A 56,475-nucleotide genomic window follows, 5' to 3' on the forward strand; every position below is an offset into this window, starting at 1 on the left:
CGGTAGCGTCTGATCCTCAGGCGCGAGGCGTGTCCCATGCCAGGCCGGAGAGCAGCAGTGATTACCCCCTGCGCACCTCGCACGCAAACCAATCTGAGATTTCATCAGATGAAATTGCGGCCGGTTGTGAGGTAACACAGGAAAGGGCCGGGAACGGTGAGTGGTCCGTCGGGAAGCCCCGTCTCGAGCGCCTCACGGATCTTCGCGCGGTCGGAGCTGCGCATCGGGCGGCGGCCGAGCCAGTTGGGCCAGCCGTCTTGACGTTGAGAAACGGTGTAGCCAGGCGCGGCAGCCTCGGCACCCGCTGGGGATGAGGCGGCGGTCTGGTTGTCGGCATGGTCCATGTCGTGGCGCGGGTCAGATGTCATGCTCGATCACCGCGCGCGGTGGCGGGAGGCGTTCGGCGGCGAGGCCTCTTCGATCGAGCCCGGTGTGAGGGCATGAGGGGCCGTGCGCGGTGAAGGCCGCTCCCGTCTCCGCGCTCATGATCGGGAAGAACTTCCTGGCTTCTGGAGATTGACCCGAGGTGGCCCAGGCGTACGTCGGTCCGTCGCGCAGCGCGCGGTGAATCAGGCGGCGGCCGAGCCCTCGGCGCTGCCATTCCTGGTCGATGGAGATCTTGTTGATGCTGCCGTGGCGGCACTCATCGCATACCTGCCAGACCAGGCGGGCGATGTCGTAGTCGTCGGGATCGTAGACGTAGATCTCGCGCAGGTCGGTCGGACGCGTGGGCGGGTGGTAGACGAAGCGCAAGGGGGCGTGCGGCGTGGTGATGCGGGTCCACCACCAGCGCAAGCGGGAGACCCGCTGAACTCGAATCGGGCTTCGGTCACGAGGCATGTGATCACCCTGCGGACGGTGTGAGGTCGTGGTCAGTGTCGTCGGCGGCCGGGGTCGTGCTCAGCGAGTGCGGCGGCGACGGCTTCGGTGCTGGGCTGGACGTAGATGCCGAGGGTGCGCAGATTCCGGTGGCCGGACAACGCCATGAGCATGGAGGAGGACCAGCCGTCCTCGCCCAGGTGAGTCAGCCGGGAGTGGCGCAGCTGGTGGAGGGTGTAGCCGGCCCCGGTTGGGTCGATGCGCTTGGTGGCCTGCTTGAACAGGTATTCGGCGCGTTCGTATGACAGCCGGGCGCGGCCGGTGACCGGGCACAGGTCGGCTCCGGCAGGGGTCCGGGCCGGGCCGGGCCGCCGGTCGGTCAGGAAGACCGGGCCGCGGGTACGGCCGGCGAGCAGGCGAGGCAGCAGCCGGGCGGTGCCGGACTGCCACAGGATCCAGTCGGTGGTGCCGCACTTGCGGCGTACGCGGCCGCGCTTGGACTCCAGCACAAGGTCGCCGACGTCGAGTCCGAGGACCTCGACGGAGCTGGCGGCCGACCAGATGGCGGCGGTCTTCACCGCGGCGTGGCAGGACACGGCCGCCCGCACCTGGAACCGCCACCGCTCCGCCCTGCGCTCCTTCACCACCTGGGCCGCCGCACGGTGGAGCATGAGCGACCTGGCCGTGTTGATCGAGCGGCGCCGGGAGAACGCCGACACCACCAAAGCCATCGACCGGCACCTGACCAGGACCCCATTCCCAACATACAGGCCCCCGACGCGACGGCAGGGGCTGAAAGCACGAGGGCCCGCGCCGCAGCGTGGCCCGGGTTGCCGGCCGGTTCGGTCGCGTCGAGCCCCGTCGCGCCGCGACCGCGTACGTGCGCGGACTGCTGGCCGACATTGACCGTAAGAACTGCTGGAACCTGGCCGAACATGCTGGGCTGAGCGGGCCGCAGACGTTGCAGCGGTTGCTGCGCACCGCCCGCTGGGACGCCGATCAGGTGCGATGATGTCCGGGACATCGTCGTCGACCGGCTCGGCCCCGGCGGCGTGCTGATCGTGGATGAGACCGGCTTCGTCAAGAAGGGCACCGGATCGGCCGGGGTGCAACGGCAATACAGCGGCACCGCGGGCCGCATCGAGAACTCCCAGGTCGGCGTGTTCCTCGCCTACGCCACCCCGGCTGGGCGGGCGCTGCTGGATCGGCGGCTCTACCTGCCGGAGCATACGTGGCTGGCCGACCGCGGGCGGTGCCGGGCGGCCGGCGTCCCGGACGAGACCGGCTTTGCCACCAAGCCCGCGCTGGCCACCGCCATGGTGCTGGCTGCGCTGGAGGCGGGGGTGAGCGCTCCTTGGCTGACCGGCGATGAGGTCTACGGCCAGGACCCGCGCCTGCGCGCCGCCCTGGAGCAGCGCCGGATGGGATACGTGCTGGCCATCGCGGGCAACCGGCGCGTCGAGCTCGAGGGGGTTCAGGTGAGCGCGGCCGAGGTTGCCACGCGCGTGGCCGACCGGCACTGGCACCGCTACCGCGCCGGCCAGGGAGCCAAAGGGCCGCGCTGGTATGCCTGGGCCTGGGCCCGGATCGACGAACGCGAGGCCCAGGGCTGTCGGTGGTTGCTGATCCGGCGCAACCTGACCACCGGCGAGCTGGCGTTCTACCGCTGCTACGCGCCCGCCCGGCAGCCGCTGATGGCCCTAGTCAAGATCGCAGGAGCCCGGTGGGCGGTGGAGGAGTCCTTCCAGGCTGCTAAGGGCCAGGTCGGCCTGGACCACTACCAAGTGCGCGGCTGGACGGCCTGGCACCGTCACATGACCCTGGCTCTGCTCGCCCTGGCCGTGCTGACGGCCAGGGCCGCCGCCCAGCCACCCAGCACCGCCGACGACCGCATCCCGCTGACCCTGCCCGAGATCCGCCGGCTGCTCGCCGCACTCGTGCTGACCCGGCACCGCTCCGTCGCGGATCTTCTGCGCTGGTCAGACTGGCGCCGACGCCACCAGGCCACCGCCCGGCACTGCCACTACCAGCGCAAATCCGAACCATGATCGCGAAGTGTCACTGGAGTATTAGGAGAGGCCGACCCGCTCACAGTCGGGCGTGGTCGGTTGGTGCGCTTGTTGGTTGGGTGGGGCCGGCCGGTCCGCTCACGGGCGGGTGCGGCTGGCTGGCCCGCTCACAGCCGGGCGCGGCCGGCTGGTCCGCTAACCGGTCAGGTATGGCCAGCCGGTCCGCTCGGCGCCTCCGCCCGCGACGCTGGCCGTACCCGATCGAAACCCTCCGCCCGTCCGCCCGACCGCCGCGCCCGCGACGGCCACCAGTTCGCCCTACCGAGCAACTGCATCGCGGCAGGCACGACGATCGAGCGCACCAGAGTGGCGTCGATCACCACGGAGAGCGTGAGCCCGACCCCGATCGTGATCAGGAACAGCGACGTCGCCGTGAAACCCATCGTGGCCAGGACGACGACCATCAGCAGCCCCGCCCGGGTGATGAGCGAGCCGGTGCCACGCAGGCCCGTGATGACCGCGCGCCGGTTGTCGCCGGTGGCCACATACTCCTCATGGATACGGCTCACCAGGAACATCTCGTAGTCCGTCACCAGGCCGAAAGCGATGGTGACGATAAGCCCGAGCGCCCAGACATCCGTGGTGCCCACGACCGGGAAGTTCATCAGCCCGGCCAGTCCACCCTCCTGGAACCCCCAGACGATGATGCCGCACGAGGCCGCCAGCGACAGGAACGCGACGGCGACGGCCTTGACCGGCACGAGTACGGACCGGAACGCCAGGAAGAGCAGCACGAGGGTCGACAGGCCGATGAAGGCCAGCGCCCACGGCAGCGCCTGCGTCGTCGCGTCGCTGTTGTCGAGGCTGACCGCCGGCCCGCCGGGGCCGCCGACGAGAACCTCTGTGGTGCCGGCCGGAGGGTTGAGGGACCTGATGTCCCGGACCAGTTCCAGGTTCTGCGCGTCGTCGGCCTCGCCCTGGTAGGTGACGGTGACCCAGGTCAGCTCGGGGTCGGTGAGATGGACGCCGGCCGTTCCGGCGTTCGGGAGCCCTTCGACGGACTTCAGGTAGTCGTCGAGGGCGGCCCGCTCCACCGGACCGGCTACGGCGATGTCCATCCGCGTGCCGGCCGGGCCGTTCTGGGGGAAGTCCGCCCGCAGTATCGCCGGGACCACCTGGCCCTCGTTGTCGGCGGGCAGGTAGCGGTGGTTGGTGAGACCCTGCTGCAGCGAGAGCAGCGGGGCCGCGGCGATCAGCAGCGCCAGCAGGCCACCGGTCAGCCACGGCAGCGGTCGGCGGGTGACGGCTTCGGCGAGCCACCGCCACGCCCGGTCCTCCCGGGTGACGGACTCGGCCGTCCGCCCCTCCCCAGTGACGGTACGGAGCCGACGCCGCGGCCAGGGCAGACGCAGCGCATTGATCCGATGGCCAAGCACCGCCAACCCCGCAGGCAGTACGACGAGCGCAGCCAGCAGATCGAACAGCACGACCGCGATCCCCCCGAACCCGAACGCCCGCGAAATCGGCTGCGGAAAGAACATCAGCCCACAAAGCCCAATGATCACCGTCAGCCCGGAGAACGCCACCGTATGCCCAGCCGTGTTCATCGTCACGACCAGCGAAGCCCGCACATCGCCACCACTACGCACAAGCTCCTCACGGAACCGGCTGACCATAAAAAGCCCGTAGTCGATCGCAAGCCCAAGCCCAAGCAACATCGAGATCTCCATAGCGAAGATCGAGATGTCGGTGACATGCGTCAGGACCCGCAGCATCACCAGCGATCCGAGAATGGCCAAGATGCCCAGCACGAGCGGAATGGCAGCAGCCACCACCCCCCGAAAGATGATCAACAGCAGGACCAGCAGCACCGGCAGCGAGATCATGTTGGCGGTGGCCAGATTCTCCGTGGCCAGCCGCTGCAGGTGGAACACGCTGGTGGAACCGCCCGCGATATGCGTCCGCAGACCCTGAGCACGCACCTGCTGCTCGATCTTGGCGTACGATGCCAGACGCTCCTCGCTGTCCGCGCCACGCAGCACGATCGTCGCCAGCGTCGCGCGCCCGTCCTTCGAGAGATAGCCCGCACGCTGCTCCTCGGTGAGCCCGGGGCTCCAGTAGCTGGTCCAGGAGGCGACCTCCGTCCGCGGCAGGCCGCTGAGCGCCGCCGTAACCGCCTGCTCGAAGGCCGGATCGTCAGCCGACAGCCTGCCGGTGGGGTCGCTGTAGATCGCCACCGCGTCCGCCTGCGCCGGCCGGTGCCCGAAGTGGCCCTCCAGGAGCTCGGTGGCCCGGTACGACTCCGCGCTCGGAGCCTCCAGCCCGCCGGTGTCCAGGGCGCCGAAGACCCCGCTGCCCCAGACGCCGGCGAGCACCGCGAACAAGGCGGCCACGATCAGTAACACGCGCCTGCGCGCGTAGGCGAGATGCCCTAGCCACGAGAACACGGCGACGCCTCCCGCGCGGTCCGGGCCCGGCCGTTCTCCCCGCTCAACTCAGGCCGCCGTCCACCCGCAGGACCGCGCCGGTCACGTAGGAGGCGCGGTACAGCTCCACGGCCCGGTTCACGGCGGCGTGTACGCTGCCGGCGTCGGCGAGGTCGCACACCACGTGGTCGGCCGTGCCGCCCGCCGCCCGGATCTCCTCGGTCACCGCCTTGAGCTGGTCCTCGGTACGGGCGGCGAGCAGTACCGAGGCGCCCTCGCGGGCGAACAGCCGTGCGGCGGCGGCGCCGATGCCGCGTCCGGCACCGGTGATGAAGGCGATCTTGCCGGCCAGCAGGCCCTGACAGGTGTCATCAGTCATGGCAGGAAGCCTGGCGGCGGGCGGAAGGCTCAGCCAGGCACCGGCTGTACCTGGCTGAGCACGGCGCGGGTCACGCATAGTGGGAACGTGGACAGACAGGAACTGGCCGCCTTCCTGCGCAGCAGGCGAGAGCGGATCTCCGCCGCCGACGTGGGACTCCCGGCCGGGCGGCGGCGCCGTACCCCCGGATTGCGCCGGGAGGAGGTGGCCCAGCTCGCCTACATCTCGACCGAGTACTACACCCGCCTCGAACAGGCCCGCGCCCCGCGCCCGTCGCGCGAGGTGCTGGCCGGGCTGACCAGGGCGCTGCGCCTGTCGGACGCCGAACGCGACCACCTGCACCACCTGGCCGGGGCCCCGCCCGCCCCGCCGCCCGGCCCGTGCCGCGAGGTGCAACGCAACACCCTCGACCTGCTGGACCGGCTGCCCCAGGCGGCCGCGTTCGTGCTGTCGGCGACGTACGAGGTGATCGCGTGGAACGACCTGGCGGCCGCGCTGATGACGGACTTCTCCGCGCTGCCCCGGCGCGACCGCAACCTGATCCGGCAGGTCTTCCTCGGGGTGCACCTGGAAGGGTCCCGGCTGCCCGTCCTGGCGCCGGCGGACCGGGCCGTGTTCGCCCACGAGGCGGCCCGGCGGCTACGTGCCGCCGCCGCCCGCTACCCCGGCGCCTCCGAGGTGGCGGAGCTGGTGGCGGAGCTGCTGGCCGGTAGCGCGGAGTTCGCCCGGCTGTGGGCCTCGCACGACGTGTCGCCCGGGCCGAACATGCGCAAGACCCTGCAGCACCCGCTGGTCGGCCCGATCACCCTCAACTGCGATGTCCTGGACATCTCCGACCGGGACCAGCACGTGGTGATCTACACGGCCGACCCCGGTTCCCCCGCTGAGGAGGCGCTGCGGCTGCTCTCGGTGATCGGCACGCAGCGGATGAACGTGCCAGGATGAACCGGTCACATCTGGCTGACCAGCTCGCGGGCCCCTTCGACGGCGATCTCGACGGCGCGGTTGGCCAGCGGTGACCGGGTGCGTCCGGCCGGCCAGTACAGGTACCACGTGCTGGACGGCGACGGGTGCAGGTGGTGGATGCTGATGGTTGGCGGGCCAGGCGACCATCGGGACGTCGTCGAGCAGGCTGACCGGTACGGTGCCGTCGGGGAACGCGCCGGCGCCGGCCACCAGGAGGTACGGCTCGTCGAGCAGCTTGACGTGCTCGACGTCACCGTCGATCCGGCCGTTGGGGCCTCCGGGCCGGTCGAAGACGGGGCCGCCGACGGCCTTCTCCAGCGCGGCGATCTGCTGGCTCACCGAGGACGGCGCCCTCAACCCCCGATCAGGGTGGTGACGTAGGCATCCAGCCACTCCTCCACGGCTGGCGTCGTCAGCTCCGTCCTTCCCGCCTGCCGCCATGGCCTGGCCACCACTCGCACGTCCTCCGAGCAGGCCAGCGCGTCCCGCACCTGCCAGTACAGCCGCTCGCTCGCGGTCGCGGCAAGCACCCCGCCCGCCTCCTCGTACGCCGCGGCGAACCGCGGACCCCACGCCGGGCCGTGCAGCAGCGCGAGGTTGGTGGAGCAGTGCGCCACATCGAGATCCGCCGGGCCCCAGGAGGCGCCTGCCCAGGCGACCACCGGACAACTGCCGCCTCATCGCGGCCGGTCATTGGTCACCGGGGCCGCAGCCGATCCCGTCGCCGTCGGTGTCCAGCCGGTGCCGGTCGCGGCCGTGGACCGGCACCGGCGGGTAGTCACGCGCCCTGAGCCACCCGCACCTGTCCCGCACCCCGGGCGGAAAAGTCCACGGCACGCACAGTCCGGCGCCCTTGATGGACACCGCCGCGTTCTCCGGCAGCCCGGCGGCGACCTGCCGGTAGGCGCCGTCCAGCAGCTCGGCCAGCTCGCGTAGGTGCACGGCCGGATCGGCGTCCAGCCCGAGCGCGGTCAGCACCGCCGCCCGCTCGCGCACCCACAGCCGTTCCTCGATCAGCCGGGCCCGCGGATTGCCCCACTTGTCCGCGCCGACCGCGTAGACGTCGCGCCGGCGCAAGGCAGCGTGCAGGGCCTCCAGGATGCAGAAGGTGTAAGCGGGCCTGTCGATCAAGGGCGCCTCCAGCTTCGGGTTGCCGAACACCAGGCGCCGCCACGAGCCGGTCACCAGGTCCTCGAACCCCTTGATGTGCTCGCGGCCTGGCTTGCGCGCGGCCATCAGGCGGGGCAGTGCACGCAGCGCGGCCAGGATCGGCGAGCCCGCCGCGGTGCATCCCCACGGGATCACCGAGGCCAGCATGTCGACGAACGGCCGGATCGTGCCGAAGCGGTCGAGGAGTTCCACCCGCCATTCCAGGTCGCCGTCGTCCTCGGTGCTGGGCAGCGGCAGCAGTTCCAGCACCGTCTCCACCGCGGCCGCCAGTTGCTGGCGGGAGACGACCTGCTCGATGTGGTCGAGCACCTCTGGCACGGTGAGCACGTGCTGCTCGCCGTCCGGCCGGTCGTCCTCGGAGCCGTCGCCTTCCTCGGCCGGGCCGGACGGCGGTGTTTCCAGCAGGATCGTCCACGCGGTTGCCAGCCGGGAGGCCGCCACCCGCAGCCGGGGCAGGTTGCGCAGCTTTTCCTTGTCGGCCGCCCGGCCGGCCCGGGCCAGCAGCACCGTCGACATCAGCAGGTCGAACAGCAGCAGCGCGTCATCGACCGCGGTGCCCTCCAACTGGCGCACCGTGGCCAGCAGGGTGGCCAGTCGGCGGTCCTTCTCCAGCTGTTCGATCCGGAACGCCTTGGCCGTCATCCCGAACCGGGCCAGCTCGGCCAGCTTCACCGGCGCCACCGCGGTACAGTCCACCGCCCCGGTGCCCAGCCCCAGCACGTAGGAGGCGCGATCCAGCGCTTGCTCCATCCCGGTGCCTGACAGCTTGGTCACCGCCGTACGCATCCACTCCAAGGTGGAGACCCTCTTACCATCCGGCACCTGCAGGGTCGCCACCAGCTCGGCCCGCATCGGCGGCGGCGCGGCCTCGGCCAGGCCGCGGTTGATCGCCTCCAGCTCAGTCCGGCGCACCTCGGTGACCAGCCGGGACAAGGTGGTGATGCCCGGCAGCAGCACCCGGTTGGTGATCAGCCACAGCACCGCCCGGTCGAACAGCTCCCGGCGCGAGTCCCGGCTCTTGCGCACCCGGGAGGCAATGAACGTCGCCACCTCCCCCTCGGCGGCCGAGAACTCGCGATAACCCAGCATGGTCCGGATCTTTCCGGCGTGCTCGTACGGCGTCTGCGGGCGGTCGCCGTACAACTTCGCCACCGAGACGTCGGCGATCCCCAACTGTTCGGCCACGTACTCCACCACCACCTGCGGCACGTCGGCCGGCCCGGAGTCAGTCAGGAACGTGCCGAGCATGCGCACCGTGCCCCACTGGATGGACCAGCCCAGGCGATTGTGCAAGCGCCGTTTGTCCCGCGCTTCGTTCAGCGCGGCGGCGTCCAGGAAGAAGAACTTCTCCAGTTCCTCCGGCGTCGGGTCCGCCACGAACCGGCCATACCGGTCAACTTGTGCGGCGGAGAGATACTCCTGTGCCACAATCCGTCACGCTACGCGCACCTTAGATCACTACTAGGTAGTACGTCTAAATCGAGACCGAAGACTGCGTCGTCGTCAGCGGCCCCAAGTGCTTAGCGGGAATTCCCGGCCGGATATGACCAGGACCCCGGAATGCGCCGGCCGGCGGCTACGGCGAACTGGCCGCGAAAGGGAACCGGGCAAGCAAGGCGGCGCGCTGGCCGCACGAACGGCTCACGTAACCGTCAGGGCGGACCAGCACCGTCCCGTACGGCCAGCCGTCCACGACGTGCACCGGAACGTCGGCCTCCACGCCGGGATCGGCCGTGAGCACGCACCACTGCGATCCGACGAGATCCAGCGTGGACACCCCGTCGGCCACCCACATGTGCGGCAGGCGGGATCCCGGCGACCCGTCGAAGCCGAGGGCGACGTCCTCGGTGGAGGGGAGCTCCGCGCCGCCGTACCGGTAGCCCATGTGCACCACCGGCGCGTTGATCGCCCCCGCTGCCCTGCGCGCCTCCGCCATGTCCTTCCCCCAGTGCAGGGACGGATCGTTGAACCGCAGCTGTGCCTGCTCCATCGTCATGAGGGCCACCGGATGACGCTCGGCGTGGTAAGTGTCCAGCAGTTCGGGCCCGGCCTCACCGCGCAGCACGTGCGCGAGCTTCCACGCCAGATTGTGCGCGTCGGCGATGCCGGCGTTCAGCCCGAACGCGCCCAATGGGGGGATGGCGTGCGCCGCGTCGCCCACCAGGAAGACCCGCCCGACGGAGAGGCGATCGGCCACCTGGCCGCGCCCCCGGAACGTCAGCACGCTGCGGATCTCCACCTCGATCGACGGGTCGCCGAGCGCGGTGCGGATGAGCTCCGGAGCCGGCTCCGTGTCGAGGGCGGTGAGGAAGACCCACTCGCGCTCGCCGTCGACGGTCACCAGCAGGCCGGTCGCGTCCGGATGCTCGATGTTGCACATCGCGAACGGCTTGCGCGGACGCAGATCCGCGGCGAACAGGACGCTCGTCGTCTCCTTACCGATCGCACCGGGACCAGTGAGGCCGATACCGAGGATCTGCCGGACCCGGCTGCGCACACCGTCGGCCGCCACCAGATAGCGCGCCCGCACGACACGCCCGTCGGACAGGGTCGCCGTGACGCCGTCGGGATCCTGCTCGAACGAGTCAAGCGCGACGCCGAACTCCACGTCGCCCGCCCTGGTGATCAGCACGCGGTCGAACCGGTTCTGTGCGCAGGTGCCGCGGATCCGGGCCGGCGTGTAGGTGAGCTCGGCCTCGCCTCTCGCCTTCCACGCCACGCCTTCGGTGAAGTCGGCCTCGGCGAGCGTGCGCCCCCTGATCTTGCCCGCCTGCAAGTCGACCGCGGCCTCGTTGACCGCCTGTTCCAGGCCGACCTCGCGCAGGATCTCCACCGACCGCAGCCCGATGCCGTTGGCCCTGGGGTGGTGCGACAGCTCCGGCTTCTCCTCGACGACGAGGGGCTTGACGCCGTGGTGGCGCAACAGCACCGCGAGCATCAGCCCGACGGATCCGCCGCCGGCGATCAAGACATCTGTGGTTACAGTGTTCCCGTTCATGGGCACACTGTAACCACAGATGTAGACTGCCGTCCATGCCGCTTGTCTGGGAGCGCGAGCCGTACCGGCCGAAAAGGCAGGCTCTGAGCGTGGAACGCATCGTGGACGCGTCCATCGCCATCGCCGACGCCGAGGGGCTCGACGCGCTGTCGATGCGCCGCGTCGCCGCCGAGCTGTCGACCGGCACGACCTCGCTCTACCGCTACGTGGACAGCCGCGATGACCTGCTCGACCTCATGGCCGACGCCGTGCTCGACGACCACGTGCCGCTGACGGGAGACTGGCGCGCCGACCTCGATGCGTACGCCCACCACGAGCGCGAGCTGTGGCTGCGGCACGCCTGGCTCGCCCCGCTGCTGGCGACCCGGCCATCGCTCGGCCCCAACTGGCTGCGCGGCCTGGAGCACGCCCTCACCGCGGCCGCCCCGCTGACCTCCGACATCGCCGACGCGGGCTCGGTCGTCGGGCTGATCAGGGACTACGTGCGCGGCGCGGTCATGCGCGAGCTCGCCGAGAAGGAGACCCAGCGGCGCACCGGTCAGACCGAGGACGAGTGGCGCGCCGACGTCGCCCCCTACATGCGCCAGGTCATCGAGAGTGGCGCATACCCCCAGGTCTCCCGCCTTGTCACCGAGGCCGCCGACCCGAGTCCCGCCGAACAGTTCTCGTACGGCCTGCGCCGCATCCTCACCGGGATCGCGGCCTCTCAGCAGACGGCGAAGTGATCACGAATGCCCCGAGGCCGGCCCGCCCGGACGGGGACCGGCCTCGGCCGCGCGGCCACCGCGTTCGCGCGCGTGGCTGTGGTCACGATGGGCGCGCGGGGCTTTGGCGGCGTAACAGACCGGAAGCCGTCAGTGGGTGGCGGCGACGAGTCCGGCGAGGTCGAGGGCGTCACCCTTGACGTCGGCCAGCCACTCGTCCTCTATGTACTCGAAGCCGCCGGTCTCGGTGTCGAGCAGGCCGATACTCCCGGCCGTCACCCGTTGTCCGGGGTTGACGGGCTCCGGCGCCCACTCGGTGATCTTGGGCGGCACCAGTTGGGCGAGCGCGTAGGAGGTCGTGCGGCCGTAGCGGCGTGGGCCATTGGGGTGGTGGTAGTGGCCGCTGACGTGCAGGCGCGGCTGCAGGTGTTCGATGAGCCGGGTCAGCTTCGGCGAGCCCTGCACGTTCCCGCGCCGGTCGAGTGACATCCCGTACGGGCCGTCGTGGGTGACCAGGACGTCCACGCCACCCGGTTCGACGTCAGTCAGCCGCGCGTAAGCGCGCTCGTCCAGATCCATCTTCCCGGGAACCTCGATCAGCCCCAGGAACGCCACCCGCTGCCCGGCGACCTCGACCACGTTTCCGCAGGCGACGTGGCGGTAGGCCCCGAGCGGGTCCACCGGCACGACCTCGGCGGCCGCCGCGTCGTGCAATGAGGCCAGCCAGTCGTGATCCTCGTGGTTACCACTGACGAACAGCACCGAAGGAACCTGTCCGAGGGCCAGGCCCACGCCTTCGGCCAACGACGGCGACGGATCGAGCAGGCGGAAGAAGTCACCCTGGGCGGGATGATCATGCCAGAAGCGGCGGCTGGACTCGTCGAACCGCTCGAACGACGGGAACGCGCCCAGATCTCCGACCTGGATCACGGCGTCGAGCCGGATCCCGCGACGATCCTGAAGCAGCACCGCAGCACCCAGGGCGTGCAGCACACAACCATGGACATCGCCCACAAAAGCGATCTTCATCGCCTGTCGACCTTTCGCAGAGAGCCATTCGGACATGGCTCGGCACCGGTCGAGCGGCGCAACGATGCGGTGTCAACCACCGGCCCTGAACCGGTGACTCACATCCCAGCGCTCCCACCGCCATCTCGACGACCGAGCCGGATCGAGCATCGCACCCACGCGGAAGATCGGTCAAGCCGAGCGCTGTGCCGGGGAGGCGGGGGTTCTTCAGCCCGTGCCCGTCGAGATCGACGGCGATCGACGGTACGCCCCTGCGGGCGAGGACACCGTGAGCCCCCGATCTGAATGCCCCGTCGCACGAACACGGCGCTGACCAGGGCATTTGACCTCAACTCAAGTTGAGCTGATGAGCTGTTCGCCGTCGGCCCCAGGACCAGAGAGCGAACAGCATGGACAACACGACCACAGACTCGTCCCCGCATCCGGCCGCAGTGGATCGGCCGACAATGTTGACACTTCCCGTGGTCCTTGTCGGCGTCGTTCTGGTGGCGATGTCCATTTCGGGGACCGCGGTCGCGCTGCCGGGCATGGGCCGTGATCTCGATGCCTCGGGATCGGCGTTGAACTGGGTCGTTGCCGGATACAACCTGGCCTTCGCCGCGATGACCCTCGTCGCGGGCTCGACCGCCGACCGGGTGGGCCGCCGCCGGGTGTTCATCGTCGCGGCGCTGGTCTTCGCGGCCGGATTTCTCGCGACGGCCCTGAGCCAGGCGATCGTCATCACCGACGGCCAGGCCATGGCCTTGGTCCCGGCGGAGGTCGTCGGCATGGCGGCCGGGTTTCTCAACACCCTGCGCGGAGCGGCCGAGGCGCTCGTGATCGCCGCATTCTGCGCCTCGCTCATCGGCCTCCTGGCGGCCAGGCTCGGCGACGCCGGCAGCGCCGCGGCGGTCAGCGCCGGACGCATCACCAGCGGAGCCGGGGCCGCCGCCGAATTGGACGCCTTCACCTGGTCCTGGCAGATGACCCAGCTCGGCGTCGCCCTGCTCTGTCTCGTACTGTCGGTCGTCGCGGGCGCGTTGATCCTCCGCCGCGCCACCAGGCCCCGCCACACCGTCTGATCACCTTCCCAGCAAGGAGACGCCGTGCGCGCCAGTCCGGACGATCGCCTCACGATCGGTGAGACCATCCGCCGGACCGGCGTGTCCGCCTCCGCTCTGCACTTCTACGAGCGCAAGGGCCTGATCTTCAGCGAACGCGGCATCGGCAACCAGCGGATCTTCTCCCGGCACATGCTGCGCCGGATATCTCTGATCATCGTGGCCAAGCGCCTGGGCATCCCGCTGTCGGACGTCGCCGACGTCTTCGCCACCCTCCCCACCGACCACGCCCCCACCCACGGGGACTGGCAGCGGGTCTCCCGCCGGTGGAAGAAACAACTGGAGGAACGCCGTCGCGCCATCGAGAGCCTTGAACCGGCTGCATCGGCTGCGGCTGTCTGTCCATGAAAGCCTGCCTGCTCCTCAACCCCGACGACGCCCTGCAGGGCAGCGGCCCCGGACCGGTACGGCTCCAGAAGTCCAGCACCTCCCCTTCCCGGAGGCCCGCGGCTCGTCCGCCCGACAAGCCGACGGCCTGACGTACGCGCATGGAATGTTCCCTACGCGCAAACCCTCACCGGGTCGTCCGGCTCACCGGCGACAACGCGGTGGCGCCTGGAACCGCGACGCCGCCGGAGAGCGCGGACAGTCACCATGAGGCTCATCTTCACCGAAAACTCACGGCAGTCGAACAGATGAACTCACCAGTACGACCCCCTCACGCTCCGTGGCGGCGGATTCGCCGGAAGTAAACGTCCAGGTGTAAGGCGTCATGACGTTTGCCCGAGCCATCCTTGGCACCGCTCACCTCGACTCGGTACACCGTCGAGGCAGCGAGGTCGGTGTGAAGGTACATCTGCTTCGCACCCATGACCGCACCCGCACCGTCCCCGAAGGATGGCGCGGGCCTGAGCGAAAGGTGCGGTGAGGGGGCGCAGGCCCCCGAAGCATCACCGGACGTAGATTAGCGAATCGGCGCACCGGCCCCGTCAGGGCTGAATATTGATGAAGGGATCCCAGCAGTAGTAACCCTGCTTCTCGCCCTTGTGGTTGAGAAGCATGAAACTGAAGTTGTAGGTGACCGTCCCCGTGTCCAGGACTTCGCACTCCCAGTAGTAGCTGTTGATTTTCTGGGTGGTGGGATTCAACGGGTCCTGACTGTTCGGCTGCGGCTCGTTGAGAACCACCGATCTCGCTACTGGGGTGCTGATCAGATTCTGTCCGGAGAGGGTGTTGAACCGGTAAAGGATGCCGGTGTACTCGGAGTTCAGGGAAAGTGTCGTCTCACGCCACCTGATGATGTCCATGGGAGAGGCGTTGATCGTCAACTCGCTACCCGGAGTGCTCCCGAGCTGGTTCTGCCGAGTGGTCATGTAGATCAGGTTGCTGCTGTCGGGAATCGACGTCGGCCCGTTCGGATCGGTGTTCTTGCCGAACTTCCCGAGAATGGTTTCCGCGTCGATGGCGATGAGGACGTTGATGAACTCCGACATACAGCAAATCTCCCTGTCGTGTGTGAAAAAGGCCGTAGCCCAGAACCCCATAACCACAACTTGGCCGTCAGATCGATCGGTGGCGCACGCGTCGCGATGACCTCCGTTCACCAATGAAAGGCGGCACTGCGCACGCCGGAATCGGGGCGATGCGCGGGGGTCGAAGGCCGCTGCATGACCGTTTCCACGATGATGTTCGCCGTGAGTGCTGTCAAGACCCCATAATGTGACCTAAATACAATGATGTTATTCCGTACCGCTTCGCGCAGGCACGATGAGCGGCCGGAATGAGTCCCGGGGGCCAGGAGGGCGTACCCCTGCCCCGGGGCAGATGTGGCGGGCAGGACAGGTGGGCATTACCGGGGTGTTCGCCTCTGGGCTCCAACAAGATCCCCGAATCTGAGCGCGACCGCCGTCACGCCCTGCGCACCACCCTCGCCGAGATGGGATTCGGCACGGCCTCGCCCGGAGTGTGGGTGGCGTCAGGAACGCTCCACGACCACGAGTGAGGGTTGCCGTAGCATCCGCCGAACATTAGTTGACGGTCTCAATGTGGCGTTGGACGAAACGGCCTGGCTTGGAATCGATGTCGACGTCGAGGGCATGCGAGCCACGGTCCTATTGGGCGTGCCGACTCTCCCCGCTGAAGGCCCCACCACCACCCCGCCGCCGGATGATGAGAAGACACCGGGCAGCCCGATGCCGATCAAACGCCCTCACAGTGCCGATCCGCGCTCGCGATCACATCGAGAACGAACTCGCCCACCAAGCCAGGCAGCCTGCGTGAATCGGCCACGAACGCATCGACGCCAACGGGCGCCGACAGCCCGAGACGCCGAGCCAGCGCCAGACGGATCAGCGGATGCCAGCGCGCCTCGAAGGCGTCCAGCGCATACTCCGCCGCGGCCTCCTTCGAGACCACCTCACCCGTCACGACCGTGTGATGCAGCCGGGGAGGAGACAACATGGTGGACATCGCCACCCGATGAGCCGGCAGCAGCGGCTTGCGCGGAGGCTTTCCCGACAACGCCTTACCGGCCCAGGCGGCAAAGTGGCCGTGCAACTGCTGCAGATTCCACTCGCGAAGCTTGCCCGGCTCCGGATCGAGGCCAAGCTCGTCCGGAGCCGGACCACGCACCGTGACGCCCTTCTCCAGGAGTACTTTCCACACCACCGGATTCACCTCGAACCCTCGCCCCCGTTTGAAGGACGGGCCACTGTGTGAGGCGACCGGGCGGATGTGCGTGACCGGCTTGCCCAGATCGCTCGCCACGACGAAAACGCCATTCAGCGTGCCAGGGATGGCCGGCCGGGCTCGGACCAGGGCTCCCCAGGCCGCTGGCACGTTACCGACCTTGTGCAGCAGTGCCAGCCGGCGCATAGCCCGTTCGCCGAGGTCACCATCCACTGCGGCGACGAAGTCGATGTCGCTACCTTCGGCCTGCCAGGCGCCCAATGCGACCGAGCCGACGACGTAGAACCCGCAGATCCGCCCCGGCAGCAGCCGGTCGGCCACGGACAGATAACGGGAAACCGCGCGTGCCACATCGTTTGGAAGCATGAGACGAAGGCTTCCACAACCGACGTCGCGGCGGTGACTTGATCGACTCAACCAGCGAGTCCCAGAACCGGCTGTCGACAACTCCTCGTAACGTGCACCGGCGAGACTATGCGGCCCCCGCACTGGGGCAATCCGCCTTGGGGTCGACGACAGGCTCCTCAAGCACGAGCCACCACGAGTCTGGGAGCTGTGTCGCACCCAGAGGTGGTGCCGAAGCTGGTGTTCGGATCGTGCTCGAGTGATCGCGAACTGGCCCCGGACAGGGGTGAGCAGGAGTCCGGAAAGCCTCTCAGCCGGCCCGGCCCAAGGTCACGGTGCGAGATCCGGGTGCGAAGTCACCGAAGGACTGTTGCCAGGACTCACCGGGCCAGTAGTACGTCACACGGCCCTCGACGGGCCGGTAGTGGGCTGTGTAGAGCGTTCCCGCCCCCTGCTCGTCGAGGGATCGATACAGCGGCGGCTTCAGCATCGCCGCCACGTCCGCACCCGCGGCGCGAATGGCGCGCAGCCGCTCCTGCGTCCGCAAGACCCGCTCCTGCTCGTCGGTCACCGGCAGGTGCTGATGATTGGCGGCGCAGGCATCCGGCGCTACCGTGGCGGACATATCCGGCCCCACGAACACCGTCACCGCCTTCGCGGGATCGACAAGGGTGAGGTTCTGGGGGACGGCGACCGGCAGGGACCGCAGCCTGCCGACCGCCTCATCGACGGTGTCGCACGTCTCCAGCAGGTAGCGCACCACGATGAGAATGGCGAAGCCACGTCCGTAGACGGAACGTCCGCCGAAGGTGAGTGAGACCGCGAGACCGGCGTCGTTCATCCCGTCCAGCAAACCCCACAGCACGTCCTGCATCCCGATCACGGGGCGCAGGAAGCAGGAGGAGACGATGGTGCCCTCGCACTGATCGGGCGGGAAGTCATAGTTGCGCAGCAGAGTGCCGTTCCTGCCGATCTGGGTGCAGGCCGGGGAGAACGGCCGCAGTGCCGCGTGGGTGAGGAAGCCTTCCGCCTCGGGCCGGTCGAGTTGGCCGGCCAGGCGGTCCAGAACCGGGACCAGTTCCGGCATGCGCGCACGGAACAGCGCCCGAACACGGTCCGCGCCCTCCGGAGTCCGGCCCTCCGCGGTCAGCAGGCCCTCCATGTCCTGCCACAGGGCCCGGGCGTGGGCGGCCCACCGCCCGTCGCCGCCGTCGCCGACCTCGATCGCCTGGAAGGACTTGTGCTGTTGCCGCATGGCCGCCAACTTCCCCCTGTGAGAATCGGACGAGGTGAGCGCAACCTAGCCCATTGTGCGGGTAATTCACCAGGTAGGGCGGCGGCCGGGCCGCCGGCCGACGGCTTCGGCCAGGCCGCGTGAGCCAGCCGGGGGTCGGATGCCTGAGGTGGGATGGCATGTTGTAGAGCACCTCACGGAGCCCTGGCATCGCGTCCGAGGGCTGATCCCGGGGACCGGGTTGAGGTCACAGCAATCGGTCGACCAGCCCGTCGACGTAGTCCGGCGTGAGCGGGCCGAAGCCGAACAAGACGCGGATATACATCGGGGCCAGGATGTGGTCCAGCACGCCGAACGCGTCGGGTGCGTGCTCGCCACGTTCGCGGGCGCGATCGAGCACGGACTGCAGTTGCCGGGTGCGTTCGGCGAGGAGGTCGTCACGCGCCTGCAGGCCCTGGGGACCGTTGCTGGACAGGGCGTCGGCCAGGCGCAGCAACGCCAGACCGTCGGGTCCGGTGATCTCGCGGGCGACGTTGGCCGCGTAAGTGCGCAGGTCGCCGGCCAGGCTCCCGGTGTCGGGCATCGGCGACTGCGCGTTGAGGCGGGTGAGCGCCACGTCGGTGAGCAGGGTTTCCAGGCTGCCCCACCGGCGGTAGATGCTGCTGTCGGCCACGCCCGCGCGGGCTGCGACCTCGCCGACGGTGAAGTTGCCGTAGCCGCGCTCGCTGATCAGGTCGGTGACGGCCTGGTGCACCGCCGCGCCGACGCGGGCGCTGCGCCCGCCGGGCCGCCGGGCTCCCTGTCGCTCGTTCATGCCCCCACCTTAACGCAGTCGTGACTTGCGTTTGCGAGGCAGCCTCCTTACAGTCGCCTAACGCAGCCACTGGCTGCTTTAGAGCGCCCAGACGCCGACCGCGTCGGCCGTGGAGAGGTGCGACTAACGATTGAGAGGAATCCCCATGGCTGCATCGCCTGCGGCCGTAGGCAGTCGACCCAACCGGGCCGTGCTGCTCACGGTGACCTGCCTAGGCCAATTCATGGTCCTGCTCGACAACACGATTGTTGGAGCGGCGCTGCCCGATATGCAGCACCGGCTGCACACTCAGCTGACCGGCCTGCAATGGATCGTCGACGCGTACGTACTGCTGGTCGCCATGCTGCTGCTGTCCGGCGGTGTCTTCGCCGACCGGTTCGGCCGCAAGCGGGTGTACCTGACCGGCGTGGCGATGTTCACCGCCGCGTCGGTGCTGTGCAGCCTCGCGCCCTCGGTCGGCTGGCTGGTCGCCGGCCGGGTGCTGCAGGGCATCGGGGCCGCGGCGCTGAGCCCTGCCTCGCTGGCCCTGCTCGCCGCCGCCTATCCCGTACCGCGAGAACGAATCAAGGCGATCGGGCTGTGGGCCGGATTCAGCGGAATCGGTCTGGCCGCAGGCCCCGTGGCCGGCGGCGTGCTGACAGATGCCTTCGGCTGGCCCGCCATCTTCCTGGTCAATCTGCCCATCGGCGTAGTCCTTCTGCTGGTCGGTCTGCGCAGCCTTGAAGAGACCCGCAATCCGGGCGCCCCCGCGATCGATGTCCCGGGGACGGTGCTGTCCGTTCTGGGGGTGGGAGCGCTGACCTACGGGCTGATCGAGGGTGGCGCCCGCGGCTGGACGTCGCCGCTGATCCTGGGCGGCTTCACCGCTGCCGTGATCCTCCTCGCCGCCTTCGTCGCCGTCGAAGCGCGTCGTTCCGCTCCGATGCTGCCGCTGCGGCTGTTCCGGCAGCGGCTGTTCACCGTGTCCAACACCGCCATGGTCGTGGTGGGGTTCGCGCTCATGGGTTCGTCGTTCTTCTTCTCCCAGTTCTTCGTGTACGTCCAGGGCAGCTCGATCCTGCGCGCCGGCCTGCAGACCCTGCCGGCATCCCTCGCCATGGTGATCGTCAGCCCGTACGCGGGCCGGCTCGCCGCCCGGTACGGCTTCCGAATCGTGGTCACCATCGGCCTGGCCCTGGCCGGCCTGGGACTGCTGGCGCTCGGCATGGTGCACGCCGACACCGGCTACGGGAACGTGTGGTGGCGGCTGGGAGTCGTCGGCATCGGCTTCGCCCTGACCATGTCCCCACTGACGGGAGCCGCCATCCAAGCAGTCAGCCCGCAGGAAGGCGGCCTCGCGTCAGGCATCAGCAGCACCACCCGGCAGATCGGCGCGGTGCTCGGCGTGGCGGTACTCGGAGCCATCGTCCGCACCCGGCAATCCGGCGGCGCCTCCTTCGAGACCGGCCTCAACAGCGCCTTCCTCGCTGCCGGCACCGTCACTTTGGCCACCGCCGTGTTCACCGGCCTGTGGTTGGCGAGATCCAAGCCCGCGGCGCCGCAACGTTCCACCGATCCAGGTGCGGTCACCACCTCGAACGAGGCATCCGCGAACAGCCGTTGACGGCGACACCGACCTTGGCCGGGAGGCGTCCCGCCGGATGATCCCCAGCGACCAGTGCCTTGATCGGGCCCCAGGGTGAGGTCAGCCGTTCGTAGCGAGCCGGCACGGCGAGCCTGGGGCAGGTCAGGGACTGGGCGCGACAGACCAGGACCCGGCTGGGCGAGCTGATCGACAACCGGAACGTCGTCAAGATCTACTACGCTGCGGGCAGCCCTGTGAAGAGCGATGCCCGCTTCCGGGCGGGCTGGGCCCGCGCCCTGCTCAGGGACGGCGTTTACACCTTCACCGACGCCCAGCGCAAGCCCGTCGAGTTGGACCTGGGGATCGGCTCGTGGAGCAGGAACAACAACGAGATCATCACGTCCCAGGACTTCCGCGCCGATCACAACGACCACATCCACGTGGCCCTGAGCGAGGCGGCCCGGCAACGGTGACGACGCATCAGGTGCGTGACCAGCGGTGAACGATCGCTCCCTTCCAGGGAAGCGCACGCTGAGACCCTCGGACTTCTCGCAGAAATAGGGGCGGCCGGGGGCTCTCGTGGAGGTACCCGTCGGGTTGTCAGACCTGCACAGTGCCGCCGTCGACGAAGAGTTCCGTACCGGTGACGAAACGGCTCTGGTCGGAAGCGAGGAACAGGGCCACGTCCGCAACGTCCTCCGGCCGGCCGATCCGGCCGAGCGGGATCCGGGAGCCAGATACTCCTTCACCTGCCTGCCCTGCTCCGTGTCGGCGCCGATGGCCCCGTCGAGGCCGGGTGTGTCGATCGTCCCCGGGCTGATGGCGTTGACCCGGATGCCCCGGCCTTTGAGCTCGTTGGCCCAGGTGCGGGGGAAGGACCGCGCCGCCGCCTTCGTGGCCGAGCAAACGCCGAAGCCCTCGGGGCCCTCGACCGTCCAGATGGAGGCCGACAGGATGATGGAGGCGTGGTCGTTCAGCAGCGGCAGCGCCTTCTGGACGGTGAAGACCGTGCCCTTCACGTTGACGCCGAGCAGGAGGTTGAGGCTGCGAAGCGGCGGGCGCTGGCGAAACCGATTCCGGTCGAGCCGCCGGTCACTACTGCGGTCTTTCCGTCGAGCTGTCCCATCCCATCCCCCTGGGGCGCCATTCACCGCATGCGGCTGGGAGTTTACCCAGGTCAGAGCTCATCGGCGGTCAAGGTGCGGCAAAAGCCTCAGGGCGACGCGCCGGGTCAGCCCGCAGGTCATCATCGACCTGCGGGCTGACCCGGGCAGTCGGCTCAACGCGGTCTACGGCCCCTCAAAGAGCCTCACCAACTGCCCGGCAGCGTCGAGCGTTTGAAGCCGACGCCCGGATAGTGGGCCAACTGCCGCAACTTCCCGGTTTTGACGTTCAGCCCATAGCTGCGCAGGCCGCTGCCGCCCTGGTAGTCGAGCACGACCTCGGAGGCGCTCGACCAGATCCGGACGCCGGTCAGCCCGTCCTTGGCCGGCACGCCCCGGATCGGCACCTTGCGCAACATCCGGCCGGTCTTGGCGTCGAGCAGCGTCAGAATGTTCTTCCTCAGCTCGTCGAACTCTACGGCGGCCACCGTGCGGCGATCCGGAGCGAGCTCGCTGAACATGATGAACGTGCCCTTGAAACGCACCGGCTTGCCCCCGCCCTCGACCGGCATCAGCCACAGGTCGGTCTTGCGGCTCCGTCAGGTCCTCCCAGAAGCGCAGCACGATCACCGAGCGCTGCTTGCGGGTCAGCTCGGCCAGCGCCCGGCGCAGCACGATCCTGTCGAGGGCCGCGTCGTCATAGGAGACCCCACGCTCGGGCGGCTCAGCGCTGGGCACCTCGCGCTGCGACTGGCGCCGCCACGAGATGTACTGGTTGACCAGCGCCTTGCGCGTGTACGCCGCCGGGTTACCGCCCTGGGCGAGCTTGTGCCACTGCCCGGCGACCTTCGTCAGCACGCTCTGCAGCAGGTCCTCGGCCAGATGCATCTCACCCACGAGCAGGTACGCGGTCCGCCGCGATCTCGGGACGCGTCAGCGGGCCCCGCTCCAGCAGGACCCGGAGGGCGGTGCGGTCGTTGATCGCCCGCATCAGGCTCGGTGTCCCGGGAAGGGGGGTCTTCATTTCACCTCCGCGACAGCGTTCACCGCGACGTCAAGGTCGCTGTGAGGCCGGGCGCGGCCGAGTCGGCCAGGGCCGCGTTCCCGGTGGTCAGCAGGGCCAGCGTCAGGGCGGCTGGGATCAACCCCTTCATCTGCTCCTCCTGAAGTGGTCACGTACTCGGGCTCGCGCGTCCTCCGCCGCGCCGAGCAGGTCCAGACCCGCCAGGGCGGCGCCCGCCACGGGAGGCAGACCGGCGACGACCAGGTCGGCGCGCGGCGCGACCGCGGCGAGTGCGGCCTCGATCAGGCCGAGCATCGTGGGATGCCCGGCGGTGAGCACTCCGCCGCCGAGGACGACCTCGACCGAGGTGTCCAGCAGGTCCAGGCGGCGCAGGCAGACCTCGGCCATCACGGCGACCTCCGCCGCCTGCCGTTCGACCAGGTCGGTCGCCGCGGCGTCCCCCTCGGCGGCGGCCGCGAACAGCCCCGGCACCAGCTCGTGCAGCCGGGCCCGGTCCACCTCGCCGGCGTGCAGGGCGAGGATCAGCTCCGCGACGCCGGGGACGCCGAAGTGCGACACCACCAGCCCGGCCAGCGCGGTCGCCGGGCCGCGTCCGTCCTCGGCCCGCGCGGCGTGCCAGAGGACCTCGTCGGCGAGTTCCTCTCCCCCGCCCCAGTCACCGCTCATCCTGCCGAGCGCGGGGAAACGCGCGGTCTCCCCGGTGGGCGAGACGCCGGCCGCGTTCATCCCCGCGCCGCACACCACGGCGACGCCCCACGGCCGGGAGGCGCCCGCGCGCAGCACGGCGAAGGTGTCGTTGGCCACGGACACCTCCTTGGCGCAGCCGCGGGCGGCGAACTCCGCACGTAGCGCCGCCTCCTCTTCCGGGAAGTCGGCCCCGGCCAGGTAGGCGGCCAGCACGTCGGCGTACGGCGGCGCCGCGCCGCCGAGCAGCGCACCCGCCGCCCGCTCCACCACGTCCGCCGCCGCGCTCACCCCGACGCTGTGCGGGACGAACGGCCCGGCGGTGCCGGTGGCGATCACCGCGCCGTCCTCGGCCACCAGCGCGAGGCGGGTCTTGCTGTTGCCCCCGTCCACCGCGAGTACGGTCCTCACTCGGCGGCCGCCCAGGGCAGGTGCGGGCGGTTGGCCTCGACGAGCAGGCCGGTGAGCTCCCCCGCGACGTGATCCTGGCCGACCAGGGGATGCGCGAGCAGGGCGTCGCGGACCCGGTCCGCCCCGCCGTGCACGGCCGCCTGGAGCGCCAGCTCTTCGTAGGCCGACACGTGCGCGATCAACCCGGCGTAGAGCGGCTCGACGGGCTCGACCGGCAGCGGCACCGCCCCGGCCGCGGTGACCCGCGCGGGGACCTCGATGACCGCGTCGCCGGACAGGAAGGGCAGGGTGCCGTCGTTGCGCGTGTTGACGATCTGGACGTCGCCACGGTCACCGGCCAGCGAGGCGATCAGTGCCACCGCCGCCTCGGAGTAGAACGCGCCGCCGCGCCTGGCGAGCAGCTCGGGCTTGGTGTCCACCGCCGGGTCGGCGTAGAGCGCGAGCAGCTCGGTCTCCATCGCCGCGACCTCGGCCGCGCGGGACGGCGAGACCCGCTGCTCGGCCACGACGAGGTCGTGGGCGTAGAAGTAGCGCAGGTAGTAGGACGGCACCGCGCCCAGCCGCTCGACCAGCTCGGGCGGCAGTCCGAGGCCGCCGGCGATCTCCTTGCCGTGCTCGGCGATCAGCCGCGGCAGCACGTCCACGCCGTCCAGATGGACCGAACGCTCCCAGGTCAGGTGGTTGAGCCCGACGTGACCGAGGGACACCCGCTCCGGCTCGACACCGAGGTACGCGGCGAACCGGCGCTGGAACCCGATCGCCACGTTGCACAGGCCGATCGCCCGGTGCCCCGCGTCGAGCAGCGCCCTGGTCACGATGCCCACCGGGTTGGTGAAGTCGACGATCCAGGCGTCAGGCGCGAGCCGCCGTACCGTGTCGGCGATCTCCAGGACCACCGGGACGGTACGCAGCGCCTTGGCCAGGCCGCCGGTGCCCGTGGTCTCCTGGCCCACGCAGCCGCAGCGCAGGGGCAGCGTCTCGTCCACCTCGCGGGCGGCCTGGCCGCCCACGCGTAACTGCAGCAGGACGGCGTCCGCGCCCGCCACGCCCTCGCCCAGGTCGGGCGTCGCGGTGACGACCGCGGGGTGCCCGGCGCGGGCGAGCATCCGGCGCGCCATGCCCGCGACCAGGGCCGTCCGCTCGGCGGCCGGGTCCACCAGGGCGATCTCGGTCAGCGCCAGCTCGTCCCGCAGCCGCGCGAACCCGTCGACCAGCTCGGGCGTGTACGTCGAGCCGCCCCCGATCACGGCGAGTTTCAACCCTTCACTCCCGTCAGAGTCACGCCCTCGATGAAGACCCGCTGGGCGAAGAAGAACACGATGATCACCGGCGCGGTCACCAGCAGGGTGGCCGCCATGGTGAGGTTCCACTGCACGCTGTGCAGGGCCTTGAAGGTGGCCAGCCCGAGCGACAGCGTCCAGCCCTCCTGGTCGACCCCGGCGTAGAGCAGCGGGCCGTAGTAGTCGTTCCAGCAGTAGAAGAAGGAGAACAGCGCGACCGCCGCGATCGCCGGCCGGGCCATCGGGAGGATGACGGTGAACAGGATGCGCACGTCGGAGCAGCCGTCCACGCGCGCCGCGTCGGTGTAGTCGCGCGGGATGGTGATCAGGAACTGGCGCAGCAGGAAGATCGAGAACGCGTCGCCGAAGAGCATCGGGATGATCAGCGGCCACAGCGAGTCGGTGAGGTCGAGCCGGGCCCAGATCAGGTAGATCGGCACCGCGACGACCTGCGGCGGCAGCATCATGGTGCTGATCACCACCAGGAAGGCGAGCTTCCTGCCGCGGAACCGGAAGCGCGCCAGGGCGTAGGCCGCCGGGACCGACGACACCAGCATGAACAGTGTCGCCAGCGAGGCGTACACGAAGGTGTTGAACGTCCAGGTGAGCAGGTCCGACCGGGCGAAGACGACCTCGAAGTTGGCCCAGTTCCAGGTCCGCGGCCACAGGTGGCTGGTCAGCGCCTGCTCGTCGGTCATCAGGGCGGTCAGCGCCACGAAGACGACCGGGCCGAGGAACATGATCGCCAGCGCGACGGCGATCGCGTGCTGGGCGATCCACATCAGGCCGCGCCGGCGCCGCCGTACGGCGGGCACGGTCCGGGCGGGGCGGGAGCCCGCGGTGACGGTGGCGGTCACGAATCCCCCTCCGCCCGGCTGAACTGGCGCAGCAGGACCAGCGTGAAGACCATGGACACGGCGAACAGCAGCAGCGCGTGCACGCAGGCGAGCCCCATCGACCAGTCGCGGAACCCGGTGTGGAACAGGTGCTGGGGCAGGGTGAGCAGCGAGCCGTCCGGGTAGCCGGGCGTGAAGGTGCTTCCCGCCGAGTCGGTCGCGCCGGAGGCCACCCGGGAGGCGATCATGGCCTGGGCGAAGTACTGCACGGCGTAGATCACTCCGGTGATCGCGGAGAACATGAGCACCGGCGAGATCGTCGGCAGCGTGACGCTGCGGAACTGCCGCCAGGCGCCCGCCCCGTCGATCGCGGCCGCCTCGTACAGGTGCCTGGGCACGTCCAGCAGCGCGGCCAGGAAGATCATCATGGTGTTGCCCACGCCCCAGACGGCGAGCAGGGTGAGGCTGGGCTTGGCCCAGGCCGCGCTGCCGAACCAGTCGGGGCCGGTGATCCCGACGAGGGCGAGGAGCTGGTTGACCGGTCCCGTCGCAGGGTTGAGCAGGTAGACGAAGGCGACCGTGCCCGCCACGGCCGGCACCAGCGAGGGCAGGTAGAAGATCGTCCGCAGCGCGCCGGCGCCCGACTTGATCTTGGTGAGCAGTTGGGCCACGCCGAGCGCGAAGAGCAGCTGCGCCGGGACCATGAACGCCACCAGCCACAGGGTGTTCACGGCCGACTGGTACACCCGCTCGTCGGCGAAGGCGTACCGCCAGTTGTCCAGCCCGACGAACTCCAGGGTGAACAGGTCGTAGCGGTGGAAGGAGAAGTAGACCGTCGCCAGCAGCGGGTAGCCGAAGAAGACCAGCACCCCGACGATCCACGGGGCGAGCCAGAGGAGGGCGCGGGCGCCCTCGCCGCGCCGCCAGCGGGGCGGCACGGCGTGGGTGGAGGCCATCATCAGCCTCCGGAGAGCTTCAGCTTGTCGTTGATCCGCTTGTCCACGCCGGCCAGCCCCGCGCCGAGGTCCTTGACCGCCCCCTTCTCCCACTGGATGAGGAAGGTGGAGAAGGCGTCCTGGTTGAAGACGCTGTTGACGCTGGCCGGCAGGGTCGAGGTCTTCGGGTGGGCGAAGATGTCGAGGAAGGTGGCGAAGTTGTCGTCCTTGGCCAGCTTCGGGGACTCCATGGCGGCCTTGGTGGTGGGCACGTTGCGCAGCGCGTTCGACAGCGTCACCAGTGAGTCGGTGTCGGTGGTGAGGTGCTTGATCAGTTCCCAGGCGTGCTGCGGGTGCTGGGCACCCTTGGGCACCCCGATCACCGTGCCGGCGGTGAAGCCGCTGCCGTGCAGGTCGGGCTTGTCGCCGGCGACGGGCAGCGGCGCGGTGCCGTAGTCCATCGACTTCGCCTCCGGATCGGCGGCGATCATGGCGTTGCGCCACTCGCCGTCCACGGCCATCGCGACCTTGCCCTCGAAGAAGGGGTGCTCGGAGCCCCACTCGTCGCCCAGGCCCTTGCGGAACTTCTCCAGGTTGTCGTAGCCGTACCAGTCGACGAGTTCCTTCTGCCAGGTCAGCAACTGCTTCCAGGCCGGGTCGGAGCCGATCGCCGAGGTGCCGTCCGGGTTGTACCACTTGGCGCCGACCATCGGGCCGAGGTGGGAGGGGGAGTTCTCGTAGTACTGGAAGCTGGGGATGAAGCCGGCGACCTTGATGGTGCCGTCCGGGTCGCGGACGGTGAGCTTCTTGGTCAGCTCGGTCAGCTCGCTCAGCGTCTTGGGGGGCTCGTTGCCCTTCATCAGGGCCTTGTTGTAGTAGAGGCCGTAGGCGTCGGCCAGCAGCGGCATGGTGCACCGCTTGCCCTCGAACTCGGTGTAGCTGCGCGACGCCTCGGGCAGCACGCTCAGGTCGATGCCGTCCTGCTCGATGACCTGGGTGAGGTCCTGGAAGGCGCCCGACCTGCACCACTGGGCGACGTTGTCGGTGGTGAACGACGCGGCCACGTCGGGGGCCTTGCCACCGCGGATGGCCGCGGTGATCTGGTCGTCCTGGACGGCCTTCTTCGCGGTCACCTTGATCTGCGGGTATTTCTTGGTGAAGCCCGCGATCGCCTGCTCGAATGCGTTGGTCTCGGCGTCCGTGGAGAAGCCGTGCCACAGCTCCAGCGTGGCGGCGGGCAGGGCGGCGGCCACCGGTCCGGTGCCGGTCGTGGTGGGCCGGGCGCCGAGCGGGGGCGCCTCCGTGCCCGCGGTACAGGCGGTCAGCGACAGGGCCAGCGACCCTGCCGCCACGAGGGGGACGAAGCGCACGAGGTTTCTCCTATGACCAGGCGAGATGGGGGTGTGCGGTCACCGTGCACGTAGAAGTTAGTAAGTATTCCTAACTTTTTAGGGACCATAAAAGCTCACCTCGAACCGGTCAAGAGACGACATCAACTCGTGACCGGGGAGACCGCCGGCGCGCGCCCGGCCGCGTCGGGCAGGGCCCCTGACCACGGCGAGGGCATGTCTCCGTCCCGGGGCCGCCCGACGGCGGGGGCACATCTCCGCCCCGGGACCGACCGACGGCGGGGGCCCGTCTCCGTCCCGGGGCGCGCCCCCGCCTGGGCGGATCAGAAGTCGTCGGCGGTGCGGATCCGGTCGCGGACCCAGACACCGGCCTCCTTGAGCCTGCCGGTCCCGGCGAACGGGCCGTTCGGGCAGGTCCCCGTGGTGAAGACGGCCCCCGTCCGGAAGTCGTCGGAGAAGTTCCAGTTCACCCAGCTGATCTTCTTCTGCGCGAGCAGGTCGAGGTACTGCTGCGACCTGGAGAAGTTGTTCGCCCCGTCGCCGGAGGCGGTCTGGGTGCCGAACTCGGTGACGAAGATCGGCAGCAGATCGGCCGCCCGGGACAGCGTGTCGAGGTACTGGGTGCCGTGCGAGGCGGCGTAGAAGTGGAAGGTGTACATGATGTTCGTGCCGCCGACCGGGTTGGCGCGGATGGTGTCGGTCTGGTCGCCGGGGCCGGAGACGCCGAGCGACGACCACGCGGGGGTGCCGACCAGGATCGGCGCGTCCGCGTCGTACTGCCGGATCACCGGGACGAGCTGGTTGGCGTAGCCACGGATGACCGGCCAGGTGACGGAGTCGCCGTTCGGCTCGTTGGCGATCTCGTAGAGCACGTTCTCCTTGCCGTTGTGCCGCTGGGCGATCTCGGTGAAGAACGTCCTGGCCCGGGTGAGGTTGACGTTCGGGTCGCCGGGGGTGAGCATGTGCCAGTCCACGATCGCGTACATGCCGCGGGCGGTGGCCATCTCGATCAGGGAGTGCACGCGGTCGGTGAACAGCCGGGGGTTGGTCTCGTAGCCGCCCTCCTGGATGTACATGGAGATGCGCAGGACGTCGGCCTTCCAGTCGCCGGCCAGCGCGTCGAGCGAGGCGGTGTTCAGGCACTGGTCGTACCACTGGATCCCGTGGCTGCTCATGCCGCGGAGCTGGATCTGCTTGCCGTTCTCGTTGCAGAGCTTGATGCCGCACACCCGCAGCCGGCCGTTGGCCTCGACGGGCGTGCCGCCGCCTCCCCCGCCCGTGGGCACTCCGAAGACCTCCAGCTCCCACAGCGAGTAGCCGTACGGCGTGCCGCGCCGCGTGCCGTACACCCGCACGTACCGGCCGGTGCCGCTCACCGTGAGGTCGTCGGTGCCGCCGTCGCCGGCCGAGGTGGAGTGGACGTCGGTCCAGGCCGACCCGTCGGGCGAGGTCTGCACCCGGTACGCGCCGGCGTAGGCGGCCTCCCAGGTCAGGCGGACCCGGGAGATGGTGTGCGCGGAGCCGAGGTCCACCCGGATCCACTGCGGGTCCACGCCCTCCGCGCTGGCCCACCGGGTGGTGGCGCTGCCGTCGACCGCCTTGGCCGCCTCCAGGCCGGCCGCCTCGGTCGAGGAGGCCGTCACCGCCTTGCCGCCCGACACGAGCGGGTCGGCCGCCCCCGCGCCGGGGCCGGCCGCGACCGCTCCCTGCGGCACCAGGAACGGCACGAGTAAGGACAGCGTCAACGCGGCCACGGCCGCGAGGATCCTCGTACCTGCGCTTCGCTTCACTGACGACTCCCATCTTCGGGCGGTGCCGCAATGGTTAGGAAGGTTTCCTAACTCAGATGGGAGCGTAGGTTGACCCGGCATCTGACACAAGGCCCAAAACCGCGGCAAGCCCTGGCCGACGCGCGAGACGTTTCACCGAAGGGAGGTCTGTCGATGCCGCGGATCTTCGTGATGCCCTCGTCGGCGGCCGGGGACATTCCCGTCGAAGCGGCCCTCGACGAGTGGCTATGCGGGGCGCAGCAGCTCCTCGCGCCTGGTCAGCAGTTGGGCGCGCTCGGCCAGCAACCGGGCGCGGCGCGCCGCCAGGTACGCCCGGGTGTCGCCCACCCACCGCGCCAGCTTCTTCACCTCGGCCCTGGTCGGTTGCTGATGGCAGCGATGTGGACGGTCGCTTCGCATCGAAGGGATGGATTTGTCACATCGGGGGGCTACACCTCGGTGACTTTCAGCCCCATCGCCACCGGGTGGTGACGTTCTGTGTCAATCTGGCTCTCGGCGGTGCAACTCAGAAGGAGTGAGCAGATGCCTTTCGATGACTACCAGCGGGAGAGCTCGCGGCGGATAGATCAACAGCGTGAAATGGTCCGGCGCTCCACCGACGAGTCGTCGCGCCGACGCGATCGCGAAGAGTGGCGTGCCCGCCGTAACAGCGACGAGGAGGACGGCCTGAGCCTCGGGACGCAGCTCATCATCGCCGTCGTGGCTCTCGTCGTCTTCTTCCTCGTGGTGTACCCGCAGTTGCCCCACCGCTGAGGGGCGCTCTGGCGGGACGAACGCTGCCGCTCCGTCAGGTTGGAGCCGCACTTTCGGCATGCTTGTCGGCCCATGAAACGGCCCGGCACCCAAAGCCTTCAAGCCGCGCTGAGCAGGATCCGTTCCCACCTCCGTACGTGAACCCGCTCGGCCCGGTGAGATGGGCTCCGGCACCTACGTTCGATCCGGTCGATCGTCCTTGGCGCCCAGACGAGCGTCGATCAGGAGGCCGGCCGAACCGATCACAGCACCGATCACGGTGACGACGACCATCGCGGGGTCGATGCGTCCGGTGAGCGCGTCGCCGAGGATGACGACGGCGATCGTGCCGGGGACCACGCCGATGGCCGTGGCGATCAGGAAGGGCAGGAACCGGATGGACGATACGCCGGCGCAGAAGTTGACCAGCGGGAAGGGAACCGGCCCGATCAGTCGCAGCGATCCGACGGCGAGCCAACCACGACGGGCGAGGCGCCGGTTGATCTCCGCGACTGCCGGGTGGGTCAGCCTCGGTGTGACGGCGTCGCGGCCGATCGCACGTACGAGCAGAAAGGCCAGCGCTGCGCTCACCGTGGTGGCGGAAATCGCGATGGCGACGCCCATGACCGGCCCGAACAGGAATCCGGCGCTGAGGGCGAACGGGGTCCGCGGGAGGGCGACGGTTACCAGTGCGTGCGCAACGAAGAACACGAGCGGGAACCACGGGCCGAGCGCCCGTGCCCAGTCGCGGATCTGTGCGATGTCCGGATTCGGGACGAACAGCGCGATGATCACGATCGCCGTCAGAAGCACCAGGGCGCCGACCAGCCTCGGATCACGAAACCGGAGCCGTCGCATGCAGGCTGCCACCCTCCACCTTCCGCGAAGTTGCCGACAACCGGAACAGAAGCCTCCGCGCCGAAGGACGGTCGCCCGGCTCGCGCTCGCCATCCTGCCAGAGAACGCGGCCGGGCCTCTTGGCGGAGGCGGCCGGCCTCACAGCGTGCGTTCATCCCTCGCATCGAGGACCCGCGACCGTGGAACCGGCAAGCGCACCAGTAGAAGACCAGGAAATCACCTCCTCGCGCCCGGCGCATGAGCGAGGATGACACGTCGGCGGCGGTGTCCTGCGCAAAAGGAGACGTGGTGGGCTCTGCGGCGGCATCCGAACCATGGCAGGACGGGCTGGCGCTCGTCTGCGAGCAGGCCGGTCGGATCCGTACCGACCTGGGCGAGTCCGGCGGGCTGGTCGACCGCGTGGTGGCGAGCGGATCTGCTCTCGCTGCGTGTGGGCCCGAGGAAACCGTGGAGGTCGTCGGCCTGCGGCACGGCGGTCACCGACACCTCCCTTGGATCCGGGCCGTCGAGACCGGTCGTGGCGCGGGGTTCAGACTTGGGTCGGGTACCGTTCCTCGGGCGTCAGTTCGATCGCCCGCAGGCCCCTGGTGTCGGAGCCGCCGGCCAGGAGGGTCGCGCCGTCGGCGGTGAAGGCCAGCGCCGAAACCATGCGAGGCATCGCCCGGTAGCGGACGGCGGAGCCGGTCGCGCTCACATGCGCCACACTGCCATCTCCGAAGCCCACCGCGAGCCATCCGGACGGGTGAAAGCAGACGGCCCGGGGCGGCTTCGCCGAGCCGAACCCGCGATTGTTGAGGGCGAGGCGGACATGACCGGTTTCGGTGTCGAGGACGACCAGGTTGACCTCCGCCTGCGCGTCGCTCCCTGCCAGCGCGACCAGCCGCCCACATCGGCTGGCGGCGGCCGCTCGCCACTCCTGATCGAATTCGTGGTCGTCCCCGGGTGACGGCTGGCTCCAGATGACGTCACCCGTGGCCGTCGAAAACCCGAGCGCACGGGCATGGGAGGCGACGATGACCCGGCGCCCGTCCCCGGTCACCGCCAGGGTGGCGAACCGGAAGATGGTCTCGCGCAGTTCCCGGTTTCGAGCCAGTGCCGTGACCTGTTCGGCGGCGATGTCGGCGACCACGACGCGTGCGTCCGCGTCCTGCTCCAGCGACAGAAGAGCCGGGGCGGCGGCGGTGGCCGGACGGGTGAGGGGCGGGCGTCCGTTGGGATGCCGGGTGAGCGCGGCCAGGGCCGCCGGTCGGCCGTCATCGGCGGCAAGCCAGCCGAACAGGTCGTTGAGCGGCCAGTGGACGCCGTCGCCGTCTTGCCCGAGGGTGATGATGCGCAGGCCCGGGGATATCGACGTGCGGTCCAGGTGCGGCAATGCGGTCTCGGCCGCCGCCAGGCGCCGTCCATCATGGGAGAAGGCAATGGGCGCGCGCAACGACCGATGACGGGCGACGACGGTGTTCAGGTCCGCACCCGAGCGCACCTGCACCTCGCAGTCGGCGTCGGGGGCGCCGCGGGGGGCCTCGCAGGCGATGGCGCAGGTCCCGTCGGCGGCGACGGACAACGACCGGACGGCCCCGCTCAGGCCACTGTTCGCCACCCAACGGGCGGCACGGCGGGATGGCCCCGATGGCATGTCGAAGTCGAGGTCGGCGGGCAGGCGGCCGGCGTCTCGCCGCCGCCATCGCAGTTGCGGATCCCAGACTTCCCAGCCGAAACGGGATGCCACGGCGTGCACAGTCAGCAGCCCCCGATCGCCGGCATCGGATAGTTCGACCTCCACGCGACACCCGGACGCGTCAGACCGCGCCTTGAGACCGGTCTCGTCGAGCAGGGCCGCCAGGTGCGCAGCCGCGGAGGGCGAACTGTCGGCGCCGCCGCGAATGATCAATTCATAAGCCATTGCCCGATCATGGCCTACGGCTATGACGTTTCATCATGCTTGCGCCCGGATCGGACGATGCTGACCGCGTCTGGACGACCTGCACTCCTTTGCCGCCGGCGAACCGGAGTGTGGAGCCGATAAACCGCCTGGAAACACGCACACCGTCCGGACTGGGCTGGAACGCTGGAAGGCCGGGTCGGTGCAGGGCTCTTCCACCCATCCTGGTCCGTGCGTGCGGCGGATCCGGTAGTCGATGGCGAAGGGGAAGGCGCCCGCCAGGTCGGCGGCGCGGCCGTAGGATCATTCGCGTGGACCTGGACGACACCGCCGCCCGGCTCGGGGTATCCGCCGAGGACGTCACCCGCGTACAGCGGCTTGCCGGCGACCGGCCATCTGCTCCGCTGCCCGCCAGGGCCGAGGCGCCCGCGATCCTCGACCGGCTCGCGGTGCGGCCGGACGACGCCGCCGAGATCATGGCGGGCTGGCCCGACCCCGGCTCTCCCCTGTGGACTCCGGAGTTGCGCTGGCTGCTCGACCGCTCGATCGCCCTGGTCCGCGCCGACCTCGGGGGCCATGGCTGGCTGCCGCCCGGTCCGGAGTTGCCGCGCGAACGGGGCCCCGCCTGGCGGCATCTCTACGTGTACGCGTACCTGGCCCTGGTCGACGTCGTCACGAAGTACCACCGCGAGCACGACATCGCCGCCGCCGTGTCATGGGTGACCCTCGCGGACCTGGGCCGCAACCTCGCGATCGACCGGCGGATGCACCGCGAGGGCTGGCCGGTCATGCAGAGCTGGCTGACGCTGCACGCGCGCGGCGGCCTCTACGAGCTCGGCCGGCTGCAGCACCACCGCGGCGGAACCGCCATCGACCTGCACATCCCCGAGTCCGGGCCGATCGCCCCGGAGGCGGTCGCGGCGTCGCTCGACGAGGCCCGCGCGTTCTTCCCGCGCCACTTCCCCGACGAGCGCTACACGACGTTCTCCTGCGGCTCGTGGCTGCTCGACCCGCAACTGCTGGAATACCTGCCCGAGGACTCCAACATCGTCCGGTTCCAGCGGAGGTTCGAGCTGGAGCCGTACGAGGAGCCGGAAGGGCTGGACGCCGACGTCGAGGTGCTGCGGTTCGTGTTCCGCACCCTGACCACGCCGCTCGACCAACTGCCGCGCCGCACCGTGCTCCAGCGCGCGGTCGTCGACCACCTGGAGGCCGGCCGCCACTGGCACTGGCGCCGCGGCCACTTCCCGATCTAGCCGACTTGGCCGGATGGTGGCAATACGAGGCGGCGCTGCTTCCCGATCGCCGGGGAGCCGGGGGCGATCGTGATCCCGCTCGCGACGTGAGCTCCGCCAGGCGCGGCCGTCCGGCCGGGTGAACCCTCGCGACCGCGGCGTCGATCTGACCGGCCACGCCGGGACGCTGGGGGCCGATGGCCGGGTATCGACGGGGTCATGCGGTCCGCGCAACCGCTCCTCACCCCGAGCGCCCCGCACCCTCCCTGCGGGCTATGGCCTCCACCATCTCGGGGAAGGTGTCGATGAACGCGTCGACACGGTGCCCGTCGAAGTCAGCGCGCGGCACTCGTGGCCGTCGGGCTCGTGCGGCCTCACATCCGGGATCTCAGCACGTCGACCTCGCAGCCTGGCGCGGACGGATCGAAGCCGTGCTCGACCAGCCAGCGGATCGCCAGCAGGCTTCGCAACGACCACCACGCGCGGATCACGTCGAGGTCGACGTCGGTGCCGTAGCCGGCGACGACGTCGTCCAGGTGCTCCTCGTGTCCGAGCGTCAAGCTGGCGAGGTCGTACAGGGCATCGCCCTGGCCCGCCTCGGACCAGTCGATCACGCCGGTGATCTCGTCACCGTCGACGAACACGTGGGTGATCTGCAGGTCCCCGTGCGTGAACGCCGGTTTCCACGGCCGGAGCGCGGCCTCGGCGACCCGGCGGTTGCGTGTGACCAGGTCGGTGGGAAGGACGCCGCTCGTGACGAGCCATTCGCATTCGTCGTCGAGCTGCGATGCGATCTCGTCGAGGCTCCGGCCGGGCCATGGCGGCAGCGGCGCGTCGTGCAGCAACCGTACGGCGGCGCCCGCCGCGGCCCACGCCGCCGACGACGCGGTCGACGGCTCGCCGAGGCGGCCGAGTGCCGTCCCCGGGACTGCGGCGAGCGCGAGCACGGGCGGCCTGCGCCACAGGACCTCCGGAGTCGGGATCGGCGCCATGGCCATCGCCTCGACCTCGACGTCGGTACGCGTCTGATCGGTGTCGATCTTCAGGAACACGTCGCCGACGCGCAGGGTCGCGCGCTCCTGATGGGCGACGACGACCTCGACTTCCTCCACGCCGGCCATTATCGCGGGATGATCACCGACGTCGCCACGGGTTTATCGCCTGCGACTGCTCACGGCCTCTTCTGATCGTCCCGCCCGGCAGGGCCGGAGCGCGTCCGACAGCGGAATCGGCTTGCGTGCGGGCGGGCGGGTTTCGTTCGGCGGGGTGGACGCCGCAGGCCGGTGACGGCCGGGAGCAGATTCCCGGAAATCAGCCGCTTCCCAGTGTCGAGAACGTGGTACCGGCTCCGTCCCAGGGACACCAGTGGCCACGACGGGCCGGGCGACGAAGTAGGAGAACCACCATGACGCTCCCGTCCCAACCACAACGATCCGCTGGATAGGCCGAGAGCACAACGGAAGGAACAACCGTGCAACCGTACGAGATCACCGAAGTTCTGAACCGGCCGATCAGCCAGGAACTGCTGGCTCGTGACGTGACCCGCCTGGCCTACGTCGCCCAGGACGGCACACCCCGCAATGTCCCGATCGCGTTCGCCTGGAACGGCTCGGAGATCGTCATGTGCACGTCGAAGAACGCCCCGAAGCTTCCGGGCTTGAGCGAGAACCCGATGGTCGCCCTGACGATCGACACCGAGGTGCATCCGCCCAAGATCTTGCTCATCCGGGGTCGGGCCGAGCTGGACTTCGTCGATGGCATCCCGGACGAGTACCTTCAGGAGACCAGCACCTACGAGATGACGCCCGAGCAGCGGATCGAGTGGGAGGCGGAGGTGCGTTCGCTCTACCACGACGGCATGGTCCGGATCGTCGTGACCCCGACCTGGGCGAAGCTGATCGACTTCGAGACGACTCTGCCGAGCGCGGTCGAGGAGCTGATCCGGCAGCGGGAGGAGCGTCAGCGCGGCTGAGCGGCGCGAGATCGCCCGGGATGGATCGCCCGCGCCTCAACGTCCGCCGGAAATGCCGCGGTGGCATGTCGAGAGCCCGCGCGGCTCCGTCCCCGGCAGTGAACACGGCCACAATGGGCTGTACCGCACTGAGGAGAAATATCATGGCCAAGTACCTGCTGCTCAAGCACTACCGGGGCGCGCCGGCACCGGTCAACGACGTGCCGATGGACCAGTGGACGCCGGAGGAGTTCTCGGCCCACGTGCAGTACATGCGTGACTTCGCCGCCCGGCTGGAGGAGACGGGCGAGTTCGTCGAACATCACGCGCTCCTGCCGGAGGGCACGTTCGTCCGCTACGACGGCGAGGGGCGGCCGCCGGTCACCGACGGCCCGTTCGCGGAGACCAAGGACCTGATCGCGGGCTGGATGGTGATCGACGTCGAGACCTACGAGCGGGCACTGGAGGTGGCCGGCGAGTTGTCGGCGGCTCCGGGCGCGGGTGGGAAGCCGATCCACGAGTGGCTGGAGGTTCGCCCGTTCATGGCCGAGCAGCTCACGGTGATCGAGTGAACGAGTCGCTGCTGCGGGAGCTGGTGCCCGCGGTGATCGGTATTCTCGTCCGCCGCGGAGCCGACTTCGCCGCGGCCGAGGACGCCGTGCAGGACGCCCTGGTCGAGGCCGTACGCGTGTGGCCGGACGACCCGCTGCGGGACCCCAAGGGCTGGCTGGTCACCGTGGCCTGGCGTAAGTTCCTCGACGCCGTCCGCGCCGACACCTCCCGGCGGCACCGCGAGATACGCGTCGAGGGCGAGCCCGTGCCCGGCCCGGGCGAGGCGGTGGACGACACGCTCCGGCTTTACTTCCTGTGCGCGCACCCGTCCCTGACCCCGGCCTCGGCCGTCGCGCTCACGCTGCGCGCGGTCGGCGGCCTGACCACGCGTCAGATCGCGCAGGCCTGCCTCGTGCCGGAGGCGACCATGGCCCAGCGGATCAGCCGGGCCAAGCGGACCGTCTCGGGCGTCCGGTTCAACCAGCCCGGCGACGTGGCCACTGTGCTGCGCGTGCTCTACCTGGTCTTCAACGAGGGCTACTCCGGTGACGTCGACCTGGCCGGCGAGGCGATCCGGCTCACCCGCCAACTGGCGGCGATGACCAGGCACGAGGAGGTCGCGGGCCTGCTCGCGCTCATGCTGCTGCACCACGCCCGGCGTCCGGCCAGGACCGCTCCCGACGGCCGGCTCGTGCCGCTGGCCGAGCAGGACCGCGGCCTGTGGAACACCCGCCTGATCGCCGAGGGTGTCGATGTGCTCCAGGCGGCCCTCGCCCGCGACCGGCTGGGCGAGTTCCAGGCCCAGGCCGCCATCGCCGCGCTGCACGCCGACGCCAGGACGGCCGAGGAGACCGACTGGGTGCAGATCGTCGAGTGGTACGACGAGCTGGTGCGCCTCACCGACAGCCCGGTGGCCCGCCTCAACCGGGCCGTCGCGGTCGGCGAGGCCGACGGCCCGCGGGCCGGCCTGGCCGCCCTGGCGGAGCTCGACCCCGCCCTGCCCCGCCACACCGCCGCCGCGGCGTACCTGCACGAGCGTGACGGTGACCCGGTGACCGCGGCACGGCTCTACGCCGAAGCCGCCCGATCAGCGTCCAACCTCCCCGAACGAGACCACCTCACGCGACAGGCCGCGCGGCTCAACGCTCAACTGCGCAGGTGAGCGGCGGGGCGGCACACCTCAGGTGCCGGCGGACCGCAGGGCGGGAAGGGGGTTGTACGGAGCGCCCTTGCGGCGTTCCAGGCGCACCTCGAATTGCTCGCGGGCCATGGCGGCGTGGCCGCCGCACCACGTGCCGAACGGAACCGCCTCCCCCGGAGGCGGCGAGTCGGACATGACGATGGAGTCCTTCGGAGGAGCCGGATCGGCGTGCGCGGGTGCCGCCGCCACGAAGCCGGCGAACATTGCCGCGAATCCCGCCAGGGCGGCGGACGCGCGCCGTAATCCAGTAACCCCCGTTTTGCTTCTGTCCATTTTCGATTGCTCCCGACGCGGACGACTTCCGCGTCTGGGCCTTTCCCCGTCTTCCGCGGCCTGAGCTCGCTACCCGTCCGGCTCGCTGGCGAGAGACCGACATGTGTGGTTGACCGACCGATCCCGCAGGTCGCGGTGCGTGCTGAACGAGGGCCACGAAGGACCGTTGGCGTACGTTCCGGTTCGATCGCAGCTCGCCCATGAGCATGGCCGAGGCGATCAAGCGCCTTGCCCGACATCAATGCCATAAATCAGTCGTCACAAAGACGGGTTTCGGTCCATGATCGGGATCATGGACCTTCCTGTACATCCGCTCGGCGGCCGGCGTGCCGGCTAGCGAGCCGGCATGAGCGCTGCCCACGACCACGCCGTGGGCGTGCTGCTGACGTCGCAGGCGTTCCGCGGTCTCGGGTACGGCGTGGCCGCCGTCCAACTCGGCGCTCTCATGGGCAGCGATGGGCTCTCGGCCACCGAGGTCGGTCTGGTGCTGGCGGCGATTCTGGCCGGCAGCTTTCTCACCAGTCTGGTCCTGGCTCGCTGGGGCGACCGCCTCGGCCGCCGCCGTGCCTACGCGGGCCTGTACGCCGCCCTGCTCCTGTGCGGCCTGGTCATCGCCACCGGCCTGCCCTGGTGGCTGCTGGCCGTGGCCGCCTTCAGCGGAGCGATGTCGGTCGAGGTCATCGAGTCCGGGCCGTTCACCACGCTCGAACAGGTCATGCTGGCCGGCACCGGCCGCCCCCAGAAGCTGATCGTGCGGGGATTCGGCCTCTACAACGCGATCGCCGCCGTCGCCGGGACGCTGGGCGCGCTCCTGGGGAGCCTGCCCGCCGACCGGAGACTGCTCGGCGGCATCCTGGCCGGCACGGCCGCCGCCGGAATGCTCCTCACCCTCCGGCTGCCCGCCACCGTCGAAGCTCCGGCACCGGCTCCCGGACTACCGCAATCACGCATGATGGCCCGCTCCCGCGGCCCGGTGGTCCGCCTGGCGGGCCTGTTCGCCACCGACAGCCTCGCCGGCGGGTTCGTCATCCAGGCCTACGTCGGCTACTGGCTCGCGGTCCGGTTCGGGGCCGGCACCCACACGATCGGGATCACCTTCGCCGTGGCCGGGATCCTTCAGACCGCCTCGCTGCTGGCCGCGCCGCGGGTGGCCAACCGGCTCGGGCTGCTGCCCACGATGGTCTTCACCCATCTGCCCGCCAACGTCATGCTGGCCTTGGTGCCGTTCGCCCCCTCCCTCCCGCTGGCGATCGCCCTCCTGCTCGGGCGTGCCTGCCTGTCGTCGATGGACGTGCCCGTCCGGCAGGCGTACGTGATGGCGATGGTCCCGCCCGAGGAACGCACCGCCGCCGCCGCGATCACCAACACCGCCCGCTACCTCACCAGGCCCCTGGGACCGGCGCTGGCAGGCGTGCTGCAATCGATCAGCCTGGCCGCGCCGTTCCTGCTCGCCGGGGTCGCGAAGATCGGCTACGACCTCGCCCTGTGGCAGATCTTCCGCCACGTCCGGCTGCCCACCGACCCCCCGACCCGCCGGGCGCACTGAACACCCTCGATCGCCCAAGGGCCTCCCTTCTGCTACCGAGCCAGGCGCACGGCCTGGCGGAACGGGACCGCGTCGAGGGCAGGGTGGGCTGAGAGATCATCGAGTGCAGATCGCATATCTCGTCATTGGCGCAGCTTTGCGGACACTGTTCCAGCTCATCGCCGACAGGTTTTCTGAGCGTCACGTCATGGCACGAAGCGCGTGCCGCGGCAGGCCGGCGTCAGCCACGGGGGATGGCCTCGATGGTTCGCATGTGCTTCTCGCCCCACTCCCCCAGCGGGAGGAGGGCGGTGTTGAGCGAGTGGCCGAACTCGGTCAGGGAGTACTCCACTTTCGGCGGGACCTGGTGGTAGACCTCGCGATGGACCAGACCGTAGGTCTCCATTTCTCGCAGTTGCTGGATCAGCGTCTTCTCGCTGATTCCCGGCATCGACCGCTTCAGCTCCCCGAACCGCAGGGGTTCGTGGTGGAGCGCCCAGAGGATCAGCGCTTTCCACTTGCCGCCCACCACGTCGACGGCGGCGTCGAGTCCGCACGTGTATTCCTGTTTCTTCAACGCCGACTCCATACCTACGAAAAAACCAGTACCTGACAAAATAGTAGGTACTTGAGGAAAGTCCAGTGGACGGTCAGCATCGAACGTGCCCCGAAGCACCCGTATCCGGGACCGGGGCGTGCACATGCGGACACCGGAAAAGCCGACCCTGGACGGGAGTAGGACATGGCAGACGACAACCGCACACCGGTGACGGTCATCGGACTGGGGGCGATGGGAAGGGCGCTGGCGGGTGCGTTCCTGGAGAGCGGTCACCCCACGACCGTCTGGAACCGCTCGATCGACAAGGCGGAAGAACTGGCCGCGCGGGGCGCGACCGTGGCCAACACCGTGGAGGAGGCGACCGCCGCGAGCCCGGTCGTGGTGGTCTGCGTGCTCGACTACGCCGTCGTGCACGAGATCCTCGGCCCGCTGTCCGGTTCGCTCGCGGGCCGTACCTTGGTCAACCTCTCCAATGGCACACCGAAGCAGGCGCGCGAGGCGGCCGAATGGGCCGCCGGGTGTGGGGCGGATTACGTGGATGGCGGCATCATGGCCGTGCCCGTGATGATCGGGCGCCCCGAGGCGCTCATCCTCTACAGCGGTTCGGCTGGTGCCTTCGGCGTCCACGAGCGCACTCTCGGCGCGCTGGGCACGGCCACGTACCTGAACACGGACGCCGGCCATGCCGCGCTGTACGACCTGGCGCTGCTGGCCGCCATGTACGGCATGTTCGGCGGCTTCTATCAGGCTGCCGCCATGGTCGGCTCGGAGAAGGTTCCGGCAGCGGAGTTCGCCCCGATGGTGGTCTCGTGGCTCAACGCCATGACCGCGGCCCTTCCCGCCGTGGCCGCGGCCATGGATGCGGGCGCCGGCGCCGACGACGACTCGAACCTGCGGATGCAAGCGGTGAGCTTCGCCAACATCCTCAGCGCGAGCAGGGAGCAAGGCGTCAGCACCGAACTGCTGGAACCCATGCAGGCACTGCTCAATCGGGCCGTCGCCGCGCAGCGTCGAGGAGCCGGCACGCCGAGCCTGGCCGGGATGCTGCGCACCGATGCGGGCTCGGACGGTTAGGCGGATTTCGGCCCGCCATAGGCGTGCGGGACCTGCCTGCCGAGGAAACGCACCGAGCGCAGCCAACCGGCGCGTTCACCTCACCTCCAGCGTGACCGGCCTGCCTGCGGAAGCACTGAAATGTCGCCTCCGCGGATTAGTGTGCGAACTGTGAGTGATGTGATCGATTGCCACCGTGAACGCGTGCACGCCGCCGACCCTCTCGTCGCCGTCGCGGATCTCGGCGAAGACCTGATCGAGACCGCGAACGCCGTCGGCGCCCCCTCGGTGACCAGAGCCGGCCCCGACGCCCGGTCAGTGCACTGGGGCCCGCTGACCACCTACTCCCTCCACGCCAGAGTCGCCGGCGACGACCCCGCGGACGCCCTCGGCGGCCTGCTCGACCGCTGGATCTCGGCCCTCGGCACCGAGCCGGGTTCCGGGCTCGTGGTGAACTGGCCGAGCCGGGACGCCGCGCCCGTGGCGGCACTGGTCAGGCGGGGGTTCGCGCCGCGCCTCGTGCTCGGCGTCCGGACCTCCCCCGCTCCGGGGGGCGGGCATCCGTCCCCTGGTCTACGGCGGGCCACGGCGGACGATCTGGATGCCATGTGCCGCCTGTACCTGGAGCTGGTCGACTACGAGGCACAGTTCGGCTGGTTCTCGGTGCTGCCCTCGACGCCCGCCGCCGCCCGCGCCGAACTCGAGGAGAAGCTCGCCCGTGACGATGGCTGGTGTTGGCTGGCCGAGTCGGACGGCGAGGTCGCCGGCATGCTCGCGGTCCATCACCCCGACCACTCGGGCCGGATCGCGCCCACCGTGAACAAGCCTCCGCCCGTGGCGTACGTGGGCTCCTTGTACGCGCGCCCGGTCAGCAGGGGCCGCGGCATCGGCGCCGCCCTGACCGCCCACGCCCATGCCGAGGCCGCGGCGGCGGGCGTCGGGACCATGCTGGTGCACTACGCGGCCCCGAACCCGCTGTCCGGCCCCTTCTGGTCCCGCCAGGGCTACCGTCCGCTCGTCACGACCTGGGGACGGTTCGCCCAGAGTACGGATCAGAAGCGCTTGTGATGCCGTTCGCGATGTCGGACCACGCCCACGACGGCCACCGAGCGTTTCCGCTTCAGCCGGCCGGGATCAGGGGCCCCGCCGGCCCGTGACGGGTGAGCGGCCGGAGACGCTGGACAGCGAGACGAGCGGGGCCGAACGGAGAGCTTCGCCTGCCCGGTCCCCGCTGCCGGCTTCGGCTGCCGTGGCAAAGAGCGGTCACCTACCTTGTCGGGCCGGGCTCGGGAGCGCACAGTTCTAAGGCACGTTCCAGACTCTTGGAGGACGGATGAGCGCTCACCCGGCACCACATCACCGCGCGAGGACCCTGGCAAGACGGCTGTTCTCCATCGGTCTCACGGTGCTCGCCCTGGCGACCGTCGTGACACCGCCCGCCGGGGCGCTGGCCCCGCCGACACCGCGGGAATTCGTCTCGAACCTCGACCTGGAGTGCTTCAAGACCACTCCGTACCAGCCGCCCGCCGTCACGCTGATGCTACGGCACCTCAACCCCGTGCTGGCCGGCGCCCCGATCGAGCGGGTCACGCTCGGCCAGCGCGAGCAACTGTGCGTCCCGGTGGCCAAGAACAACGTGTCCCCGCCGCCGAACGCTCTCGACTACCTCAGGTTCGTCGACCTGTCGTGCTACCGCGTCACCGGGACCGCGCTCAACCGATCCCTGTCGCTCCGCCACCTCAACCCGGTCCTGCAGAGCGTGCCGGGCATGCAGGTCACCCTGACGCTGCCCGAGCACCTCTGCGTCCCGGTCGCCAAGAACAACATGATCCCCTCCCCGGAGGTGCTGGGCGTCATCTCCCACATCGACCTGCTGTGCTACGCCCACTCGCCGAACCCGGTGATGGGTATGGCCCTGTCCCTCAGGCAGCTCAACCCGGTGCTGATCAACCAGATCCCCACCGCGTCCGTCCGGGTCAACACCGCCCGCCAGCTCTGCGTGCCGGTGCAGAAGGCCGGTGACACCATCCCCTCGGACGTGCTGGACATCGTGCGATGGGTCGATCTGGAGAAGTACGACATCGTCGCCCCGGCCATCACCCCGGTGACACTGAACCTGCGGCACCTCAACCCGGTGCTGGCCAACCTGCCGCTGGAGACGGCGACGCTCACCGGCGCCCTGCAACTGGGCGTCCCGGTCGCCAAGAACGGACAGGTCCCACCTGGCTGAGCCGACACGGATCGGCGGGACACGATCGAGACCGTGGCTGAGGCGCGGGGGTCGTGGAAGCCCCGCAGCTCACCTGGGGGCGCCGAGCAGCGCCGCGGTGCCGCTGCTCGGCAAAGCCATCGGATCCCCAAGGGATGTCACGAGGCGCCCGAAGCGATCACATGATCGTACGCGCGCTCCACAGTTCGGGGAAGACGGTCTGGTCCAGGCCGGTGCGCAGCCAGTCGACAGCCGGCGTGTGGTAGTAGCCCGGTTTGGCGCCGAAGGTGCGCATGGTCACCGTCAGATGCACCTGCTTCCACCGGGTGAAGCGATCGGCGACCTCGGTCAGCGCCTCACCGAGTTCCCGCAGGTCGGCTAGGGCTTCGTCGTGGTAGACCCGCGCCCAGGCGGCCTCCACCTCAGGCCGCGCGACGTACGGCTGGGCGAAGTCACGGTGGACGGCGGAGTCCGGCAACGGCAGCCCTCTCCGCTGCAGCAGGGCCAGAACCTCGTCATAGAGGCTGGGCGCGCTGAGCGCGTCCTGCAGCCCCTGGTGGATCAGCGGCGTGGACCGGTGCGGCTCCAGCATCTCCGGAGACTTCTGTCCCAGCAGGAACACCAGGTGACGGAACATGTACGAGTGAACCGAGGACGTCTCACCCTTGCCGAGCCGGGCCTTGATCGGGTTCCAGTCCGAGGGCGTCATGTCCTCGTAGCTCTCCCAGGTTGCCTCGAGAACACGCAGATGAGCCACGGCACGTCTCAGAGTACGCAGAGCCGCGGGCACATCGTCAGCCAGGACTTCGCGTCGCGCTCTGCCGAACTCATGGCAGAGCAACCCGAAGCAGAGCTCCATCACCTGGGAACTGACCAGGAAGGCCATCTCATAGGCGGCTTCCGTCATCGGCCGCTGCAAGGTGTGCAACTGCCGAACCTGGAAGTAATCGATGTAGCGGGTGGTCCCGCTGGTCTCGCCTGACACGGCGGTTTCCGGGCGCAGATCGCGCCACGACTGCGTGACCATGGCATCCCTCCCTCTCCGACGAGAACGGGCACCTCGTCTGCCGCCATGCAAGGGGCAGACCTTTGCCGTCCGGCCGGTCCACCAAAACCCTACGTCCGGACCGACGAGCACTGTTCCATGGGACACAGCTCACTGACCTGGGTAATGCAATCGCGCACCTGGTGACAGCAGGACCACCTGAGTCGCGACATGTAACAATTGCGCCGAATGTGCGGAGTGCCGCACCGCCCGGCCATTCATCGAGGACCGCGTCGCGAGGAGGATGGGTGGAATCTGTGCTGCCGTGGGCGTTCAATCGGCTTGAATCGCCCTACCTGGAGGATCCGTACCCGCTGTACGCGCGCGCCCGTCGCGAGGCACCGGTGTTCTACAGCCCGGAGTACGGTCTCTGGTTCGTCACCCGCTACGACGACGTCTGGGCTGTGCTGAAGGATACGGCGCGGTTCTCCTCGCGCTTCCTGATGCGTACGCCCGCCGATGCGCCGGCGGCGGTCCGCGAGGTGTTGCAGGAGGCGTACCCCGAGCTGCCGATGCTGGTCAACGACGACCCGCCGAGTCACACGCGGACGCGCAACCTGGTGAGCCATGCGTTCGCGCCGCGGCTGGTGGCCGCGCTCGAGCCGAGCGTTCGAGCGAGCGTCACGCGGCTGGTGGACGGCTTCGCTCCCGACGGCGATGCCGACCTGATCGCCAGGCTGGCCTACCCGGTGCCGATCGAGATCATCTGTACGCTGGTCGGCCTTCCCGCCGAAGCGGGCGACCTGATCAAACGCTGGACCGGCGACCTGGTGACGCTCGGGGCTCCGGGCACCGACGGCGAGCGGCAGCTCGCGTGCGCGCGCAGCTCGGTCGCGTTTCAGCGCTACCTGGAAGAGCAGATCGAGGCGCGCCGCCGCGCGCCGCGGGACGATCTGCTGACCGCGCTGATCAACACGCGCGCCGGCGGCGAGCGGCCACTGGACGTCGCCGAGCTCGTCAACCTGCTGATCGTCCTGGTCTTCGCGGGCCACGAGACCACGACCAACCTGATCGGCAACCTCCTGGTCCTGCTGCTCGGGCGCCCGGAGATCCTGCGGGCCATCCGGGACGACCCGGCCCTGACCGACGACGTGATCAACGAAGGTTTACGGATGGACGCGCCGGTGCAAGGCATGTTCCGCACCACGACCGAGGAGGTCGCGCTCGGCGGGGCTCACATACCGGCGGGGGCGCAGGTGATGGTGCTGTTCGGTTCGGCCAACCGCGACGAGGCCGTCTTTTCCGATCCCGACCGATTCGATCCGGGGCGGGGCAACAACCACCGGCACTTCGGCTTCGGTCGCGGCATTCACGCGTGTATCGGCGCGTCGCTCGCCCGCATGGAGACCCGGATCGTGCTCGACACCGTGGCGGAGCGACTCCCCAACCTGAAGCTGGACGCCGGCCGGCCGCCGACGTACTCCCCCAGCCTGATGCACCGCGGTCCGCAAGCAGTCCACGTGGCCTGGTTCTGACGCCCGTCCCGAGGCCGAGGAGGCGCTGATCTCCGCCGAGGGTGAGTCTGAGGGTGCGGCTGAGGGGCAACGAGCCTCGGACTGTGGTGGGAGTGGCGGCTGATGTCGCCGGCCGGCGAGCCGTGGGTCCGCATCAGGAACATCCGCACCCTGCGTGCCCTGGCCGCGCCGCTGGCCGCCGTGTCCATCGCGATCGCCACGGCAGCGGGAAGGCAACGCCGGCTCGGAGGTGGCTCTCCCGCTCCCTGATCAAGTGGACGCTCAAGCCTGGGGCAACCGCTCAGCCGGCAAGCATCCGTCGGCGCCCCGCCCTGAGCCTGCGGCGTCGGGCACGCCCTGCCCGAACCCCCGGCTCCGTCGTGACCGAGGTCGGCTTCACCGACTGGGGCGCCGATGTGCTCATCGCCCCCACCGTCGGACCGATGGAAACGACGTGCTCCTCGTGCCGGAACACCGGGACGAGGAGCACGCGTGACGTGGGGCGGGGCGCTCGGGCCTGCCCGGATCAGCAGTAGAGGTTGCCGCCGGTCGGGATGCCGAGGAGATTGGCGAAGTTCTGGTAGGTCGAGACCCGGTGCTCAACGGAGCCGGGGTTCTTGCCGTCACACTCGACGGCGCCGTTGATGGTACGGATGGTCTGACCGAAGCCGGCGCCGTTGACCATCGCGTTGTGCCCGGTCATGGTGCCCGCGCCGTTCGAGTTCATCCAGAACCACAGGCCGGTCTTCCAGGAGATGGCCGAGTCCTGCGCCACCAGCCATGGCTGGTTGAGCAGGTCCGCGCCGATCGCGTCGCCGACGGTCTTGTAGTTGTAGTTCCAGCTCAGCTGTAGCGGGCCGCGGCCGTAGTACTGGTCGGCGCCGGCGGGGCAGCCGTAGGGCTGCCACTCCGCGCAGTAGTCGCCGGTCTTGTTGATCTCCTCGATGTACACCAGGCCGCCGGTCTCGTGGCTGACGTTGGCCAGGAACGCCGCGGCCTCCTGCTTCTTCACCGTGTCGCTGCCCGTGGTGGCGAAGCTCGGGAAGGCGCTCATCGCCGAGCGCAGGCCGGAGTAGGAGTAGAAGGGGTTCCGGTTCGGGAACATCTGGTTGAACTGCGCTTCGGTCACCACGAAGCCCGACGGGGGCGGCCCGCCATCGCCCGACGACGGCAGGCCGTTGGGTGCGGCCCACTTCTGCGCGGCGGTGCCGTTGCAGGTGTAGATCTGGACCTTGGTGAAGTCGGCGGTGGAGCCGCCGGTCAGGTCCAGACACTTGTCGGCCTGTGGATTGACGATGTCGAACGCCGGGGTGAAGTACCACCTCTGGTTCGGGCCGCCGTTGCAGTCCCACAGCTGCACGGGGGTGCCGTCGGCGGTGCCGCCTTCCTGGACGTCAAGACACTTGGTCGTGTTCGCGATCTTGATCGAGCCGTCGGAGCTCAGGCTCCACTGTTGCGTGGAGGAGCCCACGCAGCCGTAGAGGTCCACGACGTTGCCGTTGGTGAGCGTGCCACCGGCGGCACCGATGCACTTGCCCGTGGCCCGGTTCGTGATCTGGCCGGTGTCCGCGCCGGCCGGGGAGGCCAGGGCGAACCCGGCGCCGACGGTGACGAGAGCCAGCATCGTGGCCAGGATGGTCTTGCGGAGAGGCGATGTCATGCGAGCTGTAACCGTCCGTTCTCCTGATGGGATCTTCGGCGGGCGCCTGACTGCGGCCCGCGTCGGGGTTGGCTGGGTCCATCTGGACGCCGCAGGTGTCCTCAGCCTGTCGCGCAGGCGGCCCCGCTGGCATCCGTAAGAGCCCCTGGGGTTGGCCGGGCGGGCACCGGTAGGAGCCTGGGTCGCGTCCCTCGGAGTCGATCGGCACGGCCGGGAGCTTCAGGAGGCGGCGGCGCGGTGGGCTGAGGAACACATATCGCAGGCCCTTGGCCTGGAAGCCGAGCGCGTGGTTGCCCTGCTCGCCCGTGCGGGACGGCCTGAGGGCGTGGGCGGCGAGCTTGCGCACTACGTCATCGCGGACGGCGCCGGCTGCTGCTCGACGTGGGCACCGAGGGAGGAGTCGTTCCGAAGGGCCGTCCGCCGGTTCACCGCACGCGCGACCAGCCGGCCCCACGAAGGAGAGTGATCAGTGGCGGGGGTCGTCGGTCACCGATGGCTCATGAAGCGGTTGTTCGGCGGCGGCGCGGGCCAGTTCCACCCGGGAGGCGATGCCCAGTTTGCGGAAGATCTGGCGCAGGTGGAACGAGACCGTATGGGGTGACACGAACATCTGGGTGGCCACCTGACGGTTGGTGAGTCCTTGGGCGACGAAGGTCGCGACCCTGCGTTCGGTGTCGGTGAGACTGCTCCATCCGCTGCTCGGCCGCTCGGCGTAGGCCCAGTGGCGACGGCGTACGCCCAGCTCACGCAGCCGCGCACGCGTCCGGGCCGCGTCCCGCGTCGCGCCCACCTTCAGGTAGCCGTCGGCTGCCTCTTCGAGCCTGGCGATGGCGGCCTTGGTGTCGCCGTAGCAGGCGCCGGAGGTCAGCAGGACGCCCAGATCCTCCGCGGCGGAGGCGGCGCCCCACGGGTCGCTGTGGTGCGTCGTCGCCTCGGTCAGCGCTGTGACGTCCCGGTGGAGGATTCCGTGCGCATGGGCGGCCGAGGCGGCGAGACCGGGGAAGCCGGGATTGTCGTGCGCGATCTGCCGGGCCGTCTCCGCGACATGCTCGGCGGCCGAGCGGCGTCCGGCCGCCAGGGCGGTACGGGTCATCCAAGCTGCCGCGTTCGGTTCGAGCATGAACATCCAGCGTCGTCTTCTGACGTCCGCATAGCAGCTGTCGAGCGCGTCCATCGCTCGTTCCGGGCCGCCCTGGGCCTCCCGCACCAGCGCGATGGCCCAGACGGCCCAGACCGACCCGTATGTGGGGCCGTGCACCGCCTGTTGCCTGGTCTCCAGGCGCTCGATGTGCCGCTCGGCCGCTTCCACGTTGCCGCGGCGCAACTCGACGATGGCCATGACGGCCAGCCCGAGCAGCGCGTACGCGTGCGCGCCCATCTCGTCGGCGGCCTTCAGCCCCGCCTCGGCCTCCGCGACGGCATCGTCGGGGTGGCCGGTGGCCAGCGACAGGCAGGCCCGGAAGAAGGCGGGGCTGGCGATGTGGGTGGCCGGTCCGTTGGCCTCGAAGTCCGCGGCGGCGGCCTGGATCACGCTCTCGGCTTCCGCGTACCGTCCCACCCCGAAGAGGCAGCGGACCATGAACAGGCGTGGGTGGGCGCGCCGGGCGGCGATGGATCCGGTGCTCGCGACCCGCACCGCCTCGTGGATGTCGCGGAACGCGTCATCGGCCCGCGCCTCCTCCCAGGCGATGTGCGCGCTCAGCAGCAGTGCCCCGACCACTGCGGTGTCCTGGTGCGCCGCCCGGTCCGCGAGAACCGCCCTGGCCCGCGCACGGCCCCGCCCGAAGTCGTTCAGCCCTATCAGCCCGTGAAACACCATGAGCTCGGCGACGCCGCGCAGCTCGTCGCCGAGGTCCCGCCGCGCGAGCAGGTCCTCGGCCTCGGCCACGGCCTCGGCCGCGCGGCCGCTCTGCAGCAGGACATACGCCAGTTCACACCGCAGGCGATCGGTCCACGGTCCGGGCGGCGCGCGCGTCAGTGCCGCCCGCGCGGATTCGATCGCCTCGGCCGGCCGTCCCGCGGCCGTCAGCGTCTCCACCGCCGTCGCCGTACGTGGCAGGAGATCGCCATCTGCCGGGGAGGTGAGTTCGAGCGCACGGACGGCGAGATCCATCGCGGACTGCGGCGAGTACGGCAGCACCGCGCGCGCGGCACGGTCCAGCCCGTCGAGCGCCCGCGTATCGCCGATCTTGGCGCAGCGCATGAAGAGCGCGGCGGCGGGCACGACCGCGCCGCGTTGCAGCAGCATGCATCCGGCCTGTCGCTGCAGCGCCGTGCGCACCGGCTCGGAGATCATGTCCGTGACGATCTGCCACAGCAGATCGTGCCGGAATGTCAGCCGGTCGGCCGTGGGCATGACGATGCCCGCCCGAAGCGCCTCGGCGAGCCCCGGCAGCAGCCGGTCGACCGGGTCGCCGAGCATCTCGGCCAGATCGTCCACGGAGAACGACCGGCCCAGGATCGCGGCCACCTGGAGGAGGTGCCGGGTCGAGGCGGACAATCCGGCCAGGGAGCTGCACGCGCCGGTCCGGACTCCCGCCGTCGAGGTCAGCCGGGCGCTGCCCGCGGTGACCTCGACCACGCCGGCGAGCTTGCACGCTCTCAGCAGCTCGACGAGCAGGAAGGGGTTTCCCTTCGCGTCCGCCGCCGTCTCCAGGGTGTCCGGCCCGGGCGGCGCGCCGAAGACGTCGGCGGCGATCTCGGCCACCGCCAGGTCGTCGAGCGGGCCGAGGACGACCCGGGCGGCGCCCTCGTGCTCCAGCAGTTCGTAGAGCCCGTCCACACCGGGGTCGCCGATCCCGCTGGTGCGGGCCAGGATCCACCCCAGCGGGTACGAGGCCAGCTCCGGAAGCAGCGACCGCAGCACCATCTGGGTGGTCTCATCGGCCCAGTGCAGGTCGTCCAGGGTGATCAGCATCGGGCCGCGCCCGACTCGTTCCTCCAGCAGGGCGCGCAGGCGCTCCACCATCGACAGCCGTAGATCGGCCGCCTCGGCGGAACACGCCGGTTCCGGTGTCGTGAGTGCCGGCACGTCGAAGGCCGCCGCCAGAGGCACCAGGGGCACCAGGCGTCGGAGCTCGTCGGCCGCGCCGTGGGCGACCGCGATACCGGCCCGCCCGGCGGCTTCGGCGGCCTCGTGGAGCAGCTGGGTCTTGCCCATCCCTGACAGGCCCTCGACCAGTACGATGCCGCCCCGGCCCGTATCGATGGCCCGCAGGAGGTCGGCCACGGAACGCCATTCATGGGCACGGCCGCGCCAGCCGGGCCAGGACGACGACTCGGTTTCCGCGCTGACGGGTTCTGGGACGTCTTTCCCCCGGTTACCCACGCCTACATAAGACAACGAGTTAGGTAAAGGTGCAACATTTCCCAGTTTCGCCGCCGGGGTGATCGCGGTTACCGGCGATCACCGTGGAGTACGCGACCTCGGGCTACCTGAAAATAAACGCATATGAGATTCACGTCTCGGTCAGGTTGTGCCATCTGAACCAAATACGCCCCCGCTCAATCCCAAATAACATAAAAGAACAGAAAAAAGCGGCGCCGTAGGTATAGCGTGCTACTTCGGGATGGACGCGGACGAAGGGGGACACGTCGATGGGTGTCCAGAACGCCACCACCTATCCCCAGACGATTCAGTCGATCGAGTTGCGCCCGCTGCTGGCCGCGATGGAGGCGTTTCGTGACGGGGACTTCCGGGTCCGCCTGCCGGCCGACCAGGATGGCATGGTCGCCGAGATCGCCGCCGTCTTCAACCAGATCGCCGACCGCAACCGGCACTTCGTGGACGAGCTGAACCGGATTCACCGCGAGGTCGTACGTCACGGCCGGCTCGACGAGCGGCTGTCGGCCAGCCCCGGCCAGGGCGCCTGGGCGGCGACCGTCGGTACGGCGAACTCTCTCGTCGATGTGCTGGTCGTGCCGACCGCCAACGCGACGCGCGTCCTGGAAGCGGTCGCGGGGGGCGACCTCACCCAGCGGGTCGATCTGCATGACGACCGCCGGCCACTGCGCGGCAGCCTGCGCCGGCTCGGGCAGACGGTCAACCAGATGGTCGACCAGCTCTCACTGTTCACCGGCGAGGTCACCCGGGTGGCCCGCGAGGTCGGCGCGGAGGGACGCCTCGGCGGTCACGCCAAGGTGAACGGGCAGTCCGGCAGTTGGCGGGACGTGACGGAGGCCGTCAACACGATGGCCGGCAGGCTCACCGCCCAGGTGCGGGACATCGCGGTGGTGACGACGGCCGTCGCCCGCGGCGACCTGACCCGGTCGGTGACCGTCGAGGCGACGGGTGAGCTGCTGGAGCTGAAGCTCACCGTCAACACGATGGTGGATCAGCTCTCGGCCTTCGCCGACGAGGTCACCCGCGTCGCCCGCGAAGTCGGCACCGAAGGCAACCTGGGCGGCCAGGCCCAGGCCCGCGGCGTCTCCGGCGTCTGGAAAGACCTCACCGACAACGTCAACTTCATGGCCGACAACCTCACCACCCAGGTCCGCAACATCGCCGACGTGACGACATCCGTGGCCAACGGCGACCTGTCCAAGAAGATCACCGTCGACGCCCAGGGCGAGATCCTGCAACTGAAGAACACCGTCAACACCATGGTCGACCAGCTCTCGGCCTTCGCCGACGAAGTCACCCGCGTCGCCCGCGAAGTCGGCACGGACGGACGACTCGGCGGACGCGCCCACGTCCGCGGCGTCTCCGGCGTCTGGAAAGACCTCACCGACAACGTCAACTTCATGGCCGACAACCTCACCTCCCAAGTACGCAACATCGCCCAGGTCGCCACCGCGGTCGCCGAAGGAGACCTCGGCAAGAAGATCGACGTCGACGCCCGCGGCGAAATCCTCGAACTCAAGTCAACGATCAACACCATGGTCGACACCCTGTCGTCCTTCTCCTCCGAGGTCACCCGCGTCGCCCGCGAAGTCGGCACCGAAGGCAACCTGGGCGGCCAGGCCCAGGTCCGCGGCGTCTCCGGCGTCTGGAAAGACCTCACCGACAACGTCAACGAACTCGCGCTCAACCTCACCACCCAGGTCCGTGCCATCGCCGAGGTGACCTCCGCCGTCACGCAGGGCGACATGTCCCGCCTCATCACGGTCGAGACCCGCGGTGAGGTCTCCGAGCTGAAAGACAACATCAACCAGATGGTCTCCAACCTCCGGGAGACCACCCGCGCCAAGGATTGGCTGGAGGGCAACCTCGCCCGCCTGGCCGGGCTGATGCAGGGCCACCGTGACCTCACGGAGGTCGCCGACCTGGTGCTGCGCGAGCTCACTCCGCTGGTCAACGCGCAGTTCGGCTCGTTCTTCCTGGCCGACACGGACAGCGAGGGCGGCTCTGGGAGGGGGCTCGCCTACATCGCCGGTTACGGCTCGGAGGGGCGAACCGTGGACACCACCGGGATGCCGGGGCACGGTCTGGTGCAGCAGGCCGTCCGGGAGAAGAAGCGCATCCTCGTGGTGGACGCCCCGCCCGACTACATCACCATCCGCTCGGGCCTCGGGGAGGGCACTCCGACGAGCGTCGTCATCATCCCGATTCCCTTCGAGGACAAGGTGCTCGGCGTCATCGAACTGGCCTCCTTCAGCCGCTTCTCCGACGTACATCTGGCCTTCTTCGACCAGTTCGTCGACACCATCGGGGTCGCGATCAACACCATCATCGCCAACTCGCGCACGGAGGAGCTGCTCAGCCAGTCGCAGCGGCTGACGACGCAGCTCCAGGAACGCTCCGAGGAGTTGCAGAGGCAGCAGGCCGAGTTGCGACGCTCCAACGAGCAGCTCGCGGAGAAGGCGGCGCTTCTCTCGTCGGCCTCGCAGTACAAATCGGAGTTCCTGGCGAACATGTCGCACGAGCTGCGCTCCCCGCTCAGCTCGCTGCTCATCTACGCCCGGCTGCTGTCCGACAACTCCGAGGGTCACCTGTCCGGCGAAGAGGAGCAGTTCGCGCACAACATCTACTGGTCGGGATCCGATCTGCTGCAGCTGATCAACGACATCCTCGACCTGTCGAAGGTCGAGGCCGGACGGATGGACATCCGGCCGACGTACCTTCCGCTGGCCACACTGCTCGACTACGTGAACACCACCTTCCGGCCCATCGCGGCCGACCATGGGCTGGAGTTCGGCATCGAGGTGGGCGAAGACGCGCCTCACGACCTTTACTCCGACGGGCAGCGGCTCCAGCAGATCCTGCGCAACCTGCTTTCCAACGCCTTCAAGTTCACCTCCGAAGGCCATGTCAAGCTGCGCGTGGAGCGAGCCTCCGAGGCCGGCGGCGAGCCGCCGGGCTCGGCTGAGGGCGTCATCGCCTTCACCGTCGAGGACACCGGCATCGGCATCCCGCGCGAGAAGCTGGCCTCGATCTTCGAGGCGTTCGAACAGGTGCACGGTCCCGGCGGCCACACCAGCGGCACCGGTCTCGGCCTCTCCATCAGCCGCGAGCTCGCCGGCCTGCTCGGCGGCAAGATCGTGGCCGAGAGCCGGCTGGGCCGTGGCAGTAGCTTCACGCTGTACGTTCCCGTGGTCCGCATGATCCCGGACGAGCTGGAGGAAGAGCCCGCCGACCACGGAGAGGCGGCCACAGCCGCACTCACGGAGGCCGAGCCCACATCCGGGGAGCCGCAGCCCGCCATCGAGGGGCAGTCTGCCGGCCCCAACGAACTCGCCGACCCTACGAGCCGATCAGCCGAGCGGAAGGGCGACCATGCGGCGGAGGTGCTGTCAGGCACCCAGGTGCTCATCGTCGACGACGACGCCCGCCTGGTCAACGCCCTTACCCACGTCCTCGGCCGGGCGGGGATGTCGGTGCTGCACGCCGCGAACGGCGAGGCGGGCATCGAGGCTCTCGCACGCCACCCGGAGGTGTCGCTCGTCCTGATGGACCTCATGATGCCCGTGGTCGACGGCTATCAGGCCATGAGGACGATCCGCAGCAATCCCCGGCACGCCGATCTCCCGATCATCGCGCTCACCGCCAAGGTCATCGCCGGGGAGCGGGAGAAGGCGCTCGCCGCGGGCGCCAACGAGTACGTACAGAAACCCGCCGACGTGCACCTGCTGCTCAGCATCGCCTGCGACCTGCTGGAGGCGGACGGCGCCGAGGAGTAGCCGGTGCGCTCACCGTGACCGGACGCCTCCCGTGTGACGCCAGAGGCAAGACTGGACCGGAGCGGCGTTCCCGCCCTCGACCTGCACGGATGTGGGATGTGCGGGGCCGGGGCGCCGAGGCATCATCGGACGATGGATCGCCTGATGAAGCTGCGCCAGTATGTCGACGCACTCGGCACTCCAGAAGCCGCGGACTCCGACGCGAACAGGTGGCCCGTGCACGACGAACTCCTCACGTTTCCCGGCGAGGACGAGGTCACCCGGCTCACCCGGTCCGTCACCCGTTGCATGGGACGGTTGGAGCAGGCGCTCCAGCAGCAGCGGCGGTTCGCCTCCGAAGTCTCGCACGAGCTTCGTAACCCCATCGCCGGGTTGCGCCTCCGCCTGGAGGAGGCGCGGCTGCATCCCCGTCAGACGTGTACGGAGGACCTGGTCGAGCAGGCATTGTCCGATGTCGACCGGCTGGAGGCGATCGTCACCGACCTGCTGCTCCTCTCGCGGATCGAGGCGATGGGGAACAAGAGCCGGCACAACGGCGCCAGGAACCCGGCGGCGGTCGATCTGACGGAACTGGTGTCCACGGAGTCCCAGCGCCGGGTGGACCGGCTCGGCAACGACCTTCGGCTCGAACCCGCCGTGACGGTCATGGGCGTCCGCAATGATCTCATCCGGGTGCTCACGAACCTGCTGGACAACGCCCATCGGCACGCGAGGCGCCAGGTGGTGGTGGAAGTACGCCGCAACGGGAGCAGCGCCGAGCTGATCGTCTCCGACGACGGCGACGGCATCGCCGAGGCCGACCGCAAACGGATCTTCGAACGGTTCGTCCGTCTCAACGCCTCCCGCAAGCGTGACCGTGACGGCACCGGGCTCGGCCTGCCGATCGCCCTCGAAATCGCCCACGCCCATCACGGCACCATCGAGGCGGACAAGTCCGCCAGCGGCGGGGCCCGCTTCGTGTTCCGGCTCCCCCTGGCAGCTCACCTGGTAATCTCCGGCCAGGCCCTCTCACGTGCCACCGGATCCCGCTGAAGCCCGGCATCTCCTCTCCCCGGAACGGAGATGCCAGTCTGAGTGCATCCCCAGCCGGGCACAGCTCCTGGCTGCTGACCAGGACGCCTTTCTCCCTGTCGTCGGCCATCGCCGGGGTCAACGGCATACAGCACCTCACGTACACGCGTACCTACGCCGGCCTGCCCGTCACCATCGCCACCGCGCGTGGTCCCGCGCCCACCGCAGCGCGGTGGGCACCGCCAGGCTGGTCACCACCGCGATCGCCTGGAAGACGAACAGCAGCCATCCCGCCGCGGCCGAGCCGACTCCGCTGTCCTGGAACAGTTCCGTCGTTCGGCGCACGATTCAGAGCAGTTGACGGCACCAGGCCCTGGCCGTAGGGCATCGCCACCACGTTGATCGCCAGACATCGAACGGTGGCCGTCTATCCGGGGCCACTTCGGGCCGTGGCTCGTTATCAGTGGCGCCGGCTGTTCCATAGAGTCACGAACCCGGACGTCCCTCCGCCCTACGAGGGTTTCGCCGATCCCCTTGGACCTGCCGAACAGCCGAGGATGGC

The 56,475-nt window shown here is 69.7% G+C and carries 53 protein-coding genes and 2 pseudogenes; 22 read left to right on the top strand and 33 right to left on the bottom strand.

The genetic code is table 11. From position 1 onward, the window contains the following. Positions 1-104: 104 nt before the first annotated feature. From ABGB18_RS38455 to ABGB18_RS38465, 3 genes are read right to left on the bottom strand one after another with little or no spacing between them, the layout of a single operon-like run. Positions 105-368, bottom strand: coding sequence for a hypothetical protein (locus tag ABGB18_RS38455; RefSeq protein WP_347700602.1), 264 nt, complete (start codon positions 366-368; stop codon positions 105-107). Further along, a complete protein-coding gene (locus tag ABGB18_RS38460; RefSeq protein ID WP_347700603.1) occupies positions 358-840 on the bottom strand; it encodes a GNAT family N-acetyltransferase in 483 nt (160 codons plus the stop codon). The genes ABGB18_RS38455 and ABGB18_RS38460 overlap by 11 nt, the downstream gene beginning before the upstream one ends. Before the next feature lie 32 nt (positions 841-872). Continuing rightward, the gene (locus ABGB18_RS38465; protein WP_347700604.1) at positions 873-1,550 is read right to left on the bottom strand and encodes a site-specific integrase; all 678 of its coding nucleotides are present in this window, start codon (positions 1,548-1,550) and stop codon (positions 873-875) included. Positions 1,551-1,639: 89 nt separating this feature from the next. Between ABGB18_RS38465 and ABGB18_RS38470 the strand changes: the two are divergent. Then, a pseudogene (locus ABGB18_RS38470) lies at positions 1,640-2,867 on the top strand (IS701 family transposase). A gap of 164 nt (positions 2,868-3,031) precedes the next feature. Here ABGB18_RS38470 and ABGB18_RS38475 read toward each other — a convergent pair. Both ABGB18_RS38475 and ABGB18_RS38480 read right to left on the bottom strand, forming a co-directional pair. Beyond that, positions 3,032-5,275 (bottom strand): MMPL family transporter, encoded by a 2,244-nt coding sequence (locus ABGB18_RS38475; RefSeq protein WP_347700605.1) that lies wholly within the window; start codon positions 5,273-5,275, stop codon positions 3,032-3,034. A 43-nt stretch (positions 5,276-5,318) separates the two neighbouring features. After that, positions 5,319-5,633 carry an SDR family NAD(P)-dependent oxidoreductase gene (locus ABGB18_RS38480; RefSeq protein WP_347700606.1) on the bottom strand — a complete coding sequence of 105 codons (315 nt, stop codon included), beginning with the start codon at positions 5,631-5,633 and terminating at the stop codon, positions 5,319-5,321. Between the two features lie 87 nt (positions 5,634-5,720). Between ABGB18_RS38480 and ABGB18_RS38485 the strand changes: the two genes are divergently transcribed. Both ABGB18_RS38485 and ABGB18_RS38490 read left to right on the top strand, forming a co-directional pair. Further along, positions 5,721-6,578, top strand: coding sequence for a helix-turn-helix transcriptional regulator (locus tag ABGB18_RS38485; protein ID WP_347700607.1), 858 nt, complete (start codon positions 5,721-5,723; stop codon positions 6,576-6,578). Between the two features lie 138 nt (positions 6,579-6,716). Next, positions 6,717-6,980 (top strand): hypothetical protein, encoded by a 264-nt coding sequence (locus ABGB18_RS38490; RefSeq protein ID WP_347700608.1) that lies wholly within the window; start codon positions 6,717-6,719, stop codon positions 6,978-6,980. On the opposite strand, the gene ABGB18_RS38495 is transcribed toward ABGB18_RS38490, so the two are convergent. The 3 genes from ABGB18_RS38495 to ABGB18_RS38505 all read right to left on the bottom strand — a co-directional run bounded on the left by ABGB18_RS38495 (position 6,953) and on the right by ABGB18_RS38505 (position 10,767). After that, a complete protein-coding gene (locus tag ABGB18_RS38495; RefSeq protein ID WP_347700609.1) occupies positions 6,953-7,261 on the bottom strand; it encodes a hypothetical protein in 309 nt (102 codons plus the stop codon). The two genes, ABGB18_RS38490 and ABGB18_RS38495, sit on opposite strands and share 28 nt — an antisense overlap. A 28-nt stretch (positions 7,262-7,289) precedes the next feature. Beyond that, positions 7,290-9,197 (bottom strand): DUF4158 domain-containing protein, encoded by a 1,908-nt coding sequence (locus ABGB18_RS38500; RefSeq protein WP_347700610.1) that lies wholly within the window; start codon positions 9,195-9,197, stop codon positions 7,290-7,292. Between the two features lie 148 nt (positions 9,198-9,345). After that, the gene (locus ABGB18_RS38505; protein ID WP_347700611.1) at positions 9,346-10,767 is read right to left on the bottom strand and encodes an FAD-dependent monooxygenase; all 1,422 of its coding nucleotides are present in this window, start codon (positions 10,765-10,767) and stop codon (positions 9,346-9,348) included. Between the two features lie 35 nt (positions 10,768-10,802). Here ABGB18_RS38505 and ABGB18_RS38510 point away from each other — a divergent pair, with 35 nt between their 5' ends. Then, entirely contained in the window at positions 10,803-11,492 is a 690-nt protein-coding gene (locus ABGB18_RS38510) for a TetR/AcrR family transcriptional regulator (protein WP_347700612.1), read from the top strand. 129 nt (positions 11,493-11,621) lie between these two features. Here ABGB18_RS38510 and ABGB18_RS38515 read toward each other — a convergent pair whose 3' ends face one another. Further along, the gene (locus tag ABGB18_RS38515) at positions 11,622-12,500 is read right to left on the bottom strand and encodes a metallophosphoesterase (RefSeq protein WP_347700613.1); all 879 of its coding nucleotides are present in this window, start codon (positions 12,498-12,500) and stop codon (positions 11,622-11,624) included. Positions 12,501-12,946: 446 nt separating this feature from the next. Between ABGB18_RS38515 and ABGB18_RS38520 the strand changes: the two genes are divergently transcribed. After that, a complete protein-coding gene (locus tag ABGB18_RS38520; RefSeq protein ID WP_347700614.1) occupies positions 12,947-13,561 on the top strand; it encodes an MFS transporter in 615 nt (204 codons plus the stop codon). 24 nt (positions 13,562-13,585) lie between these two features. Continuing rightward, a complete protein-coding gene (gene soxR, locus ABGB18_RS38525) occupies positions 13,586-13,948 on the top strand; it encodes a redox-sensitive transcriptional activator SoxR (protein WP_347700615.1) in 363 nt (120 codons plus the stop codon). Positions 13,949-14,529: 581 nt separating this feature from the next. On the opposite strand, the gene ABGB18_RS38530 is transcribed toward soxR, so the two are convergent. Continuing rightward, the gene (locus ABGB18_RS38530) at positions 14,530-15,033 is read right to left on the bottom strand and encodes an inclusion body family protein (protein ID WP_347700616.1); all 504 of its coding nucleotides are present in this window, start codon (positions 15,031-15,033) and stop codon (positions 14,530-14,532) included. 287 nt (positions 15,034-15,320) lie between these two features. Here ABGB18_RS38530 and ABGB18_RS38535 point away from each other — a divergent pair, with 287 nt between their 5' ends. Further along, entirely contained in the window at positions 15,321-15,542 is a 222-nt protein-coding gene (locus ABGB18_RS38535; protein WP_347700617.1) for a hypothetical protein, read from the top strand. A 197-nt stretch (positions 15,543-15,739) separates the two neighbouring features. Here ABGB18_RS38535 and ABGB18_RS38540 read toward each other — a convergent pair whose 3' ends face one another. The 3 genes from ABGB18_RS38540 to ABGB18_RS38550 all read right to left on the bottom strand — a co-directional run bounded on the left by ABGB18_RS38540 (position 15,740) and on the right by ABGB18_RS38550 (position 18,621). After that, positions 15,740-16,594, bottom strand: coding sequence for an aminoglycoside adenylyltransferase domain-containing protein (locus ABGB18_RS38540; protein WP_347700618.1), 855 nt, complete (start codon positions 16,592-16,594; stop codon positions 15,740-15,742). 289 nt (positions 16,595-16,883) lie between these two features. Then, on the bottom strand, positions 16,884-17,828 hold the full coding sequence (locus ABGB18_RS38545; protein WP_347700619.1) for a C45 family peptidase: 945 nt from the start codon (positions 17,826-17,828) through the stop codon (positions 16,884-16,886). 226 nt (positions 17,829-18,054) lie between these two features. Then, the gene (locus ABGB18_RS38550; RefSeq protein WP_347700620.1) at positions 18,055-18,621 is read right to left on the bottom strand and encodes a TetR/AcrR family transcriptional regulator; all 567 of its coding nucleotides are present in this window, start codon (positions 18,619-18,621) and stop codon (positions 18,055-18,057) included. Between the two features lie 145 nt (positions 18,622-18,766). Here ABGB18_RS38550 and ABGB18_RS38555 point away from each other — a divergent pair, with 145 nt between their 5' ends. After that, positions 18,767-20,224, top strand: coding sequence for an MFS transporter (locus tag ABGB18_RS38555; protein ID WP_347700621.1), 1,458 nt, complete (start codon positions 18,767-18,769; stop codon positions 20,222-20,224). Positions 20,225-20,439: 215 nt separating this feature from the next. Next, a complete protein-coding gene (locus ABGB18_RS38560) occupies positions 20,440-20,658 on the top strand; it encodes a hypothetical protein (RefSeq protein ID WP_347700622.1) in 219 nt (72 codons plus the stop codon). A 127-nt stretch (positions 20,659-20,785) separates the two neighbouring features. On the opposite strand, the gene ABGB18_RS38565 is transcribed toward ABGB18_RS38560, so the two are convergent. The 11 genes and pseudogenes from ABGB18_RS38565 to ABGB18_RS38615 all read right to left on the bottom strand — a co-directional run bounded on the left by ABGB18_RS38565 (position 20,786) and on the right by ABGB18_RS38615 (position 29,945). After that, positions 20,786-20,869, bottom strand: a complete 84-nt coding sequence (locus ABGB18_RS38565) for an SDR family oxidoreductase (RefSeq protein ID WP_347700733.1) — start codon at positions 20,867-20,869, stop codon at positions 20,786-20,788. Positions 20,870-21,015: 146 nt separating this feature from the next. After that, a pseudogene (locus ABGB18_RS38570) lies at positions 21,016-21,336 on the bottom strand (SDR family oxidoreductase); the annotation flags it as partial. A 158-nt stretch (positions 21,337-21,494) separates the two neighbouring features. Continuing rightward, positions 21,495-21,860, bottom strand: coding sequence for a hypothetical protein (locus ABGB18_RS38575; RefSeq protein ID WP_347700623.1), 366 nt, complete (start codon positions 21,858-21,860; stop codon positions 21,495-21,497). A 317-nt stretch (positions 21,861-22,177) separates the two neighbouring features. Next, complete coding sequence (locus ABGB18_RS38580) at positions 22,178-22,312, bottom strand: hypothetical protein (RefSeq protein WP_347700624.1); 135 nt, start codon at positions 22,310-22,312, stop codon at positions 22,178-22,180. Positions 22,313-22,438: 126 nt separating this feature from the next. Then, positions 22,439-23,407: a BadF/BadG/BcrA/BcrD ATPase family protein gene (locus tag ABGB18_RS38585; protein WP_347700625.1), complete on the bottom strand. Its 969-nt coding sequence runs from the start codon at positions 23,405-23,407 to the stop codon at positions 22,439-22,441. Beyond that, entirely contained in the window at positions 23,404-24,666 is a 1,263-nt protein-coding gene (locus ABGB18_RS38590; protein ID WP_347700626.1) for a 6-phospho-beta-glucosidase, read from the bottom strand. Before ABGB18_RS38590 ends, ABGB18_RS38585 begins: the two co-directional genes overlap by 4 nt. Continuing rightward, entirely contained in the window at positions 24,663-25,544 is an 882-nt protein-coding gene (locus tag ABGB18_RS38595; RefSeq protein ID WP_347700627.1) for a carbohydrate ABC transporter permease, read from the bottom strand. The genes ABGB18_RS38590 and ABGB18_RS38595 overlap by 4 nt, the downstream gene beginning before the upstream one ends. Beyond that, positions 25,541-26,482: a sugar ABC transporter permease gene (locus tag ABGB18_RS38600; RefSeq protein WP_347700628.1), complete on the bottom strand. Its 942-nt coding sequence runs from the start codon at positions 26,480-26,482 to the stop codon at positions 25,541-25,543. Before ABGB18_RS38600 ends, ABGB18_RS38595 begins: the two co-directional genes overlap by 4 nt. After that, positions 26,482-27,828, bottom strand: coding sequence for an extracellular solute-binding protein (locus ABGB18_RS38605; RefSeq protein ID WP_347700629.1), 1,347 nt, complete (start codon positions 27,826-27,828; stop codon positions 26,482-26,484). Before ABGB18_RS38605 ends, ABGB18_RS38600 begins: the two co-directional genes overlap by 1 nt. 302 nt (positions 27,829-28,130) lie before the next feature. After that, positions 28,131-29,597, bottom strand: coding sequence for a cellulase family glycosylhydrolase (locus ABGB18_RS38610; protein ID WP_347700630.1), 1,467 nt, complete (start codon positions 29,595-29,597; stop codon positions 28,131-28,133). 225 nt (positions 29,598-29,822) lie between these two features. Then, entirely contained in the window at positions 29,823-29,945 is a 123-nt protein-coding gene (locus ABGB18_RS38615; protein WP_347700631.1) for a hypothetical protein, read from the bottom strand. A gap of 174 nt (positions 29,946-30,119) precedes the next feature. Between ABGB18_RS38615 and ABGB18_RS38620 the strand changes: the two genes are divergently transcribed. Continuing rightward, the gene (locus tag ABGB18_RS38620; RefSeq protein WP_347700632.1) at positions 30,120-30,350 is read left to right on the top strand and encodes a hypothetical protein; all 231 of its coding nucleotides are present in this window, start codon (positions 30,120-30,122) and stop codon (positions 30,348-30,350) included. A gap of 174 nt (positions 30,351-30,524) precedes the next feature. On the opposite strand, the gene ABGB18_RS38625 is transcribed toward ABGB18_RS38620, so the two are convergent. Next, positions 30,525-31,124 (bottom strand): TVP38/TMEM64 family protein, encoded by a 600-nt coding sequence (locus ABGB18_RS38625; protein ID WP_347700633.1) that lies wholly within the window; start codon positions 31,122-31,124, stop codon positions 30,525-30,527. A 592-nt stretch (positions 31,125-31,716) separates the two neighbouring features. After that, positions 31,717-33,075 carry a hypothetical protein gene (locus ABGB18_RS38630; RefSeq protein ID WP_347700634.1) on the bottom strand — a complete coding sequence of 453 codons (1,359 nt, stop codon included), beginning with the start codon at positions 33,073-33,075 and terminating at the stop codon, positions 31,717-31,719. Between the two features lie 302 nt (positions 33,076-33,377). Here ABGB18_RS38630 and ABGB18_RS38635 point away from each other — a divergent pair, with 302 nt between their 5' ends. Next, the gene (locus ABGB18_RS38635) at positions 33,378-34,322 is read left to right on the top strand and encodes an acyltransferase domain-containing protein (RefSeq protein WP_347700635.1); all 945 of its coding nucleotides are present in this window, start codon (positions 33,378-33,380) and stop codon (positions 34,320-34,322) included. A gap of 353 nt (positions 34,323-34,675) precedes the next feature. Here ABGB18_RS38635 and ABGB18_RS38640 read toward each other — a convergent pair whose 3' ends face one another. Then, on the bottom strand, positions 34,676-35,413 hold the full coding sequence (locus ABGB18_RS38640) for a phosphotransferase (RefSeq protein WP_347700636.1): 738 nt from the start codon (positions 35,411-35,413) through the stop codon (positions 34,676-34,678). Positions 35,414-35,772: 359 nt separating this feature from the next. Here ABGB18_RS38640 and ABGB18_RS38645 point away from each other — a divergent pair, with 359 nt between their 5' ends. From ABGB18_RS38645 to ABGB18_RS38655, 3 genes are all read left to right on the top strand, one after another. Then, positions 35,773-36,273, top strand: a complete 501-nt coding sequence (locus ABGB18_RS38645; protein ID WP_347700637.1) for a pyridoxamine 5'-phosphate oxidase family protein — start codon at positions 35,773-35,775, stop codon at positions 36,271-36,273. Positions 36,274-36,416: 143 nt separating this feature from the next. Beyond that, positions 36,417-36,824, top strand: a complete 408-nt coding sequence (locus ABGB18_RS38650) for a YciI family protein (protein WP_347700638.1) — start codon at positions 36,417-36,419, stop codon at positions 36,822-36,824. Next, positions 36,821-37,966, top strand: a complete 1,146-nt coding sequence (locus ABGB18_RS38655) for a DUF6596 domain-containing protein (protein ID WP_347700639.1) — start codon at positions 36,821-36,823, stop codon at positions 37,964-37,966. The genes ABGB18_RS38650 and ABGB18_RS38655 overlap by 4 nt, the downstream gene beginning before the upstream one ends. An 18-nt stretch (positions 37,967-37,984) precedes the next feature. Here ABGB18_RS38655 and ABGB18_RS38660 read toward each other — a convergent pair whose 3' ends face one another. After that, the gene (locus ABGB18_RS38660; RefSeq protein ID WP_347700640.1) at positions 37,985-38,278 is read right to left on the bottom strand and encodes a hypothetical protein; all 294 of its coding nucleotides are present in this window, start codon (positions 38,276-38,278) and stop codon (positions 37,985-37,987) included. A 346-nt stretch (positions 38,279-38,624) separates the two neighbouring features. On the opposite strand from ABGB18_RS38660, the gene ABGB18_RS38665 reads away from it, so the two are divergent. Continuing rightward, positions 38,625-39,824, top strand: coding sequence for an MFS transporter (locus tag ABGB18_RS38665; RefSeq protein ID WP_347700641.1), 1,200 nt, complete (start codon positions 38,625-38,627; stop codon positions 39,822-39,824). Positions 39,825-40,044: 220 nt separating this feature from the next. Here the strand turns inward: ABGB18_RS38665 and ABGB18_RS38670 are convergent, their stop codons facing one another. Further along, positions 40,045-40,380, bottom strand: coding sequence for a helix-turn-helix domain-containing protein (locus ABGB18_RS38670; protein WP_347700642.1), 336 nt, complete (start codon positions 40,378-40,380; stop codon positions 40,045-40,047). 165 nt (positions 40,381-40,545) lie between these two features. Here ABGB18_RS38670 and ABGB18_RS38675 point away from each other — a divergent pair, with 165 nt between their 5' ends. From ABGB18_RS38675 to ABGB18_RS38685, 3 genes are all read left to right on the top strand, one after another. Further along, on the top strand, positions 40,546-41,436 hold the full coding sequence (locus ABGB18_RS38675; RefSeq protein ID WP_347700643.1) for an NAD(P)-binding domain-containing protein: 891 nt from the start codon (positions 40,546-40,548) through the stop codon (positions 41,434-41,436). Between the two features lie 150 nt (positions 41,437-41,586). Beyond that, positions 41,587-42,483 carry a GNAT family N-acetyltransferase gene (locus ABGB18_RS38680; RefSeq protein WP_347700644.1) on the top strand — a complete coding sequence of 299 codons (897 nt, stop codon included), beginning with the start codon at positions 41,587-41,589 and terminating at the stop codon, positions 42,481-42,483. A 265-nt stretch (positions 42,484-42,748) separates the two neighbouring features. Further along, complete coding sequence (locus ABGB18_RS38685) at positions 42,749-43,645, top strand: hypothetical protein (RefSeq protein WP_347700645.1); 897 nt, start codon at positions 42,749-42,751, stop codon at positions 43,643-43,645. A gap of 157 nt (positions 43,646-43,802) precedes the next feature. Here the strand turns inward: ABGB18_RS38685 and ABGB18_RS38690 are convergent, their stop codons facing one another. Beyond that, positions 43,803-44,651, bottom strand: coding sequence for a tryptophan 2,3-dioxygenase family protein (locus ABGB18_RS38690; RefSeq protein WP_347700646.1), 849 nt, complete (start codon positions 44,649-44,651; stop codon positions 43,803-43,805). A gap of 266 nt (positions 44,652-44,917) precedes the next feature. Here ABGB18_RS38690 and ABGB18_RS38695 point away from each other — a divergent pair, with 266 nt between their 5' ends. Continuing rightward, positions 44,918-46,144: a cytochrome P450 gene (locus ABGB18_RS38695; protein WP_347700647.1), complete on the top strand. Its 1,227-nt coding sequence runs from the start codon at positions 44,918-44,920 to the stop codon at positions 46,142-46,144. A 102-nt stretch (positions 46,145-46,246) separates the two neighbouring features. Beyond that, complete coding sequence (locus ABGB18_RS38700; RefSeq protein WP_347700648.1) at positions 46,247-46,393, top strand: hypothetical protein; 147 nt, start codon at positions 46,247-46,249, stop codon at positions 46,391-46,393. A gap of 256 nt (positions 46,394-46,649) precedes the next feature. Here ABGB18_RS38700 and ABGB18_RS38705 read toward each other — a convergent pair whose 3' ends face one another. Together ABGB18_RS38705 and ABGB18_RS38710 are read right to left on the bottom strand one after the other, a co-directional pair. After that, a complete protein-coding gene (locus ABGB18_RS38705; RefSeq protein WP_347700649.1) occupies positions 46,650-47,783 on the bottom strand; it encodes a glycoside hydrolase family 19 protein in 1,134 nt (377 codons plus the stop codon). A 466-nt stretch (positions 47,784-48,249) separates the two neighbouring features. Continuing rightward, positions 48,250-51,111: an AAA family ATPase gene (locus tag ABGB18_RS38710; protein ID WP_347700650.1), complete on the bottom strand. Its 2,862-nt coding sequence runs from the start codon at positions 51,109-51,111 to the stop codon at positions 48,250-48,252. A 269-nt stretch (positions 51,112-51,380) separates the two neighbouring features. Between ABGB18_RS38710 and ABGB18_RS38715 the strand changes: the two genes are divergently transcribed. Continuing rightward, positions 51,381-54,902, top strand: coding sequence for a HAMP domain-containing protein (locus tag ABGB18_RS38715; RefSeq protein ID WP_347700651.1), 3,522 nt, complete (start codon positions 51,381-51,383; stop codon positions 54,900-54,902). Positions 54,903-55,034: 132 nt separating this feature from the next. Then, complete coding sequence (locus ABGB18_RS38720) at positions 55,035-55,934, top strand: HAMP domain-containing sensor histidine kinase (protein WP_347700652.1); 900 nt, start codon at positions 55,035-55,037, stop codon at positions 55,932-55,934. A 168-nt stretch (positions 55,935-56,102) separates the two neighbouring features. On the opposite strand, the gene ABGB18_RS38725 is transcribed toward ABGB18_RS38720, so the two are convergent. Continuing rightward, positions 56,103-56,258 carry a hypothetical protein gene (locus ABGB18_RS38725; protein WP_347700653.1) on the bottom strand — a complete coding sequence of 52 codons (156 nt, stop codon included), beginning with the start codon at positions 56,256-56,258 and terminating at the stop codon, positions 56,103-56,105. Between the last annotated feature and the right edge of the window lie 217 nt (positions 56,259-56,475).

Origin of the sequence: Nonomuraea sp. B12E4 (assembly GCF_039871825.1) — a bacterium.
Classification (GTDB): domain Bacteria; phylum Actinomycetota; class Actinomycetes; order Streptosporangiales; family Streptosporangiaceae; genus Nonomuraea.

Bases quoted from the DNA above. Each gene is read 5' to 3' on its own strand.
- ABGB18_RS38490 (WP_347700608.1), top strand. From the start codon at position 6,717: ATGCTGATGGTTGGCGGGCCAGGCGACCATCGGGACGTCGTCGAGCAG.
- ABGB18_RS38555 (WP_347700621.1), top strand. From the start codon at position 18,767: ATGGCTGCATCGCCTGCGGCCGTAGGCAGTCGACCCAACCGGGCCGTG.
- ABGB18_RS38580 (WP_347700624.1), bottom strand. From the start codon at position 22,312: ATGAAGACCCCCCTTCCCGGGACACCGAGCCTGATGCGGGCGATCAAC.
- ABGB18_RS38675 (WP_347700643.1), top strand. From the start codon at position 40,546: ATGGCAGACGACAACCGCACACCGGTGACGGTCATCGGACTGGGGGCG.
- ABGB18_RS38505 (WP_347700611.1), bottom strand. From the start codon at position 10,767: ATGAACGGGAACACTGTAACCACAGATGTCTTGATCGCCGGCGGCGGA.
- ABGB18_RS38660 (WP_347700640.1), bottom strand. From the start codon at position 38,278: ATGGACAGAAGCAAAACGGGGGTTACTGGATTACGGCGCGCGTCCGCC.
- ABGB18_RS38650 (WP_347700638.1), top strand. From the start codon at position 36,417: ATGGCCAAGTACCTGCTGCTCAAGCACTACCGGGGCGCGCCGGCACCG.
- ABGB18_RS38705 (WP_347700649.1), bottom strand. From the start codon at position 47,783: ATGACATCGCCTCTCCGCAAGACCATCCTGGCCACGATGCTGGCTCTC.
- ABGB18_RS38545 (WP_347700619.1), bottom strand. From the start codon at position 17,828: ATGCGGCAACAGCACAAGTCCTTCCAGGCGATCGAGGTCGGCGACGGC.
- ABGB18_RS38665 (WP_347700641.1), top strand. From the start codon at position 38,625: ATGAGCGCTGCCCACGACCACGCCGTGGGCGTGCTGCTGACGTCGCAG.
- ABGB18_RS38600 (WP_347700628.1), bottom strand. From the start codon at position 26,482: ATGATGGCCTCCACCCACGCCGTGCCGCCCCGCTGGCGGCGCGGCGAG.
- ABGB18_RS38700 (WP_347700648.1), top strand. From the start codon at position 46,247: ATGTCGCCGGCCGGCGAGCCGTGGGTCCGCATCAGGAACATCCGCACC.
- ABGB18_RS38530 (WP_347700616.1), bottom strand. From the start codon at position 15,033: ATGTCGGAGTTCATCAACGTCCTCATCGCCATCGACGCGGAAACCATT.
- ABGB18_RS38720 (WP_347700652.1), top strand. From the start codon at position 55,035: ATGGATCGCCTGATGAAGCTGCGCCAGTATGTCGACGCACTCGGCACT.
- ABGB18_RS38465 (WP_347700604.1), bottom strand. From the start codon at position 1,550: ATGGCTTTGGTGGTGTCGGCGTTCTCCCGGCGCCGCTCGATCAACACG.
- ABGB18_RS38715 (WP_347700651.1), top strand. From the start codon at position 51,381: ATGGGTGTCCAGAACGCCACCACCTATCCCCAGACGATTCAGTCGATC.
- ABGB18_RS38535 (WP_347700617.1), top strand. From the start codon at position 15,321: ATGAGTCCCGGGGGCCAGGAGGGCGTACCCCTGCCCCGGGGCAGATGT.
- ABGB18_RS38620 (WP_347700632.1), top strand. From the start codon at position 30,120: ATGCCTTTCGATGACTACCAGCGGGAGAGCTCGCGGCGGATAGATCAA.
- ABGB18_RS38460 (WP_347700603.1), bottom strand. From the start codon at position 840: ATGCCTCGTGACCGAAGCCCGATTCGAGTTCAGCGGGTCTCCCGCTTG.
- ABGB18_RS38540 (WP_347700618.1), bottom strand. From the start codon at position 16,594: ATGCTTCCAAACGATGTGGCACGCGCGGTTTCCCGTTATCTGTCCGTG.
- ABGB18_RS38515 (WP_347700613.1), bottom strand. From the start codon at position 12,500: ATGAAGATCGCTTTTGTGGGCGATGTCCATGGTTGTGTGCTGCACGCC.
- ABGB18_RS38480 (WP_347700606.1), bottom strand. From the start codon at position 5,633: ATGACTGATGACACCTGTCAGGGCCTGCTGGCCGGCAAGATCGCCTTC.
- ABGB18_RS38510 (WP_347700612.1), top strand. From the start codon at position 10,803: ATGCCGCTTGTCTGGGAGCGCGAGCCGTACCGGCCGAAAAGGCAGGCT.
- ABGB18_RS38455 (WP_347700602.1), bottom strand. From the start codon at position 368: ATGACATCTGACCCGCGCCACGACATGGACCATGCCGACAACCAGACC.
- ABGB18_RS38690 (WP_347700646.1), bottom strand. From the start codon at position 44,651: ATGGTCACGCAGTCGTGGCGCGATCTGCGCCCGGAAACCGCCGTGTCA.
- ABGB18_RS38685 (WP_347700645.1), top strand. From the start codon at position 42,749: ATGAGCGCTCACCCGGCACCACATCACCGCGCGAGGACCCTGGCAAGA.
- ABGB18_RS38520 (WP_347700614.1), top strand. From the start codon at position 12,947: ATGTTGACACTTCCCGTGGTCCTTGTCGGCGTCGTTCTGGTGGCGATG.
- ABGB18_RS38575 (WP_347700623.1), bottom strand. From the start codon at position 21,860: ATGCCGGTCGAGGGCGGGGGCAAGCCGGTGCGTTTCAAGGGCACGTTC.
- ABGB18_RS38550 (WP_347700620.1), bottom strand. From the start codon at position 18,621: ATGAACGAGCGACAGGGAGCCCGGCGGCCCGGCGGGCGCAGCGCCCGC.